The following is a 55,366-nucleotide window of genomic DNA, read 5'->3' on the forward strand; positions in this document are numbered from 1 at the left end:
CAGCGACCTCAAGGTCATCGACGGCCGGGTGCAGATGCGCACCACCCGCGGCTACCGGCAGCTCGACGTGGTCTACCGGCGCGTGGATGACGAATTCCTCGATCCGCTCAGCTTCAACCCGGACAGCCTGCTGGGCGTGCCCGGCATCATGGATGTCTACCGCGCCGGCAACATCACCATCGCCAATGCGCCCGGCACCGGCATCGCGGACGACAAGGCGCTCTATTCCTACATGCCCGACATCGTCGAATTCTACACCGGCGAAAAGGCGATCCTGAAGAACGTGCCCACCTGGCGCTGTTCCGAAGGTGACAGCCTGAAATACGTGCTCGACAACCTCAGCGACCTGGTCGTGAAGGAAGTGCACGGCTCTGGCGGCTACGGGATGCTGGTGGGGCCCGCGGCCTCCAAGAAGGAGCTGGCCGATTTCGAGGCCAAGCTGCGCAGCAATCCGGACAATTACGTGGCCCAGCCGACGCTGGCTCTGTCGACCGTCCCGATCATGACCAAGAAGGGTCTGGCCCCGCGCCACGTGGACCTGCGCCCCTATGTGCTGGTCTCACCGGGGCGGGTGCATATCACGCCGGGCGGGCTGACGCGCGTCGCACTGAAGGAGGGCTCGCTTGTGGTGAACTCCTCACAGGGTGGCGGCACGAAAGATACTTGGGTTCTGGGGGACTGATCAGACATGCTGGGACGTACAGCCGGCGGACTCTTCTGGATGTTCCGCTATCTCGAAAGAAGCGAAAACACGGCGCGGCTGCTCGATACGGGCTTCCGCATCGCGCTCACGGGGTCGGAGAACTCCAGTGAAAGCGAATGGGAAAGCATCGTCACCACGGCGGGCGGGCGAGAGGCCTTCGTCCAGAAATGGGGCGATTTCGACCAGGCCAACGTGACCAACTTCCTGCTGCGGGACCGGGACAATTCCTCTTCGGTGCTCTCTTGCATCGAAGCGGCGCGCTCCAACGGGCGCATGGTACGCACCGCGCTCAGCTCCGAAGTCTGGGAAGCGGTGAACGAAGCCTGGATGACCCTGAAGGAACAGCTGGAAAAGCCGGTCTCGGTCAAGAACCTGGCAGAGGTGCTGACCTCCATCCGGCAGCATTCCAGCCTGGTGCGCGGTGCGCTGCACGGCACCATGCTGCGCAACGACATCTACGATTTCTCGCGCCTTGGCACCTTCATCGAACGGGCCGACAACACCGCGCGGATCCTCGATGTGAAATACTACGTGCTGCTGCCCTCGGCCGCCCATGTGGGCGGGTCGATGGACAACATGCAGTGGGAAACCATCCTGCGCTCGGTCTCGGCCTTCCGCAGTTTCCGCTGGCTGCACGAAGGCGACGTCAAGCCCAAGGCCATCGCGGATTTCCTGATCCTTGATCGCCGGATGCCGCGCAGCCTGGCCTATTGCCTGTCCCAGATCACCGGCAACCTCACCTACCTGTCGCGCGGCTCGGAGGAAGAGCTCAAGAGCCTCGCTCTGGCCAACCAGCTGGACGCCCGGCTGAACGGCCGCGATATCGACGACGTCTTCGAAGAGGGCCTGCACGAATTCCTCAAGGAGGCGATCAACCAGACCGCCAACCTGGCCAGCCAGATACAGGATGATTTCCGCTTTTACGGTTAAGGATAAATCTAGGACCCATGCGCCTCAGCATCACCCATACAACGACCTATTCCTATGACCGCCCGGTCTCTTACGCATTGCTGCAACTGCGCCTGACGCCGCGCAACGGCGCCGGCCAGAAGGTGATCTCCTGGCAAAGCTCCGTGTCCGGGGCAAGCCCGCAGGTCCAGTACGAAGACCACTTTCGCAACGTGACAGAGCTGGTTCAGATGGATCCCGAAGGGACCACCATCACGATCCTCTCCCAGGGCGAGGTCGAGGTCGAGAACCTCAATGGCGTGATCGGTGCGGGCACCGGGCTGGCCCCGCTCTGGCTGTTCAAGCGGCCCACGGCGGCGACCAAACCGGGCAACACGATCCGCAAGCTGGCCAGCTCCGTGAAAGAGGCCTTTGCCGCCGATCCGCTGGACGGGATGCACAAGCTCTCTGACGCGGTCAGCAAGGCGGTGCGCTATACCACCGGCTCCACCAATGTGACCACCAGCGCCGAAGAGGCCGCCAAGGCCGGGGTCGGCGTCTGCCAGGACCAGGCCCATGTGATGATCGCCGCCGCCCGCCACCTGGGCGCGCCCGCACGCTATGTCTCGGGCTACCTGCTGATGGACGGGCTGAACCAGCAGGAAGCCACCCACGGCTGGTGCGAGATCTGGATCATGGGCCTTGGCTGGGTCGGCTTCGACGTCGCGAACGAGATCTGCCCGGATGACCGTTACGTCCGCGTGGCCCTGGGCCGCGACTATGGCGAAGCAGCACCGGTTCACGGACTTCGGCAGGGTGACGCGGAAGAAGAGCTTTACGTTTCAGTGCAAGTTCAGCAATAGGCACTCCTTGTCGGGCTTTTAGACCCGTGAGTCGAAACCGGAGCGCCTTGAGATGACCTATTGCGTGGGCATGCAGACCGAACGCGGCATTCTCTTCATGTCCGACACCCGGACCAATTCGGGCGTCGACAACATCTCCACCTTCCGCAAGATGTTCCACTTCGAAGTGCCGGGCGAACGCTGCATCACCCTGATGACGGCGGGCAACCTGGCCACGACGCAGGCGGTGATCTCCATCCTGCAGGAACGCGGCAAGAGCCCCGAGGAACGCTCCCCCGACATCGAACGCGCGCCCTCCATGTTCCAGGTCGCCCGCATTGTCGGCCAGACCCTGCGCGAGGTGATCGCGGAACATGACGGCGAAGGGCAGACCGCCAGTTCGACCTTCAACGCGACGATCCTGCTGGGCGGGCAGATCAAGGACGGCGAACCGCGCCTCTACCTGATCTATCCCGAAGGAAACTTTATCGAGGCCAGCGACGACACGCCCTTCTTCCAGATCGGCGAAACCAAGTATGGCCGCCCGATCCTGATCCGCGCCTATGAGCCCTCCATGTCCTTCGAGGAAGCGGTGAAGCTGCTGCTGGTCTCCTTCGACAGCACGATCAAGGCCAACCTCTCGGTCGCGCTGCCGCTGGATTACCACATCTACGAGAACGGCAGCTGCACCAAGGGCCGCATTGGCCGGGTCGAACCCGAAGATCCCTATTTCCAGGAGATCTCCTCGGGCTGGGGCGTGGCCCTGCGCGACGCCTTCTCCAACCTGCCGCCCTTCACCTTCGACTGACCCCGCCTGTCGGGCAGGGCAGGGCGCCGGTCAGCCTGGCCGGCGGCCCCCATGTCGCGTTCCGCGCAGGCCCAAGCCAGCACACCCGCCCGCGCAGCGCTGCGGCGCATCAATGCGCCAGGGGTGCCCGGTCAGCGCATGTATATTCCATGAATTCCGGGGCTTAGCCTCCGCGCCCCCACCGCACCGGCCCGCGCCTACACCCGCCTTGGCCCGCCACGAGTCGCTTTTCATCGCCGACCTGTCGCCCAAGTGGTATCCATTCGCCCAATTATTAATCAATAACCGCGAAATCTGCCTGTTATGCAGGCATACGCCCGGAAAAGGAGAGCCGCGCAGGGGGCTGTCTCCTCTCCCGATATGAAAAGCGCCGCGTTGCGGCAAAGTGCCTAGCGTACCTGTAACGGGATCGTGACACGGGCCGGGCAGGGGCAACAGGGAAGGCGCGGCGAAGAGCAAAAGGGAAGCTCCCGCTGCCGCGCGCATGTAACTCGAAAGCTGCACGGCTTGGTCCTGGGGAGGATGAAATGACGTTTTGCCAATCCTTCTGGCCGGGCCCGAGCGGCCTCATGAAGGGATAACTTTTCCAATGTCGAAATTTCTGAAAACGATGCTGGGCGCAGCGGCTGGCTCGCTGGTCATCTCCGGCGCGGCCGTCGCGCAGGACGACACGATCAAGGTCGGCGTCCTTCACTCGCTCTCCGGCTCCATGGCCATTTCAGAGACGACCCTCAAGGATGTCATGCTGATGCTCATCGAAGAGCAGAACGCCAAGGGCGGTGTCCTGGGCAAGCAGCTTGAAGCCGTCGTCGTCGACCCGGCCTCCGACTGGCCGCTCTTTGCCGAAAAGGCGCGTGAGCTGATCACCGTCTCCGATGTCGACGTGATGTTCGGCTGCTGGACCTCCGTCAGCCGCAAATCCGTCCTGCCCGTGATCGAAGAGCTGAACGGCCTGCTCTTCTACCCGGTGCAATACGAGGGCGAGGAATCCTCCTATAACGTCTTCTACACCGGCGCCGCACCGAACCAGCAGGCGATCCCGGCGGTGGATTACTTCCTCGAAGAGCTCGGCGTTGAGAAATTCGCGCTGCTGGGCACGGACTACGTCTATCCCCGCACCACGAACAACATCCTGAACGCCTACCTGCAGGACAAGGGCATCGCGGAAGAGGACATCTTCGTCAACTACACCCCCTTCGGCCACTCTGACTGGTCCACCATCGTCTCCGACGTGGTCGAACTGGGTGCGGACGGCAAGAAGGTCGGCGTGATCTCCACGATCAACGGCGATGCCAACGTCGGCTTCTACAAGGAACTCGCAGCCCAGGATATCTCGGCTGACGACATCCCCGTCGTCGCCTTCTCCGTGGGCGAGGAAGAGCTCTCCGGCCTGGATACCTCCAACCTCGTGGGGCACCTGGCCGCCTGGAACTACTTCCAGTCCGCCGACACGCCCGAGAACGAGGAATTCATCGCCGCCTGGAAGGAATTCGCGGGCGAAGAGCGCGTGACCAACGACCCGATGGAAGCCCATTACATCGGCTTCAACATGTGGGTGAACGCGGTTGAGGAAGCCGGCACCACCGATACCGACGCCGTAATCGAGGCAATGGTTGGCCAGACCTTCCCGAACCTCACGGGCGGCACGGCTGAAATGCTGCCGAACCACCACCTGACCAAGCCGGTGCTCATCGGTGAGATCCTGGAAGACGGCCAGTTCGACATCATCTCCGAAACCGATCCGGTTCCGGGCGATGCATGGACCGACTTCCTGCCGGAATCCGCGGTGCTCAAGTCCGACTGGGTCGAACTGGACTGCGGCATGTACAACACCGACACCGAGACCTGCGTCCAGCGCGAGTCCAACTACTGATCGACACCGGGATCCGGGGGGCCTGATGCGCGCCCCGGATCCCGCCCGATCCCCGCCTGGAGAGGGGGCGCTTCCCCCGCCCGGCGCTTTCTTCGGAACCACTTATTCCGCTTGCAGGATCTTATGATCAAAAGATTTTTTTTGGGTCTGACCCTCGTCCTCGGCACCGCATTGCCCGCGATCTCCACCGCCCAGGATGCAAGGTCCATTCAGCCGATCCTCCAGGACAACGCAGAGCTTCTTCTGGAAAGCTCGCGCCGGACGATCCAGCCCGCCATTGACGCCATCGCCGGCTCCGGGCTGCCCCAGGCGGTCTTCGTGCTGGAAACCTGGGCCAACCGCGACATGCAGATGCGCGAGGCCGATGGCACCTTCGTCAAGCTCACCCGCGATGGCGCCACCTACGCAGTGACGGACCTGGATTCCGGCGCGGTGATCGAAACGCTGGAGGATGACGACGGCTTCGAACAGCTGCGCCCCAATTCCGGCATCCGCGCCCTGATCGCCGTGGCGCTGGTGCAGTTCCAGCTGTCCGATCCCGATCCGGCCAAGCGTAGCGACGCGCTGGATGCAATCGAACGCAACGGAGAGGCCTCTCACCTGGCGCCGCTGCGCGCCTCCATCGCCGGCGAACCCGATCCCGCCATCAAGGCGCGCAAGGAACGGCTGGAAACCCTGCTGACCATCCGCTTCGATGAAGATCCCGCGGCCCGTATCGCGGCCATCGAAAGCGTCTCCGGCAGCCTCGACGTGACCGTGCGCGCCACGCTGAACCCGCTGGTCGCCACCACGATCCATGCCGGTACGGATATCCCGGCCAACCGCAATATCGCGCGGGAACTCAAGCCCGGCTCCGAGGCGCTCAGCCGCGTCGATGCCTATGCGCTGCTGGTCGACGAAGACCTTGCGCCGCCGCTTCTGGATGACAGCGATCTGCGCAACTCCCTGGCGGAGAACATCGTCGGCGATGCCGTGGGCGGCGTGCCCGTGGCAGAGCTGGACAGCCCGCAGGCCCGCACCCGCGCCTATGCCGCGTTGGTCAGCCAGGGCCTGGCCCAGCCCGCCGCCACCGAAGCCGAGATTGACGAGATCATCGACGACTTCGTCTATTACGCCACCTATGCCGAAGCCGATGCCAGCGTCACCGACGCGGCAGAGGACGCGCTGTCGGCCATCGATTTCAAGGTCGGTCTGAACCGCTTCATCGACCTGGTGCTGGATGCGCTCTCGCTTGGCTCGATCTACTTCCTTGCCGCCATCGGCCTGGCCATCACCTTCGGCGTCATGGGCGTGATCAACATGGCCCATGGCGAATTCATCATGATGGGCGCCTATACCGGCTACGTGGTGCAGCAGGTGATCCCGAATTACACCGTGTCGATCCTTGTCGCGATCCCGATGGCCTTTGCCGTCACCTTCGCCGCCGGGGTGGCGCTGGAACGGCTGGTGATCCGCTACCTCTATTCCCGCCCGCTCGAGACGCTGCTGGCCACCTTCGGCATCTCCATCGCGCTGCAGCAGCTGGCCAAGAACATCTTCGGCACCCAGGCGCGTCCGCTGACCTCGCCGGAATGGTTGGACGGCTCGCTGATCATCAACGACGTGGTGGGGATCTCCTATATCCGGATCGCCATCTTCGTGCTGGCGCTGATCTTCCTGGCGGTCTTCCTCTTCATCATGAAGAAGACGCGGCTGGGCCTGGAAACCCGCGCGGTGACCCAGAACCCGAAGATGGCCGCCTCCATGGGGATCAACCCCGAGTGGGTGAACATGCTGACCTTCGGCCTTGGCTCCGGCATTGCCGGCGTCGCGGGCGTGGCCATCGGGCTTTATGCCAAGGTGACCTCCGAACTGGGCCAGGACTATATCGTGCAGAGCTTCATGACCGTGGTCGTGGGCGGGGTCGGCAATATCTGGGGCACGCTGCTGGGGGCCACGATGATCGGCTTCCTGCAAAAGGGGATCGAATTCTTCAACCCCTCCAACACCCTGGCCGCACAGACCTACATGATCATCTTCATCATCATCTTCATCCAGTTCCGCCCTCGGGGCATCATCGCCCTCAAGGGCCGCGCAGCAGGAGACTGACCCATGATTATCCGTGGCAACCCCGCCAACCTCGATCGCCCGCCGATGCCCGTCGTCCAGGGCGGCAAATCCACCAACGTGACGCGGGACGATTGACCCTTTCCGTGTTCCAGCGCAGCGACAAGGCATCCCCGGGGGGCCGCGCGCCCCTTTCCAGCTCCGCCCCAAAGGCCAGGACATGAAGAACACCTTTATCTATCGAAACCCCTCGATCCTGATCTTCCTCGCCTGCCTGGCGATCTTCACCCTTGGCGTGACGCTGTTGTCCGAGGCGATGGGCACCGCCTTCCTGTCGACCTCCTTCGTCAAGACCCTGGGCAAGACGCTGTGCCTGTGCCTGATCGCCGTGGCGATGGACCTGGTCTGGGGCTACTGCGGGATCCTCAGCCTGGGGCATTTCGCCTTCTTTGGACTGGGCGGCTACATGATCGGCATGTGGCTGATGTATGAACGCACGCGCCTGATCATCGTGGACTCCATGGCCGCCGCGACCATCCCGCCGACCCCGCAGGAGGTAACGGATGCCATCGGGGGCCAGATCTTCGGCGTTGTCGGATCTTCCGAGTTTCCCCTGATCTGGACCTTCGCCCATTCGCTGACCCTTCAGCTGGCGATGGTGGTGATCGTGCCCGGCCTGCTGGCGCTGGTCTTCGGCTGGCTGGCCTTCCGCTCACGCGTGACCGGGGTGTACCTGTCGATCCTGACCCAGGCCATGACGCTGGCGCTCTCGCTCTACCTCTTCCAGAACGAAAGCGGGCTGCGCGGCAACAACGGCCTCTCGGGCCTGCAGAACCTGCCGGGGGTAGAGGCCAGCCAGGCCTTCGTGTCGATCTGGTTCTTCTGGGCCTCGGCCTTCGCACTTGGCGCGGGCTACCTGCTCTGTGCCTGGGTGGTCTCGGGCAAGTTCGGCTCCGTCGTGCGCGGCATCCGCGATGACGAGGCCCGCGTGCGCTTCCTTGGCTACTCGGTCGAAGGCTACAAGCTCTTCATCTTCACCTTCACCGCCATCATCGCCGGCGTGGCGGGTGCGCTTTACTACCCGCAGGCGGGGATCATCAACCCGGGCGAGGTCGCGCCCATCGCCTCGATCTACCTGGCGGTCTGGGTCGCCATCGGCGGGCGCGGGCGGCTTTACGGGGCGGTGATCGGCGCCGCGCTCGTCTCGCTCATCTCGACCTGGTTCACCGGTGGGCTGGTGCCCTCGGTGCCGCTGGGCTTTTACACCATCGACTGGGTGGACTGGTGGCTGGTGCTGCTGGGGCTCAGCTTTGTGCTGGTCACGCTCTTTGCACCCAAGGGCATCGGCGGGCTGTTCGATTACTTCGGTCATCGCCTGGCGCCCGAGCGCCACGGCGCGGACTACGGGCCTGACAAGGGGTTCCTGCGGCAAGAGGAGGGTCAGGACTGATGGCCACGCTACTTGAGGTCTCCGGCATCTCCGTCACCTTCGACGGCTACAGGGCCATCCGCAACCTGTCCTTCTCCATCGGGGAACGGGAGCTGCGCGCGATCATCGGGCCTAACGGCGCGGGCAAGACCACCTTCATGGATATCGTCACCGGCAAGACCAAGCCCGACGAGGGCCGCGTGATCTGGGGCGAGATGTCGCGCAACCTGCTGAAGATGAACGAGGCAAAGATCGCCCAGGCGGGCCTGGGCCGCAAGTTCCAGCGCCCCACGGTCTTCGAGGACCAGACGGTAGAGGACAACCTGATGATGGCGCTGAAGAACCCGCGCGGGGCCTTTCCCTGCCTGTTCTTCCGCCCCGCCTTCAAGGACCGCGCCAAGGTGGAGGAGCTTGCCTCCGAGGTTGGCCTGTCCGACGCGCTGTCCCGCAAGTCGGGCGAGCTGTCCCACGGCCAGAAGCAATGGCTGGAAATCGGCATGCTGCTGGCCCAGGAACCCCGGCTGATGCTGGTGGATGAACCGGCCGCCGGCATGACCCTGGCGGAACGCGAACATACCACCGACCTGCTGGTGAACCTCGCCAAGACCCGCGCGGTCGTGGTGGTGGAACACGACATGGAGTTCGTCCGCCGCCTGAACTGCAAGGTCACCGTGCTGCACGAAGGCTCTGTCCTGGCAGAGGGCAGCCTGGATCATGTCACCAAGGACCCGCGGGTCATCGAAGTCTATCTGGGGCGCTGAGCATGCTGAACGTTGAAGGCCTGACATTGCATTACGGCCAGAGCCAGATCCTGAACGGGATCGACCTGGAGGCGCACACGGGGCAGGTCACCTGCATCATGGGCACGAACGGGGTGGGCAAGACATCGCTGCTGAAGGCGATCTCTGGCACGCATCCGCGCTCGGCTGGGACCATGCGGCTGGACGGCGAGGACCTGGGACGGATGCCGGCGCACCAGCTGGCCCACAAGGGCATCGGCTACGTGCCGCAGGGGCGGATGATCTTTCCGCTGCTGACGGTGGAAGAGAACATGCAGACGGCCTTTGCCTGCCTGCCGAAGTCCGAGCACCACATCCCCGACGAGATCTACGAGCTTTTCCCGATCCTGAAGGACTTCCTGCATCGGCGCGGCGGGGACCTGTCCGGTGGCCAGCAGCAGCAGCTGGCGATTGCCCGGGCGATGCTGACCAAGCCCAAGCTTCTGCTGCTGGACGAGCCGACCGAGGGCATCCAGCCCAATATCATCCAGCAGATCGGCCGGGTGATCGAATACCTGCGCGACAAGGGCGACATGGCGATCATCCTGGTCGAGCAGTATTTCGAATTCGCCTATGCGCTGGCGGACCGTTTCTACGTGATGCGGCGCGGGGCGGTGACGGCCTCGGGCACCAAGAGCGATCTGACCAAGGAAGAGCTGATGGCGGAAGTGTCTGTCTGAGCACCTTGGCTGACAGGGCAGAAGGGGGGCGCCGCCCCCCTCGCGCTGGCGCGCTCACCCCCTGAAGTATTTCCGGCCAGATGAAGGGGATCAGCTTTCGATCCAGATGGTGATCGGACCGTCATTGGTGAGGGTGACCTGCATGTCGGCGCCGAAGCGGCCGGTTTCGACCGGCAGTCCCTCGGCGGCGAGGGCGCGGGCGAAGTGTTCGTAGAGCGCGCGGCCTTCCTCGGGCGGGGCGGCGCTGGAAAAGCCGGGCCGGTTGCCGCGCGAGGTATCGGCGGCCAGGGTGAACTGGCTGACCACCAGGGCGGAGCCGCCGACATCCCTGATCGAGAGGTTCATCTTGCCCGCCGCATCCTCGAAGATGCGCTGCTTGGCGATCCGGGTGGCCAGTTTCTCGGCCTCTGCGGTGGTATCGCCGCGCATGGCGCAGACCAGGATCATCAGACCCTTGCCGCAGCGCCCCACGACTTGCTGGTCGATGGCGACCTCGGCCCCCGTCACCCTTTGCAATAGTGCCCGCATCCCTGTCTCCGTTCTCTGGCTGGTTCTTGGGGCAGGCTAGGGCGGAGCGCGGGGCGGGGCAAGCAACTGGCCGGCCTAGCTGGGGCCGCCGCCCATGAGCTCCTGGGCGATGGTCTGCACCATGGGGCGGGCCTCTGGCAGGGACATGCCGGGCGAGAGGCGGGGATCGTAGAGCATCTTCAGCATCAGCTCGTCCTGGCTGGTGAGCAGGGCGAATTCCATGTCGTCGTTGAAGATCGAGGGGCGTGCGGTGCTGTCGTTGCGCAGGCCAAGCCCCTGAGCCAGTTCCTCGTGGATGCAGGCCATGCGCATCAGGGGGGGATGTTCGGCGCGGATGATCGCCACCGCCTGGTCGTAGACCTCGCTGCCGGGGGCGGCAAAGCCCAGCACCAGGCAATGCACGCCGATGGGCAGGTTGCGCAGCTGGCGTTCGGTGGCAGCGGGCAGGGCGGGGAAACGGGTCTTGAGGTCCGCGATGGCGGCGGGGCGATCGGCCTCGTCCAGGATCAGGACCAGGAAGTTGGCCTCCGTGCGGCTCATGCGGATGTCATGGCCGGTCAGCTTGTTCAGCCGCTCCACGTAATGGGCGACGGCCTTGCGATCGCGCGCCTGCACGGCTTTCGGAACCGCCTCTCCGAAGCGGAGGGAGACGCGCACGGGCACCGTCCAGCGACGCAGGAGGTCGGCCTTGTCCGCGCCGACGAGATGTTCGTCGTGAAAGGCCACCTTCTCGAAATTGCGCACCAGGTCCTGGGTGTCGAAAGTGGAATCCGGGCCGCCGCCATCGACCCGCAGCAACCCGCGCACCAGCGCATCCTCCTGCTGGCGGGCGTAATAGGCCAGCAAGACCTTGTCCCGATGGGCGTTGGGATCGACCGTCACCCGTGGGGCGGGGGGTACGGGGCGGGGCGCCTCACTGGGGGCGAGATCGGAGCCGAGGATCCCCTCGCAGCCAGCAAGGGCCAAGAGCAGCACGAGCGGCAGGGCGCGCCGGGCTGCGTGACGCCAGCCTGAGGCCACCTGGACCATACCCGCCTTGACCATGGGCCTGCCCGGATGACCGGGCCAGGGAAGCCGCCGCCCTTTTTGCATGATCGTCTTTCATCCATCCTCTTTGCTGCGGGCGTTTGGCCGGGCCCGGACGACCGGGATCGGCGCGCGCCCCAGGTCGGCTCTGCCGGTCGCTCTATCTGTCGCGCCCTTCCGAGCCCCGCACCGCCTCATCCGCGGGCCGGTCCAGCCGGCTGCCCTGGGAGCGGGCCGCGGACAGCGCGCTGCGCAGGTCGGCCTCCATCTGCTTGAGGTCCTCCTCCGCCGCGGCGCGCCGGGCCTTGCCCTGGTCGGCGATGGACAGGCTGTCCTCGATCGTGGCGATCAGCTCTGCATTGGCCTCGCGCACTGCCTCGATGTCGAAGACGCCGCGCTCTGCCTCTTCGCGCACGTTGCGGTTGGTCTGGCGCAGGGCGCGGGCATTGCCGGTCAGCAGCTCGTTCGTCAGGTCGCTGGCCGCCTTCACCGCCCCCGCCGCCTCTGCGGTGCGCTGCAGGGTCAGGGTCTGGGCCAGCTGGCTTTCCCAGAGCGGCACGGTGTTGATCAGGGTCGAGCTGATGCGCGTCACCAGGCTCTTGTCGTTCTCCTGCACCAGCCGGATGGAGGGCAGGGACTGCATCGTCACCTGCCGCGTGAGCTTGAGGTCATGCACCCGGCGGTCCAGGTCATCGCGCGCCGCGCGCAGGTCATGCAGGGCCTGGGCCGCCAGGGGTTTGTCCTCTTCCCGGGTGGCGGCCAGGGTGGCCTCTGCCTCCGGAATGGCGCTGCGGTCCAGCTCTGCCAGCCGGGCGCTGCCGGCGGCGATGTAAAGCGCCAGCGCCTCGTAGAAGCCCAAGGTCTTTTCATAGAGCTTGTCGAGCGCGCGGATATCCTTCAGCAGGCGGTGTTCATGGGCCAGCAGATCATCGGTGATCCGGTCGACCTGCTCCTGCAGCCCTTCGAAACGGGCGGTGAAGCGGGCCAGGGGGGCGGCACGTCCGCTCAGCCGGTCCCAGAGCGAGCGGTCCCGCTTCAGGTCGACTTCAGAAACGGAAAAGCCGCGGATGGCGCTGACGATCTCGCGCAGGCTGTCCCCGGCGGGGCCGGCATCCTTGTTGCGCACGTCGGCCAGCATCGCCTGGCTGATCTCCTGCAACTCGCTCTGCGCGCCGGAGCCGAAGCTCATGATGGAGGTCGCATCCTCCAGGTCGATCTCCTCCATCAGCGCGCGGACCTCGGGGCTGAGGGCGGCGTCCTCGGGGGCGTATTCCGTGGGCGAGGGTTCGGGCAGCTCCAGCTCCGCGACCTCTTCGACAAGGGCGCGGGATTGCTCGGCCCGGGTGCGCGTGCCCGTCCGGTCCGGTCTGTCTGAAAGGGGCGTGTCTGAAACGGGCCTGTCTGAATCGCTTGGCATCTCTGTCAATCCACCTCTTCCGCCTGGACCACCATCCCCTCGCGGCGAAGGCGGTCACGCAGCACTTCGATCTCGATGGTCATGTCCATGGCATCCTCCTGCAGCATCTTTGCAGCTCTCGCGGCAAAATTCTGTTGTAAATCATGTAACAAGGCCCGGTATTCCTCCCTGTCGGCGGGAGATCGCCGGCGTGCCGCCAGCGCCGCGTAGCGTTCAGAGGCCTCGCGCGCACCGGTCAGGTAGACGCCCAGCAGGCGGCGCACGGCCAGCAGATCGCGCGGATCCTCCTCGACCAGCGTCAGAAGCCCGCGCGCGCTGGTGACAAAGGCCTCCACCTCCTCGTTCAGGGTCCGGTCCCGCAGGGGCGTGATGGCGGCGCGCAGGGCGGTCAGCTCTGCCTCGGCCCGCTCGGTGATGCGCAGGGCGCGGTCATGGGCCATCTCCTCGCCCTCCGGCAGGCGGTCTTGCAGCGGATCGGGACCGAAGGCGGCCAGGTGCAGCGCGGCGGCCAGACCGGCGCAAAGCAGCGCGGCCCAGGGATCGGCGGCATGGCTGAGCGCGCCAAGGGCGGTGCCCCCGGCAATCAGCCCGCTGGCCATGATCTTGCGCGGCCAGGCCGGGCGGCGGGCGTATTTGCGCGCGCGGTAGGCCTGCTCCGCGATCAGTCCCTGGCCCGTCAGATGCGCGCCAAAGGCCCAAAGCGCGGCGCCCGCCAGCCCCAGCCCCAGGCCCAGCGGCGGCGCCCAGATGGCGGTCAGCGCCAGCAGCCCGGCGGGCAGGTACAGCAAGTTCACGCGCGCCCCGGCCGGGCGCACCTTGGGCGCGCGCGCGCCATCGGCGCCATAACGCCGCGAGGACTCGGAAGGCGGGCTCACTCCGCGCCTCCGATCCCGGTGGCGATGCCGGTCATCAGCGCCAGCAGCAACACATAGGCGAAGTTCTGCAAGGGCGTCGATCTGCGCTGCACGATCTCTCCACCGCTACCGCCGCCCCGGCGCCCGCCGCTCAGGGCGGCGGCCAGCATGGTGGACAGGGCCACCAGGGCTGCGACGATGAAAAGGACTAGGATGATACGGGCCATGAGGTCCTCCGTTTTCCCTAATCTAGGGTCGCGAAGGGGCCGCTTCCAGTGCTGGTGGGCTCGGCAGTCCCGCGGCACGCGTCATGATCGGGCGCTCAGCAGGGCGCGCCCCACCTCGCCAAAGGGCGCAAAGCACCGCCCCAGGCGCCCCCGGGGGCACGGCCCCCCGACGCGCGCGGCGCCCTCGATGGGGGCCGCGTGCGTTCCCCCGCAAGGTCGTTTTGGTCAGGAACCGCGCGGCTCAGCGCTTCTTCGGGCCGCCACGCGACCCGAAGGTCTTGCCCGAGGGTTTCCAGCTGGCCTTGTCGCCCGGCGTCCCACCGGCCTTGCCGTCAGGCTTACCGCCAGTCTTGCCAAAGGGCTTGCCGCCCGGTTTGCCCCCGGCTTTGCCAGAGGGGCGCCCCTCTGCCTTGCCAAAGCCCTTGCCCGCCGGTTTGCCCTCGGGCTTGCCGAAGCTCTTGCCCGCCGGCTTTCCAGCAGCTTTGCCAAAACTCTTGCCACCGGGTTTGCCGGCCGGCTTGTCGCCCCGCGGCCCACCGGGGGCAGGGCGGGGTCCGGTCTTGCGGGACGGGGCCTCGCCCCAGGGTGTCTCGCCCTGGGCCGCAGGCCGGCTCTTGCCCTTGCGCACCACGCGGCGCGGGCGGGCCGGGGTCGGCTCTTCCTCGGCCTCAAGGCCAAGCTGGTCGCGCATCACCCGGCGGCGTACCTCTTCCACCTGGCCGGGCTTCAGCTGGCCCAGCTGGAAGGGGCCGTAGCTCACCCGGATCAGCCGGTTTACCACCAGGCCGATGCTCTCCATGGCGCGCCGGATCTCCCGGTTCTTGCCCTCGCGCAGCCCGACCGTCAGCCAGGCATTCGCCCCCTGCTGGCGATCCAGGCTGACCATCATCGGCTGGAATTCCTCCCGGTCGATGACGATACCCTCGCGCAGCGGCGCAAGCGCCTCATCGCTGGGATTGCCCTTCACCCGAACGCGGTACTTGCGCATCCACCCGGTAGAGGGCAGCTCCAGCTGGCGCTTGATCCCGCCGTCATTGGTCAGCAGCAGCAGCCCCTCGGAATTGAGGTCCAGCCGCCCCACGGACATCACCCGGGGCATCTCCTCGGGCAGCTTGTCAAAGATCGTCTCGCGGCCCTGTTCGTCCTTGGTGGTGGTCACCAGCCCGGTGGGCTTGTGATAAAGCCACAGGCGCGCAGGCTCCGCCGCCGCCAGCGGCTTGCCATCCACCTGCACCCGGTCGCGCGGCGTGACGTTCAACGCCGGAGAGGTGATCTTGCGCCCGTTCACCGTGACACGGCCGGCCTCGATGATCTTCTCGGCCTCGCGGCGGCTGGCCACGCCGGAGCGCGCCAGCACCTTGGCGATGCGGTCGCCCTCCGGGCTCTCGGCTCCGGGCGCACCATCGGGCGCCGCTGTCGGAGCAGGGGCATCTTTGCCGGGGGTGCGGCTCTTGCTGGCGGGGCCGGTGGGGCGCGGGCGGGACGGGGGTTTGCTGGTCATGTCTCCGGCTCTACCCTGTCCGGCGCTCTTGCGGAAGCCATGATCTGCGGGCAGGAAGGGGCATGAGCTTCACCTCCCACATGGATCTTGCGCTGGAACAGGCGCGTGCCGCTGCCGCCCGGGGCGAGGTTCCCGTGGGCGCCGTGATCACCGATCCGCGCGGCCAGGTGGTGGCCATGGCCGGCAACCGCACCCGCGAATTGTCCGATCCCACGGCCCATGCAGAGATCCTCGTGATCCGCGCCGCCTGCCGGGCCGCCGGCAGCGAACGCCTGCCGGGCCACCGGCTCTACGTCACGCTGGAGCCCTGTCCCTTCTGTGCCGCCGTGATCGCGGCTGCCCGGATCGAACGGCTCTATTACGGCGCTGCGGATCCGAAATCCGGCGGCGTGGCCCAGGGCCCGCGCATCTTCAGCCATGCGCAATGCCACCACGTCCCAGAGGTCTACGACGGCATCTCCGCAGGCCCCGCAGAAGCCCTGCTGAAGGATTTCTTCGCCGCCCGCCGCTAAGCGTCCCAAACGCCGCTCTCCAAGCGCACCACCCCGGCCCAGCGGCAAAACCGCCCCCTCCTTCTTCTTGCCAAAAAACTCCCGCCGGAGGCATCCGCCCCCTCCAACCCGCGCGACCTCTCCCATTCCGCGTGCGTTGCGTTAACCCCGCCCCACCGTACGCTGCGCACCGACATGATACCGACGTGAAACCGACGCGAAACAGATGTCGCACCGACGCCCTTCCGGCCCTTGTTAACCAGGGGATGCACACATGATTCGGGGCGGCGGAGCCTTCGCTCCGGCCGCCCCGTTCACACCCTGTTCAGGGATCAGTTGCGGAAGAAACCCTCGTAGATCGGCTCCAGCGTTTCCGTCGCAAACAGCGAGGACACAGAGGTGCCGTTCCAGATGTTCAGGATCGCCTGGGCGAACATCGGCGCGGTGGGCAGGATGCGGATCTTGTCGCAGGCCTGCACCGGGCCGGTGGCGGCGATGGAATCGGTGATCACCAGGTTCTTCATGACGGAGTTGGTGATGCGCTCGACCGCCGGGCCCGACAGAACCCCGTGAGAGGTATAGGCGTGGACCTCGGTCGCGCCGTATTCCATCAGCAATTCCGAGGCCTTGCAAAGCGTGCCGGCGGTGTCGCACATGTCGTCGACGATGATGCAGACCTTGTCGGTCACATCCCCGATCACGGTCATCTCGGCCACTTCACCGGGTTTCTCGCGGCGCTTGTCCACGATGGAGAGCGGCGCGTTCAGACGCTTGGCCAGCTCCCGGGCCCGGGCCACGCCGCCGACGTCTGGCGAGACGACCATCAGGTCGCCCATGCGGTCGCCGAACTTCTGCTGGATGTCGAGCGCGAAGATCGGAGAGGCATAGAGGTTGTCGACGGGAATGTCGAAGAAGCCCTGGATCTGCGCGGCGTGCAGATCCATTGTCAGCACCCGCTCAACGCCCGCTTCGACCAGCATGTTGGCCACCAGCTTGGCGGTGATCGGCGTGCGCGCCTTGGTACGGCGATCCTGGCGGGCATAGCCGAAATAGGGGATCACGGCGGTGATGCGCGCGGCCGAGGACCGGCGCAGCGCATCGGCCATGATCAGCAATTCCATGAGGTTATCATTGGCCGGGTTCGATGTCGGCTGGATAAGGAACATGTCCTCCCCGCGGACGTTCTCGTAGACCTCGACGAAGATTTCGCCATCGTTGAAACGCTCGACACGCGCCTTGACCAGATCCACGCTCATGCCGCGGTGCATGGACATGCGGCGGGCAATGGAACTGGCAAGAGGGGTGTTGGCATTCCCAGCGATCAGCTTGGGCTCGACATAGTTCGGCATGGCGCTCTCCGACGCGGGGGCAGTGACAGATTCGTGACGTTGAACCCCGCTTAGCACCCCGCTACGGTCTTGCCAAACCGCCTGCGCATCACCGGGAACCCCATGGCACAGCAAATCGACTATTACCTCACCCCCGTTTCCCCTTTCACCTACCTTGCCGGCGACGGGCTGGAGCGGATCGCGGCCGCCCATGGCGCGCAGGTGACCTACAAGCCCGTCAACCTGGGCCAGGTCTTCGCGGCGACGGGCGGTGTGCCCCTGCCAGAGCGCGCCCCCGCCCGGCAGGCCTACCGCCTGCAGGAACTGCGCCGCATCGCGGCACGCACGGGCCTGCCCATCAACCTGAAACCAAAGCATTTTCCCACCAACCCCGCACCGGCCTCCTATGCGATCATCGCGGCGCAGGCGGAGGGGGGCGGGGACCTTGGCAAGCTGGTGCAAAGCCTGCTTGCCGCCTGCTGGGCAGAGGAAAAGGACATCGCCGAGGACAGCGTGATCGGCGATTGCCTGGCCGCTGCGGGCTTTGACCGCGGGCTGACCATGTCGGGCCTGCTGACCGGGGCGGAAACCTTTGAACGGTTCACAGAAGAGGCCATCGCGAAGGGCGTCTTCGGCTCTCCCTTCTACATCGTCGACGAAAAGGAATACTTCTGGGGTCAGGACCGGCTTGGCGATCTTGAGCTCTTCCTGGAGGGCAAGATCTGATGCCGACCTCCAATTTCGGCGGCACGCCGACCTTCTGGCGCAGCTGGGGGGACGACCGCTCCGCGCGCCAGATCGTGATGATCCATTGCTCGCTGGCCCATTCCGGCGCCTGGCAGGGTGTCGCGGCCAGTCTTGAAAGCCTGGCCGAAAGCCGCGCCTTCGACATTCCCGGGCACGGCAAATCCGGCGACTGGGATCCCGATCGCGTCTTCCAGGAACAGACCATGGCTATGGCCGTGGACCTGATCCGCGACTGGGGCGGCGGGCCGGTGGACCTGGTGGGCCATAGTTTCGGCGGCACCGTGGGCCTGCGGCTGGCCGTCGAACACCCCGAGCTGCTGCGCTCGCTCACCGTGATCGAACCGCCCTTCATGACCCCGGGCTTCCGCTCCTTCCCGGAACTGGAAATCCTGCATGACAAGGAACTTGCGGGCTATGATGCGGCGGTGACGGCGGGGGATGCCGAGGGCGCCGCCCGGGCCTTCATGGCCGTCTGGGGCGATGGCCGGGCCTGGGAGAAACTGCCGCAGGCGCAGCGCGACAGCTTCGCCGCCCGCATCGGCCTGATCGAGGCGATCCGCGATACCAACTACGGCGATCCGGTGGACATGCTGGGGGGCGGGCGACTGGCCGCGCTGGACCTGCCCGTGCTGATCATGGAAGGGGCCGACGGGCCGCTCTATGCCAAGCGGATCAACGATGCGCTGATGTCGGAAATGCCCTGGGCAGAGCGCGTCGTGGTGCCCGGTGCGCATATGGCGCCGATCACCCATCCGGTGAAGACCGCCGCCGCGATCCGGGCTTTCCTGGAAAGCTGATCGCCGGGCGGCCGCACGGCAAGGGATCCCGGGCTGCAAGGCCCGGGACAGGCCTCAGCCCGCGGTGGCTTCGGTTTGTGCGGCAATAGCCAGGAAGCGGTCGATCTCTGCGGCGGGCAGGGACCAGTCACAGACGAAACGCGCTTCCAGCAGCTCCTCTGCGGGGCCCTCGAGCGTGCCGTGCAGGTAATAGACCGCGCCGGCCTCCTGCAGGCGGGCATGCATCGCGCGGGGCAGGCGGGCATGCAGCATGTTGGCCTGCGGCTCGGCGATGAAGCTGACATCGGGCAGGGCCTTCAGACCGCCCGCCAGCCGCGCCATGTTGTCATTGGCCGCCCGCGCCATCTCAAGCCACAGGTCGTCCTTCAGGTAGGCAGCCATCTGCGCAGAGAGGTAACGGTGCTTGGAAAACAGATGCGCGCCGCGCTTGCGCCGCAGTTCGAATTCCCAGGCCGCTTCCGGATCGAAGAAGATCACGGCCTCCACGCCGACGCAGCCGTTCTTGGTGCCGCCGAAGCTCAGCACATCGACACCCGCCCGCCAGGTCATGTCGGCGGGGGAGCAGTTCTGGGTGACCAGCGCATTGGCAAAGCGCGCGCCGTCCATGTGGGTCTTCTGGCCGGCAGCGGCGGCCACGGCGGCCAGCTCTGCCACCTCGGCGCAGCTGTAGACGCGGCCCTTTTCCGTGGCCTGGGTGATCGACAGGGGGCCGGGCTGGGCCGAATGCACGCCGATCCGGGCCCGGGTGCCCATGGCGCTGGCCAGACGGGCCGGGTCGATCTTGTCGCTCTCGCCCACCAGGGTCAGCTTGGCGCCGCCCATGTAGAATTCCGGGGCGTTGCACTCGTCGTTCTGGATATGGGCATCCGGCGCGCAAAAGACGGTCTGGAAGGGCTTGGTCAGCGTCGCCAGGGACAGCACGTTGGCCGCCGTGCCGGTGGCCACCAGGTAAACCGCGGCCTCGGGCGCTTCGAAGATCTGGCGGATCCGGTCGCGGACCTCGTCCATGATCGCATCATTGCCATAGGGCATGGCATGGCCCTGGTTGGCCTCTGTCATGGCGGAAAGGATCGAAGGATGGGCGGGCCCGGCATTGTCGGATGCAAAGAACATCTATTGCGGCTCCTCTATGATGTGGTCCTCCCAATCGTCTTCGTCGACCTCGAATTCCGGCACGGTGTTCCCCCGCATCGACACGCCGGCGGCATGAACGGTCTCCGGATCGCCGGAGATCAGCGGATGCCAGTCATGCAGCGGCTTGCCCTCGTGCAGCAGCTTGTAGGCGCAGGTCTCCGGCATCCAGTACAGATGGCTTTCCAGGTTCTTTGCGGTCAGCGAAATGCACTCGGGCACGAACTGGTGGCGGATCGGGTACTGGCTGCACAGGCAGGTGCTGTCATCCAGCAGGCGGCAGGCCACGCGGGTCAGGGCGACCTCACCGGTCTCCTCGTCCTCCAGCTTGTTGAGGCAGCATTTGCCACAGCCGTCGCAAAGCGCTTCCCACTCCGCCTGGGTCATTTTCCTGAGCGGCACGTCCTCCCAGAAGTGCGGGCGCAGGCCGCTGCGGTCGATACCGCTCATATCGCCCCCAGGATCGCTTTCGCGCGCGCGCAATCCGCATCCATCTGGCTGATCAGCGCCTCCAGGCTGTCGAACTTTTCCTCCGGGCGAAGGTAGTCCACCAGCGCGACAGAGACCTCAGAGCCGTAGAGATCACCGCGGAAATCAAACAGAAAGGTTTCCAGATTAGGTTCCTGACCGTTGAACATCGGCCGCATGCCAAGCGACGCGGCGCCCTGGTAGCTGCCCTTGTGCGGGCCATCCAGGACATCGACCAGAACCGCATAGACCCCGAACTTGGGTTTGTGCAGCGATTTCAATGACATGTTCGCGGTGGGGTAGCCCAGATCGCGCCCCCTCTGGTCGCCGCGAATGACCATCCCCTCGATCCGGTGCCAATGGCCCAGCATCGCGGCGGCGGCCCGGGGCTGTCCGTCGGACAGGGCCTGGCGGATCGCCGTGGAAGAGACCTCTCCGTGGCTGTTCTCGACCAGCGGCGCGACGGTCACGCCAAAGCCCAGCTCTTCGCCGTAGGTCTTCAGATCCTCGATCCCGCCGGCGCGTGCCTTGCCGAAGTGGAAATCCGCGCCCACGATCACCTGGCGCAGGCCAAGCCCGGCGCGCAGCACCTTGTCCGCGAAATCGCGCGGGGTGAAAGAGGCGAGGTGGGGATTGAAGTTCAGCTCGTAAAGCACGTCGACGCCGATCTTTTCCAGCCGATGCGCGCGGGCGGCGGCATTGGTCAGGCGGAAATCCGGGCTGTCGGGGGCAAAAAGCTGACGGGGGTGGGGTTCGAAGGTGATCACGCCAAGAGGCGCGCCCTGGCGGGCGGCTTCTTCGCGGGCCAGCTCGATCACCGAAAGGTGGCCGATGTGAACCCCGTCGAAATTGCCGATCGCGGCGACGGCGCCGCGATCGCGTTCTGTGACAAACTGGTAGTCCCGGACGATACGCATGGCGCTGCCCTAAACCCGGTCTGTGCCGGACGCAAGAGGCGCCCGGCGCAAAGCGGACCTCAGAGGTCCGGGTAAAGCGGGAACTTGGCGCAAAGTGCCTCGACCTCGGCCTTCACCTTGGCCTCGACCTCACCGTTGCCCTCACCGCCGTTGGCTGCCAGGCCGTCGACGACCTCGACGATCCAATCCGCGATCTGGCGGAACTCTGCCTCACCGAAACCGCGGGTGGTGCCCGCCGGGGCGCCAAGGCGGATGCCGCTGGTGACAAAGGGTTTTTCCGGGTCAAACGGCACGCCGTTCTTGTTGCAGGTGATATGCGCCCGGCCCAGTGCGGCCTCGGCGGCCTTGCCGGTCACGCCCTTGGGACGCAGGTCCGCCAGGCAGAGGTGGTTGTCCGTGCCGCCGGAGACCACGTTGATCCCGCCCTTCATGAGCTGGTCCGCCATGGCTTGCGCGTTCTTCACGACCTGGGCCGCATAGGCCTTGAACTCGGGGCGCAGCGCTTCGCCGAAGGCCACAGCCTTGGCCGCGATCACATGCATCAGCGGGCCGCCCTGCAGGCCGGGGAAGACGGCCGAGTTGATCTTCTTCGCGATCGCCTCGTCGTTGGTCAGCACCATCCCGCCGCGCGGGCCGCGCAGGGACTTGTGGGTGGTGGTGGTGACCACGTCCGCGATCCCGATGGGCGAGGGGTGCACGCCACCGGCAACCAGGCCGGCGATATGGGCCATGTCGACCATCAGGTAAGCGCCAACCTCATCCGCGATATCGCGGAAGGCCTGCCAGTCCCAGACGCGGGAATAGGCGGTGCCGCCGGCGACGATCAGCTTGGGCTTGTTGGCCAGGGCTTTCTCGCGGATGTCTTCCATGTCCAGCAGCTCGTCCTGCTGGCGCACTCCGTAGGACACCACGTTGAACCACTTGCCGGACATGTTGACCGGAGAACCGTGGGTCAGGTGCCCGCCGGAGTTCAGGTCGAGCCCCATGAAGGTATCGCCCGGCTGCAGCAGCGCCAGGAAGACGGCCTGGTTCATCTGGCTACCGGAGTTCGGCTGGACGTTGGCGAAGTTGCAGCCGAACAGCTCTTTCGCGCGCTCGATCGCAAGTTCCTCTGCGATGTCGACGAACTGGCAGCCACCGTAGTAGCGCTTGCCCGGATAGCCCTCGGCGTATTTGTTCGTCATGACCGAACCCTGTGCTTCAAGCACCGCGCGGCTGACGATGTTTTCCGAAGCGATCAGCTCGATCTCTTCGCGCTGGCGGCCCAGCTCCTTGCGGATCGATCCGAAGATCTCCGGATCGCGGGATTCAAGCGCCTCGGTAAAAAAACCGGTGTCGGTCATGGCAGCATCTCCATTGAACAGTTTGAGGCTACCTAACCAATTGCCTGCCGGTGAGGAAGGCTCCAAATCGTCATGATCTTGTTGAAAAGCGGCAGGGCTGGCACATGATGGCGGTTTGTGGTTCTTTCGGAACCGAGTGACGGCTTTCGGAAACCCGAAGGCACCGGGGACCTTGGGAACGACCGCCGATGAGCATGAAACTTGCCTTTACCGCCAGTCGCAGCACGCTTGCGCAGGCGGCGCGGAAAACCCTGAGCGCGCGCTACGGTGCGGTGCCGGAAGCCCAGGCAGAGGTCATCGTGGCCCTTGGGGGCGACGGCTTCATGCTGACCACGCTGCACCGGACCATGCATCTGAACGTGCCGGTCTACGGGATGAACCGCGGCACGGTCGGATTCCTGCTGAACGAATTTTCAGAGGACGACCTGATCGAACGGCTCAGCCAGGCAGAGGAAGCCCTGCTGAACCCGCTGTCGATGCGCGCCACCCGCGCCGATGGCAAGGTCCAGCAAGCCCTTGCCATCAATGAGGTTTCCCTGCTGCGCGCCGGGCCGCAGGCGGCCAAGTTGCGGATTACCGTGGATGGCAAGGTGCGTATGCCGGAACTGGTCTGCGACGGCGCGCTGGTGGCCACGCCCGCGGGATCCACCGCCTACAACTACTCCGCCCACGGGCCAATCCTGCCCATCGGCACGGATGTCTTGGCCCTGACGGCCATCGCCCCCTTCCGGCCCCGCCGCTGGCGCGGGGCGCTGCTGCAGAAAAGCGCCAATATCCGTTTCGACGTGCTGGAGCCTGAAAAGCGCCCCGTCATGGCCGATGCCGACAGCCGCTCCGTGACCAATGTCCTCTCGGTCGAGGTGCACTCCGATCCGAAGGTGGAACACCGCATCCTCTTCGATCCGGGCCACGGGCTGGAAGAACGGCTGATCCAGGAACAATTCGTGTGACGCTTCGGGCCGCGCTCCCGCCAGTGTGTGGGGGCTTGGTCAGGCCAGGGCGGGCGCCTTTCGCGGCACCGCGACCATAGGCCATTTGCCGCCGCCCCCTTGCTGCGATCTTTCCGGTCCGGGAACCTTGGGCGGGGGTGTCACGTTTTATCCTCGAAGGCGCGATGATGCGTCCTTTGCTAGAGGAGCAAGTCATGAACTGGGATGTAATCGAAGGCAACTGGAAGCAAGTCAAAGGCAAGGCGCAGGAGCATTGGGGCAAGCTGACCGATGACGACCTCGACGTGGCCGCGGGCAACCGCGAGCAACTGGTTGGCAAGGTCCAGGAACGCTACGGCGTTGCCAAGGATGAAGCCGAACGCCAGGTGGACGAGTTCGCCGCGCGCCACTGAGCCGCGCTGCTGTGACCTGACCCCCTTCGGACGCTGATCCGAAGAGCGGACTTGAACAGATGAAAAGGGCGGCCCTTGTGGCCGCCCTTTGCCTTTGCGCAGAAGGGGTCAGGCAGGAGCCTTCTGCGCATATCCAAGGGTTTGAAGGCCCGCGCGGATCTCATCCAGAACCGCCGGATCGTCGATCGTGGCGGGCTGCTTGAAGCTTTCGCCATCGGCGATCTTGACCATGGTCGCGCGCAGGATCTTGCCAGAGCGCGTCTTGGGCAGGCGGTTCACCACGACCGCCTTCTTGAAGGCGGCAACCGGCCCGATCTTGTCCCGCACCATGGCGACGCATTCGCGCACGATCTCTTCGTGATCGCGTGTCACGCCGCTCGACAGGCACAGGAAACCCACCGGCGTCTGCCCCTTGAGCGCGTCAGACACCCCGATCACGGCGCATTCGGCCACGTCCGGATGCGCGGCAAGCACCTCTTCCATCCCGCCCGTGGACAGGCGGTGCCCGGCGACGTTGATCACGTCATCGGTGCGCGCCATGATGTAGAGGTAGCCATCCTCGTCGATCATGCCTGCATCGCCCGTCTCATAGTAGCCGGGGAAGGTGGTCAGGTAGCTTTTCTTGAACCGCTCGCCCGCGTTCCACAGGGTCGGCAGGGTGCCCGGCGGCAGCGGCAGCTTGATCGCGATGGCGCCCAGTTCGCCCGCTTTTACCGGGTGGCCGGCCTCGTCCAGGACCTGCACGTCATAGCCCGGCATCGGCACGGAGGGAGAGCCCAGCTTGATCGGAAGTTGCTCTATGCCAAGCGGGTTGGCCGCGATGGCCCAGCCGGTCTCCGTCTGCCACCAATGGTCGATGACAGGCACGCCAAAGTACTTCTGCGCCCATTCGATGGTGGCCGGATCGGCCCTCTCGCCCGCCAGGTAGATCGCCTGCAGGTCGTGCTGGGCATAGCGCTTGATCCAGATCCCGTCCGGATCCTCGCGCTTGATGACACGCAGGGCGGTTGGGGCGGTGAAGAAGCTCTTGATCCGGTTGTTCTGGATCACCCGCCAGAAGACGCCGGGATGCGGGGTGCCCACGGGCTTGCCCTCGAAGACCACGGTGGTGGCCCCGGCGATGAGCGGCCCGTAACAGATGTAGGAATGCCCCACGACCCAGCCCACGTCCGAGGCAGCCCAGAAGCGGTCCCCGGCCTCGATGTTGTAGATGTTCTTCATCGTCCAGTTCAGCGCGACAAGGTGGCCCGCGGTGGGCCGGATGACCCCCTTGGGCTGGCCCGTCGTGCCGGAGGTATAAAGGATATAGGCCGGGTGGTTGCCCTCCACGGGCACGCATTCGGCCGGTTTCACCCCGTACTGGAAGCCGTGCCAGGAAAAGTCGCGCCCCTCGATCAGCTTGGCGACTTCCTGTTCGCGCTGGAAGATGACGCAGAACTCCGGCTTGTGAGCGGCCATCTCGATGGCTTCGTCCAGCAGCGGCTTGTAATGCACCACCCGGTTCGGCTCCAACCCGCAGGAGGCGGCGATGATGGCCTTTGGCGTGCAGTCGTCGATCCGCACGGCCAGCTCGTTGGCGGCGAAACCGCCGAAGACCACCGAATGGATCGCGCCCAGGCGGGCACAGGCCAGCATGGCCTCAAGCGCCTCCGGGATCATGGGCATGTAGATGATGACGCGGTCGCCCTTTTCCACGCCGCGCATTCGCAGCGCACCGGCCAGGCTGGCCACGCGCTTTTGCAGCTCCGCATAGGTGATGCCCTTGGTGGAATGGGTGATCGGGCTTTCATGCTGGATGGCGATCTGATCGCCCCGGCCGGCCTCCACGTGGCGGTCGACCGCGTTCCAGCAGGTATTGACCCTCCCGTCCGAGAACCATTCGTACTGCGGGTCCTCCCCGGTGAACAGCGCCTGGCTGGGTGGCGTCACCCAGTCGATGGCGGTGGCTGCCTCCATCCAGAACGCCTCGGGGTCCGCTTTCCAGGCGGCATAGGTCTCCTTGTAGCCCATAGATCCTCCTCCTTGATCCTGCGCGTTCCTATGGCCTAGCGGGCAAACAGCCCGCCGGGCAAGCGTCTTGGCGCCGCAGGGTCAAACTGCGGTCAAGAAATTTGCAGGATTTGCAGGGGGAGAGTTGCAAAGTTTTGCAAACCCGCCGGAACTTTGCAGTTTTCCTGACAGCCCGGACGGGTTTGCAAATTCAGCAAAATATCAGCGGAAAACATAGCTTTCCGCTGAAGAGTGGATCACCCGTAATGGGCGACCGGTGTGCCGGCGATGGCGGACATGTTCAGCAGCCCCCGCGCCGTAGTGGAGGGAGAGACGATATGCGCACAGTTGCGCATGCCCATCAGGATCGGTCCCACTTCCAGGCCGCCGCCCTTCATCTTCAGGATGTTGCGCACGCCCGAGGCCGCATCCGCATCGCCGAAGATCAGCACGTTGGCCGCACCGCGGAAGCGCGACTGCGGGAAGACGCGATCGCGCAGCTCCGCATCAAGCGCGGTGTCCACGTTCATCTCGCCTTCGTAAAGGAAGTCGCGCGGCGCGGAATCCAGGATCTCAAGCGCCTGGCGCATCCGCGCGCCGGAGCCGCCTTCGAGGTTGCCGAACTGGGAGCGCGCGCAGAAGGCGATCTTCGGTGTCAGCCCGAACCGCTTGACGTGGCGCGCGGCCCCGATGGCGGTTTCCGCCAGCTGCTCCGGCGTGGGTTCGGCGTGCACATGGGTGTCCGCAAGGAACAGCGGGCCGTCCTCAAGGATCATCATCGACAGAGCGCCGACGGGCCGGCGACCGGCGCCGCCAAGGACCTGGGTGACGTAATTCAGGTGCCAGCGGTATTCGCCGAAGGTGCCGCAGATCAGGCTGTCGGCCTCTTCCCGGTGGACCATGATCGCGCCGATGGCCGTGTTGTTCGTACGCAGGATCGCCCGCGCGCTGTCCGGCGTCACGCCCCGGCGCGCCATGAGGCCCAGGTAGGTGGTCCAGTAGTCGCGGTAGCGGGGGTCGTTTTCCGGGTTCACCACCTCGAAATCCTGGCCCGGCTTCAGGGTGATCCCGGCCCGCTGGCAGCGGCTTTCGATCACCTCGGGGCGGCCAATCAGGATTGGCTGTTCCGTGGTTTCCTGCAGCAGTTGCTGGGCGGCGCGCAGCACGCGCTCATCTTCGCCCTCGGCAAAGACGATGCGGCGGCTGGCGGTTTGCGCGGCCTCGAAGACCGGCTTCATGAACAGCGCCGACTTGAAGACAGAGGAGTTCAGCTTGGCCTTGTAGGCCTCGATATCCTCAAGCGGCAGGGTGGCCACGCCCGACTCCATCGCGGCCTGGGCCACGGCAGAGGAGACGACACCGGAGAGCCGGGGATCGAAGGGTTTCGGGATCAGGTAGTCGGCACCGAAGGTCAGGGTTTCGCCCTGGTAGGCGGCCGCGGCCTCGGCGCTGGTGGTCTTGCGGGCCAGCTCCGCGATCCCCTCGATGCAGGCGATCTGCATGGCATCGTTGATCTCTGTCGCGCCCACGTCCAGCGCACCGCGGAAGATGAAGGGGAAACACAGGACGTTGTTGACCTGGTTGGGGAAATCCGACCGGCCCGTGGCGATGATCGCATCCGGCGCGACCTCTCGTGCCAGGTCCGGCATGATCTCCGGCGTGGGGTTGGCAAGGGCAAAGATGATCGGGCGCGGCGTCATCTTCTTCAGCAGCTCGGGCTTCAGCACGCCGGGACCGGAGAGCCCCAGGAACATGTCCGCGCCCTCGATCACCTCTTCCAGCGTCCGCTTGTCGGAGGCCTGCGCAAAGGCGGCCTTCTGGGGGTTCATATCCTCTTCGCGGCCCTCGTGGACCAGCCCATGGATATCGCACAGCCAGACGTTTTCACGTTTCACGCCCAGTTTCAGCAGCATGTTCAGGCAGGCAATGCCTGCCGCGCCGCCGCCGGTGGAGACGATCTTGATGTCCTCGAATTTCTTGTCGGCCACGCGCAGCGCGTTGGTGGCCGCAGCGCCGACGACGATGGCGGTGCCGTGCTGGTCATCGTGGAAGACCGGGATGTTCATCCGCTCACGGCAGAGCTTTTCGACGATGAAGCAATCAGGGGCCTTGATGTCTTCCAGGTTGATCGCCCCGAAAGAGGGTTCAAGCGCGCAGACGATATCGGCCAGCTTTTCCGGATCGCTCTCGTTCACCTCGATGTCGAAGCAATCAATGCCGGCGAATTTCTTGAACAGGACGGCCTTGCCCTCCATCACCGGCTTGGAGGCCAGCGCGCCGATATTGCCCAGGCCCAGCACCGCGGTCCCGTTCGAGACAACGGCAACCAGGTTCCCGCGCGAGGTATAGCGCGCGGCGGTGGCGGGGTCTTTCTGGATTTCCAGGCAGGCTTCGGCGACGCCGGGCGAATAGGCCAGGCTCAGGTCGCGGCCATTGGCCAGGGGCTTGGTCGCGCGCACCTCGAGTTTGCCGGGTTTGGGGTTGGCGTGATAGGCCAGAGCGGCGTCGCGCAGGGAGGTCTTGTCACTGTCAGACATGATCTGCTTCGTCCTTCATCGGGTAGTTCAGCGCTAAACCAAATTCGCTTCGGGGGGAAGACCCCCGCCGGGCCTCGCCGGATCGGCTTTGCCCCGGGCCGCCCCCGCGTTATGGCTTGCAAAGCCCTAACCGGCGCTGAACACTGCCCACCGGGCCAGCGCCCCCAACATAACACGGAGATGACGATGGATCTGCTAGAGGCCGCCACGGCAGTACGCGAAAACGCCTATGCCCCCTATTCCAACTTCAAGGTCGGTGCCGCGATCCGTTCCGCCTCTGGCGTGGTTTACTCGGGCTGCAACGTCGAAAACGTGGCCTATCCCGAAGGCACCTGCGCCGAGGCCGGGGCCATCGCCGCCATGGTCGCCGCCGGCGAGACGGAGCTGACAGAGGTGCTGGTGATCGCCGACAGCCCCACGCCCACGCCGCCCTGCGGTGGCTGCCGCCAGAAGCTGGTGGAATTCGGCGGGCCCGAGGTCAAGCTGACCATGGTCACCTCTGGCGGGATCACGCAGGAAACCACCCTGGCCGATATCCTGCCGGGCAAGTTCGTGGCCGCCCATATGGCCAACAGCTGACAGGCCCTGACATGGACGCAAGACGGATCATCCTTGACCTTCGGGAGGGGCGCGCGCCCTCGCGCGCTGCCCTCAACTGGTTCGCGCAGGGGCTCGCCTCGGGCGCGGTCAGCGATGCGCAGGCCGGCGCCTTCGCCATGGCCGCGCTGCTGAAGGGGCTGGGCGAGGAGGGCCGCGTGGCGCTGACCCTGGCGATGCGGGATTCCGGCCACGTGCTGGACTGGGATCTGCCCGGCCCGGTGCTGGACAAGCATTCCACCGGCGGGGTGGGCGATTGCGTCAGCCTGGTGCTTGCCCCGATGCTGGCCGCCTGCGGTGCCTATGTGCCCATGATCTCTGGCCGGGGGCTGGGCCACAGTGGCGGGACGCTCGACAAGATGGAGGCGATCCCGGGCCTGTCCACCCAGCTCAGCGAGGAGGCCTTTCGCGCCACGGTGGGCGAGGCGGGTTGTGCCATCGTCTCTGCCACGGGCGATATCGCCCCGGCGGACAAGCGGCTTTACGCGATCCGCGACGTGACCGCGACGGTCGAAAGCCTGGACCTGATCACCGCCTCCATCCTGTCGAAAAAGCTGGCCGCCGGTCTGGAAGCTCTTGTTCTGGATGTGAAATGCGGCTCCGGCGCCTTCATGAAGACAGCGCAGGAGGCGCGCGCGCTGGCGCAGGCGCTGGCCTCGACCGCGACGGCGGCGGGCTGCCCGACAGAGGCCGTGCTGACCGATATGAATCAGCCGCTGGCTTCCTCTCTTGGCAATGCGCTTGAGGTTGCAGAAGCCATGCGCGTGCTGACGGGCGGGGATCCGGGGCGGCTTGGCCAGCTTTCCATCGCGCTTGGCGCGGGGCTTCTGGTGCAGGGCGGCCTGGCACAGACCGTGGAGCAGGCCACGACCCGGCTGGAAGAGACACTTTCAAGCGGCGCGGCGGCAGAGCGTTTCGCCCGCATGGTGGCCTGCATGGGCGGGCCGGGTGACTTCGCCGAAGAGTGGCAGAACGTCCTGCCAGAGGCCAACGTCATCCTGGAGGTGCCAGCCCCGAAGTCGGGCGTGGTCACGGCGATGGACGGGCAGGCGCTTGGCTTTGCAGTCGTGGAACTGGGTGGCGGGCGCAAGGTGGAAAGCGATCAGATCGATCCTGCCGTGGGCCTGTCGGACATGGTGCGCATCGGGGAGACGGTCGAGGAGGGCCAACCGCTGGCGCGCATCCACGCCAGCCGCGAAAGCACCGCCGAAGAGGCGCTGCGCAACTTGCTGGGCGCGCTTACCATCGGGGAAGTGGCGCCTGCGCCCGTGCCGCTGGTACTGGAAAGGATCAGGGGATGAATCGTGCATTTCTGGTGGTGATGGATTCCGTGGGCATCGGGGGGGCTGCGGATGCCGACAGTTTCTTCAATGCCGGTCTGCCCGATACCGGCGCGAACACGGTGGCCCATATCGCGCAGGCCTGTGCTGCCGGGCAGGCAGAGCAGGGGCGCAGCGGCAAGCTGCACCTGCCCAACCTCGTCGCGCTCGGGCTGGGGCAGGCCGTCAGCCTGGCCTCCGGCGCGGAGGCCCCGGGACTTGAGGGCAAGGTGACGGGCCGCTGGGGCGCGGCGTCCGAGGTGAGCCGGGGCAAGGATACGCCCTCTGGCCACTGGGAGCTTGCCGGCGTGCCCGTGCCCTGGGATTGGACTTATTTCCCCGATGAAACACCGGCCTTCCCCAGGGAACTGACAGACCAGGTGTGCCGCCTGGCGGGCAGCGACGGGGTGCTGGGCAATTGCCATGCCTCCGGCACGCAGATCATCGCTGCCCTTGGGGAAGAGCACATGCGCACCGGCTGGCCCATCTGCTACACCTCTGCCGACAGTGTCTTCCAGGTCGCCGCGCATGAAGAGAGCTTCGGCAACGATCGCCTGCAGGCGCTGTGCCAGGCGCTGGCCCCGACATTGCACGAGATGCGCGTGGGGCGCGTGATCTCGCGTCCCTTCACGGGCAAACCGGGCGATTTCACCCGCACCGCCAACCGGCGCGACTATGCCCTGGCCCCGCCCAGCCCGACGCTGTGCGACTGGGTCCAGCGCGCCGGGCGCCCGGTACATGCGGTGGGCAAGATCGGCGACATCTTTTCCATGCAGGGGATCGACGACGTGGTGAAAGGCACGGATGCCGCGCTGATGGATCAGCTGGACCGGCTGGTGCAGGAGGCAGAGCCGGGCAGCCTGACATTCGCCAATTTCGTGGAGTTCGACAGCCTTTATGGCCACCGGCGCGATGTCGCGGGCTATGCCCGGGCGCTGGAATGGTTCGATGCCCGCATCGGCGCGGTGGTCGCCGCGCTCAAGCCCGGGGACCTGCTGGTGATCACGGCCGATCACGGCAATGATCCCACCTGGACCGGCTCGGATCACACCCGTGAATGTGTGCCCGTGCTGATGGCAGGGGCGGGCACGGGTGCATTGGGGGCTTGCGCCTTCGTCGACGTGGCGGCATCAGTTGCGGCCCATTTGGAAATACCGGGCGAAGGTCCGGGACGGAGCCTGCTTTGATTGATTTTGCCGCCATCTCGAAACTGGAACTGCACCTTCACCTGGAAGGGGGGGTGCCCGCGGCCTTCCTGCGCCGCATGGCCCAGGAAAAGGGCATGGATGTCAGCCGGCTCTTCAATGAAGAGGGCGAGTATTTCTACAAGGATTTCCTGTCCTTCCTCAGTATTTACGAGAGCCTGACAGAGGTCTCCCAGACGCCCGAGGATTACGCCCGCCTGACCCGCCAGATGCTGGAGCAAAGCGCGGCCAATGGCGTGATCTATACAGAGACCTTCGTGTGCCCGGTCCATTGCTGCGCCAATGACGTGGGGGCCTGGAAGGAAGTGAGCGAAGCCATGCGCGAAGAGGCCGCCGCCGCCGAGCGCGAGCTTGGCATCACCATGCGCGTCATCGTGTCCTGCCTGCGCCACCACGGGCCGGACATGGTACGCGCCGCGGCCCGCTGCGCGGCGGAAACGGCGGGGGATTTCATCGTCGGTTTCGGCATGTCCGGGGACGAGGCGCGCGGCAAGTTCCGCGATTTCGCCTATGCCTACGACATGGCCAGAGAGGCAGAGCTGGGCCTGACCGTCCATTCCGGCGAATGGGGCCCACCCCGGATGATCCGCGACGCGGTGGAAACCCTGCGCGTCAGCCGACTTGGCCCGGCGGCCCGCGCCGCGGAGGATCCCGCCGTTGTCACCTTCCTGCGTGAACAGGGCATCGTGATCGAAGCCTGCCCTACGGCGGGCGTGGCCACCGGCCTGTTTTCCGACCTGTCGGAACACCCGGTCGAAATCCTGCGCCAGAGCGGGCTGAAGCTGACGATTTCCACGGATGACCCGGCCTATTTCGGCTCTTCGATGGCAACGGAATACGAAGCCCTGCACCGCACCTTCGGCTGGGATGAACAGATCTTTGCCCAGATCACGCAAACCGCGCTCGACGCCGCCTTCTGCGATGGGGTAACGAAGGAAAAACTGGCGAAGCGACTGGAGACTGCCTCATGACATCCGACACCGACCACCTGACAGTCGTCACCCATCCCCTGGTTCAGCACAAGCTGACGCTGATGCGCGAGGTAGAGACCTCTACCGCGAAATTCCGCCAGCTCCTGCGCGAGATTTCCCAGCTTCTGGCCTATGAGGTGACGCGGAACCTGGAGATGACCTCCAAGACGATCGAGACCCCGCTGCAATCCATGGAGGCCCCGGTTCTTGACGGCAAGAAACTGGCGCTGATCTCCATCCTGCGGGCGGGCAACGGGCTGCTGGACGGTATCCTTGAGCTGGTGCCGGCGGCGCGCGTGGGCTTCGTGGGGCTTTACCGGGACGAAGAGACGCTTCAGCCCGTGCAATATTACTTCAAGGTGCCGGAAAGCCTTGAGGATCGCCTGGTAATCGCGGTCGACCCGATGCTGGCGACCGGCAATTCCTCGGCCGCGGCCATCGACCTGCTGAAACAGGCCGGCGCGACCAACATCCGCTTCCTCTGCCTGCTGGCCGCCCCGGAAGGCGTGGCGCGGATGAAGGAAGCCCATCCCGACGTGCCGATCGTCACGGCCTCTCTGGATGAGAAGCTGAACGAAAAAGGCTATATCGTTCCGGGTCTTGGCGACGCGGGCGACCGGATGTTCGGCACCAAGTAAGGGCCTAACCCCGGCAGATCCCCTGCAGGCGCAGCCAGTCCCCGTCCGTCATGATGGGGTCCGGCGCGCCTTCGGGGAAGGCATCGCCCGCCAGTAGCGTGCCGATGCTTTGCCCGCTGGGGTCCACATGCATCGCATAGGGGGCGAGCGGCAGCCCGGCCTGGGCGAAGCCGGCGATGAGCTCTTCGTTGGTCAGGGCGTCCTGGGTGCCATCGAGAAGCCGCAGCGCCTGGCGCCGCAGCACCTTGTCGGAAAGCTCCCCCGTGGTCAGCAGGCGCAGGACGGTGCCGATCCCGGCCTCGTCCAGCAGCGCTTCCATCGGATCCTGGGCCCCGGCGCGCAGCCGTTCGGCCAGCAGGTAGCCCGCGGTGATCTCGGGGTCGCCGGTTTCCTCGATCAGGTCGACATTCACCAGGATGATCTTGCCGGGCAGGTGGGTGGTCTGCTCGAGCCCGTCGCGCACCACGCGCAGCCGGTAGCCGCCGGGGGCGACCTTGTTGCCCAGCCGTTGCAGCGCCGCCATGCCGGCGGGATCGCCGCAGGGGGTGCCGGTCAGCTTCTGCACCTCTGCCAGCAGGCGGGTGCCGATCTGTTCGCGCCGGGGGGCGGGCAGCAGGTTCAGCGCCTGGGCCTCAAGCGCGGGGGGCAGCCAGACGAAGACCGCCAGCAGCAGCAGCACCACGAAACCGCCGATGGACCAGAACCGCACGCGCCCCTGGTGGGGGCGGCGGCGTTCCACCGCGCGGCCAAGCTTTTCAAGGGCATCGATGAATTCCGCTTCCGTGGCGCTGAATTCCAGCGTCTCGTCGGGATCGCCGTCGGGATGGTAGATCGCGGGGCGGGTGCCCGGGTTGGCCCGGTGCAGTGCGGCCAGCGACCAATGCGCCAGCGGCTGGTCCTGCATGTCCGAGATCACCAGCGTCGCGTCGCCAAGCGAGGCGATGACGTCCTGTCGCTGGCTCTCCGGCGAGGCCCGCCAGAGGGCAGCAGCTTCAAGCCGCTGGTACTTCTCCAATGCTGTCATCGAATTCTGCTCTTCGGGCCTGTGACCGGCGCTATCAGCGGGGACGATAACACGCGCCGCGCACTCGCTGCAATCGGACAAGGCCGTCTTGAGCGGCAAGTGGGAAACCAACTGGCATTTCAGATCCCGTTAAGACCTGCGCGCTTTCCTTGCCCCAGCGTAAGGAGGAACGTGATGTCGGATATCCTGGTGACCCTGAGTTTCGCGGCGGCCATGGCTTCGGAGGGGCTGTGCCTGATGCTGATCCTGGGGGGATCGGCGCATGTGATGCGGGGGCTCGCGGCCTCTCACCTGGGCTGAGACGCAGCCTGGCAGGTAGATTGGCGGACGTTTGCACCTTGGCGGTGACAGGCGGATCAGGGCAGGCTGTCACCGGGCGCTGATTCGCATCCTCCGGGGCAGAGCCTGGATTTGCCGGCGCATTCTGACGCGCTTGCGTGTCGAAATGCCTGAGCGGTGACGCGGGTCTGCGTCATGGAATTGTGCTTTTGTGTCAGTGCTGTACAAGATTTACGCAAGCTTAGCCGCGCTCGTGGGTACTAAGCCCGCTGATTTGTCAATAATTCCTTAAAAATCGGCTGACTATTGCCACCCCCGGGTGAAATTCAACCGCTTTGCCCTGATCGCCGGTTGCCTGCCCGCGCGTGAGCGTGGATTATGAAAGGGCGGGAAGGGCCTTTCAGTCGCATGCCTCTTCCTGAATATTTCTGAGCGTAAACAATGGGTTGCCTCTTGGTGGCACATGCTGGTGGGGCGGGTTTGCAAAAATGATCTACGATGGGCACAAGCGACGCGACCGCCCGACCGTCTCGCAAGGCGACACGGTCGTTTCCTTTCGCAAACCCGATGTGACCCGCTCTGCGCATCAGATGCCGGTGCATGAAACGGGCATCCTGACGGGCATGAAACTGGCCACCGGAATCGGCTGGCAGAGGGTCGAAACCCTGTGCCCTGGCGATGAGGTGTTGACCGTTGACCATGGCTTGCAGCGGCTGCTGCGCCGCGACAGCTGGTCTGCCTCTCTGCGGGACTCCAGGATCGCGGCCCCCCGCCGGGTCCGCATTCCGGCCAATGCCGTGGGCAACCGCGAAAGCCTGACGCTGTTGCCGCACCAGGGCGTCCTGCTGCGCAGCGAGCTTGCGGAAGAGGCGCTTGGCGATCCCTACGTGATGATCTGTGCCGGCAACCTGCTGGGCCATTGCGGCGTCTTCCGACTGAACGATGCCGAGGAGCCGACACTTCAGATCCTGACCTTTCGGAGCAGCCAGATGATCATCGGCTATTCCGGCGTCTTCTGCCCCAGTGCCGGACCCTCTGCCCAGTTTGAGCCGCAAGAGGCCCAGTCCACCTATCGCTGCCTGACCATCCGCAAGGACAGCGCGCTTCTGCAGACGATCCTGCAGGATCTGGATTGCAAGTGGCGCAGGCGTCAGGACGTTCGGGCCTCCAGCTGATCCGGGGTTTGGCGGGCCTGTGCCGGTCTTCGCCGAAGCTGAGCCGCATGTCCCGCAGGATCGCAGGCGGATCTTCATGAAATCCTGACGGAACGTCCGGGCCGCCCGCGCCGGGGCCGCTCAGATCGCGCGCAAGAGCAGGCCCAGGGCGGTGGCGGCAACCAGCAGCCCGGCGGCGGTCTCTGCCAGCGCCAGAAGGGCCGCGGGGGCCGCGCCGCTTGGCATCCCGCGCAGCAGGCGTTCCAAGGTGCCGGCCCGCAGGGTGACCGAAAGCAGCGCCACCAGGATCGTGACACAGGCCACGCCCAGACCCATGGCGAAGGTGCCGGCGATGCCCGCGGCCAGGATGTCCATCCGCCAGGTCAGCACCAACAGGAACAGCGCGCCGGAGCAGGGGCGGGCCGCGATGGCCCCGATCAGCAGCAAGGCATCCCGCAGGGAGGTGACCTTTTCCGCCTCTTCCGGGGCAGGGCCGTGGCGGTGGCCGCAGCCGCAGGTCGCCCCACGACCATGATCATGATCATGGTCGTGGGTGTGGTCATGCGTGTGATCATGGGCATGGTCGGCCCTCTGTCCGGACCCGGGCAGGGTCAGGCTGCGCCGGATATGCAGCAACCCGCGCAAGCCAAGCCAGAGGCCGATTGCCATGATCGCGGCGTAGGAGGCCGGGGCAAGCCAGGCCTCTGTCACCGTGACAAGGCGGTCGCGCGACAGGTTCAGCAGCGCCAGCCCGCCGGTCACCAGCAGCACGGCCGTCGCCGATTGCGCCAGGCCCGACAGCAGCGCCAGCACCGACAGGCGCAGGGCCGTCACCCGGCGCGCCACGCCATAGCCGCCGATCAGGATCTTGCCATGGCCCGGGCCCGCCGCGTGAAGAAAACCATAGGTAAAACAAAGGCCAAGCAGCAACGCCAGGGCGCCGGGCTGGCCGCTGTGCAGGGCGCGCAGGGTCCGGGCGATGCCGTTTTGCGCGTCTCTCTGCCCGGCGGTGGCCCATTGCGACAGGTCCGCCATTCCGCCGAACCCCCAGAGGTAGAGCGCCACGGCGCTGATCATTGCCAGCAGCGCCAGCGGCAGCGCCAGGGCAATCAGGCCAAGCGGCCCGGACGGGCGCAGGATCTGGTCACTGGAAAAACTCATGAGCCCTCCGGGCAATTGATAAGTATTTCATCGGCAAAGCTTTCGCCGACCTGGGGGTAGTCCATGGCATCGGCGGGCACCTTGGCCATGGCCTCCATCAGTTCCTGGTAGGCGTCGTCGATTACCGGGGCGGTGATGCCTGCCGTGCAGCCCTGGTCGAGCGTAACGCCGCCCTGCAGATCATAGCCGGTATAGAAGGAGGGGTCATAGGCCTTGGCAAGCACATCCTGGGCCGCGACCGGCTGGACTAGCGGCCTCCGGTGACGAGAGATGAACTGACCATCCTCCATCGCCACGCCCAGGCTTTCCGGCGGACCCAGGGCCAGCGCATCGCCGTCCTTGGACAGGTAGAGATCGCCCTCGAAGCCGGGGATCCAGTTCAGGTCGTAGCCCTCAAGCTGATCAAGCTCTTCCGGCGTGAGCTTGCCGTCGTAATCCTGGTCCAGCCCCAGCTCATCCAGCAGCAGCATGGTGTAAAGCTCATCATAGGCCCAGGTGACATCCACCGCTGTCAGCAGGAGATCGGCAGAGATCTCCATGTGCAGGGCGGTGGAGACGAAGATATGCGGATGGGCTCCGGCGCCGAGGGGGGCGCAGAGCAGGATGCCTGTGCTCAGGGCAAGGGGGGCGCGGGCGATCATGGGGCGCATGATAGGCAAAGCCGCGCGGCTGGGGAAGGTGGCGCGCCGCCGCGTGGCGAGTTTGCGCCGGGTTCGCAAAAGGTAAAGGCACCGGGCGCAGGGTGGCGGGGCGGGATCCGAGAATCGGCGCGCAAAAGCCTGGTTAACAAGGGGCAGTGGGCGAAATGGCGACGTCTGTATCGCGTCGGTACGACGTCGGTATCACGTCGGTATTCCTGTCGGTATCTGCCCCGGTTAACGCCCCGTGCGGTGGGAACCCATGAAAAAGGCCCTTCGCCGGATCGGGCGAAGGGCCACACGGGGGCGTGCCAGCAGGGGGAGGATTGCGGCAGCCGGCCCCCGTAAGCGAAGCCTCGGGTGGTGGCCGGGCTTATCGCGCGGGCTGGGGCGCGGTCTCCATATCGGCAGAGAAGGTGAGCGCGCTGACCAGGAAGGCCAGGATCGCAGAGCCGGACAGCAGCACGGAGATCGGCATCGCGGTGCCATCGGCCAGCATCCCGGCCAGCGCGCTGACCACGGCCCCGGCGCCAAAGCCAAGCGCGCCCATCAGGGCGGCGGCGGCCCCGGCGTGCTGGCCCTGGCGTTCCAGCGACAGCACCGAACAGCTGGGCATGACGAAGCCAAGCGAGGCGACAAGCAGGAAGCAGAGCACCACGAAGGCCACCAGCGGCAGCGTCCCGGTCAGGGCCCAGCCGCCCAGCACCAGCCCCACCACGGCGCGGAACAGGTTGGCACGACGGGTGATGCGCACCGCGCCCAGCTTCTCTGTCAGCCCGCCACAGATCCGCGAGCAGATGGCCAGGCCAAGCGCATTGCTGGCGAAGACCAGCGCGAAGGCCATGGGCGACAGGCCATAGACGCTCATCAGCACGACGGAGGCGACAGCGATATAGCCGAAGAAGCCGCCCTGCACGATGGCCATGGTGCCGGCGTAGGGGATGTAATCCTTGCGAAACAGCAGCATGGCATAGGTGCCAAGGGCGCGGGTGGGGTGGCTCATGGCGCGGGCCTCGGGCGAACGCGTCTCTGGCAGCAGCAGAAACACCGCCAGCAGGACCAGGCCGGAAAGGCCGGCGAGGGTGGCGAAGATCACCTGCCAGGGCGCGACCATCAGGATGGCAGAGCCAAGGATCGGCGCGATCACCGGGGCCAGGCCCAGCACCATGACCACCATGGACAGCAGCCGCGCCGCCATGGCGCCGGTGAAGAGATCCCGGATGGAGGCCATGGCGATTACCATGCCGACAGAGCCGCCGACGCCCTGCACCACGCGCCAGAAGATCAGCTGGTTCAGCGATCCGGCGATCATGCAGCCCAGCGAGGCGGCGCAGTAAAGCGCGATGCCGATCAGCACGACGGGCTTGCGCCCCGTCCTGTCGGAGACCGGCCCAAGCACCAGCTGGCCCAGGCAGAAGCCGACGAAGAAGGCCATGACGGAAAGCTCGATCCGGCCATGTTCGGCCCCGAAGTGTGCAGCCATGCTGGGCATGGCGGCCAGGTACATGTCCATCGCCAGCGGCCCGAGGGCCGAAATCGCGCCGAAACAGGCCGCGAGGACCTTGTGGTGTCTTTCCATGTCGAAATCCTTGAAGCCGGCGCGGGGGGAGGGGCGCAGCCGGCCGGGGTTAGAAGGGGCCGTTCTGGCCGGGTTCTTGCGGGCCCATGCGGGCTGGAGGTCTTGCGGGCCCTAATGGCCCCGCGTTCGGAAACATCTCCGTTTCGAGCTTTGGGAAACATTTGCGTTTCCGAAAGTCAAGCCTATGATCCCCGATAGGAGCGAGGGGATGAGGGCAATGGCGGATAAAGCAGCAGAGGCGCCGCCGCGCCTGGGACGGCCACCGGCGCTCAGCCCGCAGGACCGGCGCGCGGCGCTGACCGCGGCGGCGGGGCGGGTCTTCATGAAAGAGGGATTCGCAGGCGCTACGATGGAACGGATCGCGGCAGAGGCGGGCATGTCCAAGCGCACGCTCTACCGTTTCTTCCCCGACAAGACCGCCGCGCTTGAAGCGCTTCTGTGCGCGCATGAGCAGCGCTTTGCCCTGCCGCCCACCAGTGATGCTCCCGGCACCGATCCGCGCGCAGAGATCCGCGCGGTGCTGCTGGCCCTGACGGATTACCTGCTGGGAGAGGACCAGCTGGCCCTGGCCCGCCTGGTCATCGCAGAGGCCCCGCATCACCCCGCCTTGGCAGAGGGGTTCGAGCGGCTGGAAATCTCCGGCGTGGAACGGCGGGTGCAGGAACGCTTCGCGCGTCTGGCGCAGCAGGCGGGCCATGATCCGCAGCACTGGCGCGCGCTGGCGGAGCTGATGATCGGCGCGTTGATCGGCCCGGCGCATCTTGCGGCGCTGGCCGGCCCGCCGGGGCAGACGGGGCGCGGGGAGGCGCTGGAAACGCGCGTCGACCGGGTGATCGCCGCCTTTACCCCGGCCCTTGGCCTGAAGGGATAGGGCGTAGGGCGGTCAGAACCGGGCGATCAGGGTCGGGCGGCCAGGTCCCGTGCGGCCTCCGCCGCGGGATGCAGGGCGGCTTCCATATCTTTGACGGCATCGGCCAGGCTGGTCTGCGGCACGGTCGAGAACCCGTTGGAGGGCCGGTCGAGATCCGCGATGGTGATCAGCACCCCGCTCAGCACGATGGAAAACAGCAGCGTGCGCCAGGTGGGCGCGCGCCCCTGCAGCCCCGCCCGGTTGCCCAGCAGGAAGGCACCGGAGCCGGCGGCAAAGAACAGCAGGCTCCAGACGGAGGCAGAGACCGTCTTGGCCGCCGCGGCAAGGCGCCGGGTATGGGCATCCAGCACATCGGTCACCCCGGCGCTCAGGTAGGTCTGCAGGTTCACCGGCACATCCGGGCCAAGCGCCTGTAGCAGTGCGGGCCAAAGGCGGACCTGTTCGGCCAGCGTGGTGGTCAGGATCGTCTCGCTGTTCAGCGGCGGCTTGGAAAAGCCCGTCGGGATAACCCGGCTGCGGGCGTAATCCAGCAGCGCCTCCTGCAGGGGGCGGCCGGTGTCACCGGGCAGCAGGTCCGCGCGCAGGAAGGCAGTGCTGATCGCGGCGGCCTCTTCCACGACCAGGGTGGCGCTGGATTCCCGCCAGCCCAGGGTGGCGCTGAAGGTGAAGCCCAGCAACAGCCCCAGCAAGGCCAGCAGCGCCCCCAGGGTCGTATCCCCGGAATAGGAAGCCGTGAGCCCGCGCGCTTCGAGCCGGCGCAATTCAAGGCGCCCAAAACGGAAGCCAAGGCTGGAGGCCGCCGGCAGCACCAGCAGGAAGATCAGGATCAGGGCCCAGAAGGGCAGGTTGACAGATGGGATGAACACCTTTGACGCCTCGGTTCGGGTGGTGATGCGCCTGCGGCGCGGGGGATCCCCTGCAAGTCCCGGTGGATCTACTTTCGGATAGTTCACCAATTGCGTGCGTTCGGGAAGAGGCTTCGTTGCGCCGGCGCTGCGGAGCGGGGCAGGGGCGCCCTGCTGGCAAAGGGGCCGGGTCGCGGGTGGTGCCGGGCTTGCAGACAAAAAAACCGCCCCGGGGGATCCCTCGGGGCGGTTCATGGTCAGCGAGCTGACGGATGGTGATGACGTTCTGCTCAGGCAGCGGCGGCTTGCGGGCCGAAGCGCTTGTAGAACTCCTGTCCCTTGTCGCCCATCTCGCGCAGCAGATCGGGGCAGGCGAAGCGCGGCCCATAGGCCTCTGCCAGCTGATCGCAGCGTTCGGCTCCATAGGGCGTACCGATCATGTCCAGCCAGCCGAAGGGGCCGCCGGACCAGGGCATGAAGCCCCAGCCAAGGATCGCGCCCACGTCGCCCTCTCGGATGTCCTCAAGCACGCCTTCTTCCAGCGCGCGGACGGCTTCGAGCACCTGGGCGAAGATCAGGCGGTGCTGCACCTCGATCAGGTCGGGCTGGTCGTCCTTCAGCGGGTACTGGGCGGCAAGTCCCTCCCACATGCCGGTGCGCTTGCCCTTTTCGTCGTAGCTGTAGAAGCCCGCCTTTGCCTTCCGGCCCAGGCGCCCTTCGTCGTAGAGCCAGAACATCAGGTCATCCACGCCCTTGGCATCCTTGGGATAGGCATCGCCCATGGCTTCCTTGGTGGCCTTGGCGATCTTCACCGCCAGGTCGATGGAGGTCTCGTCTATCAGCTGCAGCGGGCCCACGGGCATGCCCAGCATCTTGGCCGCCTGGTCCACCAGCACCGGGCTGACGCCTTCGCTGACCATCCGCGCGCCCTCGTTGAGGTAGGGGATGATGCAGCGGTTGGCGTAGAAGAAGCGCGCATCATTGACCACGATGGGCGTCTTGCGGATCTGGCGCACGAAATCGAGCGCCTTGGCCACCGCGCGATCGCCGGTGTCGCGACCCTTGATGATCTCCACCAGCGCCATCTTTTCGACCGGAGAGAAGAAGTGGATGCCGATGAACTGCTCTGGCCGCGACGATGCCTTGGCCAGCCCGCTGATCGGCAGGGTGGAGGTGTTGGAGGCAAAGATGCAATCTTCGGGAATCACGGCCTCCACGGCCTTGGTGACCTCGGCCTTGATGGCGGGATCTTCGAAGACGGCCTCGATGATCAGGTCTGCATCGGCCAGCGCGGCATAATCCGTGGTGGCGGTGATGCGCGACAGGACCTGGTCCTTCTTCTCGGGCGTGGCCTTCTTGCGCTTGATGCCCGCGTCCAGCCAGCTTTCGGTATAGGCCTTGCCCTTGTCGGCGGCCTCCTGCTTCTGGTCGATCAGCACCACTTCGATCCCGGCATTGGCCGACACCAGCGCGATGCCCGCGCCCATCATGCCCGCGCCCAGAACGCCCAGTTTCTTCACGCGCTGATCGGGTGCCTCGGGGCGGTTCGCGCCCTTCTCGAGCGCTTCCTTGTTGATGAAGAGCGACCGGATCATGTTGCCCGAAGAGGGGTTCATGATGACAGAGGTGAACCAGCGCGCCTCGATCTTGAGCGCGGTGTCGAAGGGCACCATCAGGCCTTCGTAGACAGCGCTCAGCATGGCTTTCGGCGCCGGGTAGGCGCCCGAGGTCTGGGCCATGATCATCGCGTTGGCCCCCACGAAGGTCTGGAAGCCCGCCGGGTGATAGGGCGCGCCACCGGGCACCTTGTAGCCCTTCTGATCCCAGGGTTTGACGATATCGGCGGGACCGGCAGAAAGCACCCAGGCCTTGGCGGCCGCAAGCGGATCCTCGGCCACCTCGTCGATCAGCCCGGCCTTGGCCGCGCCCTGCGGGTCGACCATCTTGGCCTGCAGCAGGAAGGGAGAGGCGTTCATCACGCCCAGCTTGCGCGCCAGCCGCGTGGTGCCGCCCGAGCCGGGGAAGATGCCCACCTGGATTTCCGGCAGGCCGATCTTGGCCTTGGGATTGTCGGCGGCAAAGATGCGGTGGGTGGCCAGCGGCAGCTCAAGCCCGATGCCAAGCGCGGTGCCGGGCAGGGCGGCGGCCACGGGCTTGCCGCCCTTCATGGTCTTGGGATCCGCGCCCGCCAGCTCGATTTTGCGCAGCAGGTGGTGCAGGGACATCACGCCCTCGAAGACGCCTTCGGCGCCCTGTTCCTTGAAGCCGGCGAGCACGTTCAGGTCCATGCCTGCGGCGAAGGTTTCCTTGCCGGAGGTGATGACCACGCCCTTCACGGCCTCGTCGGCCAGCGCATCGCTGATCGCCGCGTCCAGTTCGTTCGCGCCCTCCATCGAGAGGACGTTCATGCTTTTGCCGGTGACGTCCCAGGTGATCACCGCGACGCCGTCGGCGCCTTTTTCCATCGTGAATTCAGTCATGTCTCGCTCCCTTGAGAGGTCCCTTCAGAGGGTCCGTCAATCCTTGTGCCATCGCGGCGGATCAGCCGCCGCGTGCCGTTTTCGCGAATGAGGATCTTGTCGACATCGGAATAATGGACGATGTCATCCGTCTTGCGCGTGCCCACGACCAGGTAGGCACAGGGCGCCTCAGAGGTGTTGACCAGGTGATGCCCGTTCGCCACCCCGGCGGGCCAGCAGCAGGCATCCCCCGGGTGCAGCGGATGCGCCCCGTCGTCCTCGATCACCGTCGCCGCGCCGCTGAGCATGTAGAGGAACTCGTCCTCCTCTTCATGCCAGTGGCGGTCAGAGGAGCGCGCGCCGGGCTGCAGCGTTTCGACGAAGGCGCCGAACTGGCTGAGACCGCCGGTATCCGAATAGAGCAGGGCCTCGAATGCGCCGAGGGCCGCGGTCTGTTCGGCTGTTCCGGTATCGCGCCGGGCCTCTACCTGACGGATGACGGCCATCAGACCAGCTCGATGATCGTCGCGGCGCCCATGCCGGAGGCGACGCAAAGCGTGGCCAGGCCCGTGGCCTTGCCCTGGCGCTCCATCTCATCCAGCAGCGTGCCGATGATGATCGCGCCGGAGGCCCCCAGCGGGTGACCCATGGCGATGGCCCCGCCGTTCACGTTCAGCTTGGAATGATCCACGTCGAAGGCCTGCATGAAGCGCAACACGACGGCGCTGAAGGCCTCGTTCACCTCGAACAGGTCGATATCGCCGATGGTCATCCCGGCGTCCTTCAGGATCTTCTGCGTGGCCGGAACAGGGCCGGTCAGCATGATCGTCGGATCGGTGCCGATCTTGGCCGTGGCACGAATGCGCGCGCGGGGCTTGAGGCCATGGGCCTCGCCGAATTCCTTGGACCCGATCAGGACCGCGGCAGAGCCGTCCACGATGCCCGAGGAGTTCCCGGCGTGGTGCACGTGGTTGATCCGCTCAAGATGCGGGTACTTCAGCATCGCGACCTTGTCGAAACCGGGCATGACCTCGCCCATTTCCTTGAAGGAGGCCTTGAGGGATCCAAGCGCCTGCATGTCGGTGCCGGGGCGCATGTATTCATCATGGTCCAGGATCGGCAGGCCGTTCACGTCACGGATGGTGACGATGGACTTGTCGAAGCGCTTGGCCTCCCAGGCCGCGGCGGCGCGGTTCTGGCTTTCCACGGCGAAGGCATCGACGTCATCGCGGGAAAACCCGTATTCGGTCGCGATGATATCGGCGGAAATGCCCTGGGGCACGAAGTATTGCTCCATGGCGACCGTTGGATCCACGGCCACCGCCGCCCCGTCGGAGCCCATGGCGACGCGGGACATGCATTCCACGCCCCCCGCGATATAGGCCTGGCCGGCACCACCCTTCACCTGGTTGGCCGCCAGGTTCACGGCTTCCATGCCCGAGGCACAGAAGCGGTTGATCGACAGGCCGGGAATCGACTCGTCCAGGTCAGAGGCCAGCACGGTCGTCCGCGCCAGGCAGCCGCCCTGTTCGAAGGCCTGGGTGGCATTGCCCCAGATCACGTCCTCCACGGCATGGCCGTGCAGGTCCGAGCGGTCCCTGATTGCATTGAGCATCTGCTTGCCGAGCGAGACTGCCGTCACCTCGTGCAGGCTGCCGTCCTTGCGCCCCTTGCCGCGCGGGCTGCGCACGGCGTCGTAGATATAGGCATCGGTCATGGCGTCCTCCGTCCGTTCCGAAATTTTCCAGGGCCCCTCCGCCCTTTGGCCCTATCTCAATCCGCCGCGCCGACAATTACCACCGCGACGTTGCGTTGCGACGTCACAGGCCGCGATCGGAAGGGTGCCCGGGCATGAGGTCATAGGGATGCTTCCAGCCCTCCAGCCCCTCGATATTGCCAAGCCAGCGGTCAATATTGGGCCAGTCGGCGCGGGTGAAGCTGAAGGGCTCGGGGTAGAAAAGATAGCCGCAGTTGGAGAAATCGGCATTGCTGGGTGCATCCCCGACCAGCCAGTCGCGCCCCTCCAGCCCCCGCTCCAGCGTGGCCAGAGCCGCTTTCAACCGACCGGCCATGAAACCGATGACGGTCTCGTTGCGCTTGTCGGCCGGCAGGAAGTTCATCTGGAAGCGCAACATGCCCGCCTGGGAGGACATCTTGTGATTGTCGAAGAAGACCCATTGCATGACCTCGCGCGCCTCTTGGGGGCTCGCGCCGCCGAACTTGCCGGTCTTTTCAGTGATATACATCTGCATGACGCCGGACTGCGCGATGGTGACATCCCCGTCCACCAGGATCGGCGCTTCCCCCATCGGGTTGATGCCGAGATAGGCGTCCGAGCGCGTCTCCCCGCTGAAGAAATCCACCTTCACCGGCTCCCATGCCAGCCCCGAAAGTTCCAGCGGCAGCGCCGCCTTGTAGGAATTACCGCTTTCTCCGAAACAATAGAGCTTGATGGTCATGTGATCCTCCGTGTCGCGCCCGTGATGTAGGCGGGGGTTTCACACCCCCGCACCCCCGTGAAGTATTTATGGCCAGATGAAGTGGAACCGGTCACCTTCTATTAACCACACATCGCAAAGACTGTCTTCGCGTCACAGGCTGGAGAGCCGATGGGCGTGCCAGGTGAAGCCCCGATCCGACATATCTGGTAGCCAATCCGGTGGAGCGGATCGGGGTGGATCCCCTTCATCTGGCCGGAAATACTTCGGGGGGAGTGCGGAACGCGCGGCGGGGGCTGGCCCCCGTGCCCCGCTTGCACCCGGGCGAATGCAGTGGGAACAAAATTCGGAAGGCAGAAATGGAGCGGGGGAGCGTATCGGCCTGATACGCTCCCCCGTCCCGTGAGTGGGGATCCCTTTCGGGAAACCTGCCTGTCAGCCTGGCAAGGCACGGGTTGCCCCCGGCTCAGAAGTTGGCCGCGTCAAGGGCCATGACATCATCCGCCCCGGACAGGATCCGTTGCAGGTGCATGGCAGTCGCTGGAAGGCGGCGGGACATGTAGTACCGGCCGGTGGCGAGCTTCGTCTCGTAGAACGCGGCGTCACCATCGCCCGCTTCCAGTTTCGACGCTGCGGCAAAGGCCATGCGGGACCACATGTAGCCAAGGCAAACGTGCCCCATCAGGTGCATGAAGTCGTTGGAGCCTGCCAGGGCGTGGTTGGGATTCTTCATGCCGTTCTGCATGAAGAACATCGCCGCTTCCTGGAGTTGCTTGGAGGCGGTCTTGAGCGGGTCGAGGAAGGCCTTGTCGAGCTCGGCGTCCTTGCCGGCGTTTTCCTTGCAGAAGTCCTTGATCAGCTCGAAGAAGGCCATGACCGTCTTGCCGCCCTTCAGGCCCAGCTTGCGCCCCACCAGGTCCAGCGCCTGCACCCCGTTGGCGCCCTCGTAGATCATGGTGATCCGGGCATCGCGGGTGAACTGGGACATGCCCCATTCCTCGATATAGCCATGGCCGCCGTAGACCTGCTGGGCCTGCACGGTCATGTCGTAGCCCTCGTCCGTCAGGAAGCCCTTGAGGACGGGGGTGAGTAGGGAGACCATCGCCTCGGCCTCTTCATCGCCGGCGGAGCGCGCGCGGTCGATCATCGTGCCGCCCCAGAGGCCGAAGGCACGGGCGCCCTCGATGAAGCTCTTCTGATCCATCAGCATCCGGCGCACGTCCGGGTGGACGATGATCGGATCGGCCGGGCCATCGGGGTTCTTGGCGCCGGTCACATCGCGGCCCTGCAGGCGGTCGCGGGCATAGTCCACGGCGTTCTGGTAGGCGGCGACGGCCTGGGACAGGCCCTGCATGCCCACGCCCAGGCGGGCTTCGTTCATCATGGTGAACATGGCGCGCATGCCCTTGTGGGCCTCTCCCAGCAGGAAGCCTTTCGCGCCGTCGTAGTTCATCACGCAGGTGGCATTGGCGTGAATGCCCATCTTCTCTTCGACCTTGCCGACGGAAACCGCGTTGCGTTCCCCGACCGAGCCGTCCTCGTTCACCATGAACTTGGGCACGATGAAGAGCGACACGCCCTTGATGCCCTCCGGGCCGCCCGGGATCTTGGCCAGCACCAGGTGGATGACATTGTCGGACATGTCGTGGTCACCGGCAGAGATGAAGATCTTCTGCCCCGTGACCAGGTAGGAGCCGTCGTCCTGCGGTTCGGCCTTGGTGCGCATCAGCCCCAGGTCGGTGCCGCATTGCGGCTCCGTCAGGTTCATGGTGCCTGTCCATTCACAGGTCACCATCTTGGGCAGATAGGTGGATTTCTGATCGTCCGAGCCATGGGCATGGATCGCCGAATAGGCGCCATGGGTCAGGCCCGGGTACATCATGAAGGCCTGGTTGGCGGCCGAGAACATCTCTCCGGTTGCCACGGAAAGGATGTAGGGCATGCCCTGGCCACCGTACTCCGGATCGCAATCCAGGCCGGTCCAGCCGCCGTCACGGAGCTGATCGAAAGCCTCCTTGAACCCCTTGGGGGTTCTGACAACGCCGTTTTCCAGGGTAACGCCCGTCTGGTCGCCGTAGGCGTTGAGCGGCGCAAGCACTTCCGAAGAAATCTTGGCCGCTTCGCCGAGGATGGCCGCGGTGAAATCGCGCTCCAGATCCTCATAGCCCGGCACGTTCTGTGCGGGCACGTCCAGTACATCATGAATGACGAATTGCAGATCGTCGACGGGACCGGTGTAGCTGGGCATTCATTCCTCCCCAATGCCTCTGTCATGGACCGGCCCGCGGGATCATTCCGCCGCGTTCTTCGCTCCCTCGTTGGAAGCAATCACGCTGGCCGCCCATTCCATCTGCTCTTTCAGTTCCTTGATCGCAACGTCCAGCTCGGCCCGTTGGGTCTCCATCACGTCCAGACGTTCGCGGGCCAGTTCGTAGGCCTTGGAAATCTGGGTCTGTTGCTGGTCACCCATGTCGTAGAGGTCGAGCAGCTGCCGGATCTCCTCAAGGCTGAACCCGAAGCGCTTGCCGCGCAGGATCAGCTTGAGACGGGCCCGGTCACGCCGCGTAAAGAGCCGTTTCTGGCCTTCACGGATCGGAAAGAGCAACTCCTTCGCTTCGTAGAACCGCAAGGTACGGGGCGTCACGTCGAACGCATCGCACATCTCGCGGATCGTCATTAGTTCCTGTGTCTCAGTCATTTCTTACCCATCGAATTTTTTCCGATCGGTCAGGAATGCAGTCCACAGAATATGAATACAAGGCCCCTTAGGTTGACGTAAGTCATACGTCACGTCACTTGGATCATTACGTTAGAGAAGTTTCGAATGGCTTCCGGCAAACGTAATTTCCTTCCATTTCACAGCTGTTTTCCGCACTCCGTCGTGTCCGACCTTTTGCCTCCTCCAGGGATCCGGGCCCGCGCACCGGGCGTTGCGACCAAGTTGATTCGGCCCAATGGCGAAAACGGCCCCTCCGGACCCTCCGCTCCCGCACCAGGACGGCCCGGTTTGCACCGATTTTCAGCCGTCCCTGGGAATATACGGTGACGCTGGGGAAGAGTTGCAAGGCGGATATGGGCAGGGGCGGGGCTGAGCGGCAATATCCGCGCCCCTCGGCGGGATCACGCCCGGATCAAGACGGTTATTCGGGCATATCGCCGGAAATCCCGCCAGGGCGCGCCCCGAAGGGCGCGGAGACCGGCTGCGCATCGCACGCAGGGTTGAGGCTCAGGGATAGTGTCTCAGGGGTAGGGGCTCAGGACTCGCCAAGCTCCGCCTTGGTGGTGTCGCGCAGGCGGCGCAGCTCTTCCATGGCCTCGTCGATCTGGCGGCGCTGTTCCTCAAGCTCCAGCATCTGCTTGTCGGCCATGTCCATCCAGGTGCGCATCTGGGCCTCGTTGCCCTGCTGTTCGCGCATCTCCAGCCATTGCCGGATGCCTTCCAGCGAAAAGCCGAAGCGCCGACCGCGCATGATCAGCGTCATCCGCGCCACCTCGCGCGGGCCATACCAGCGCGCGCGACCGTCGCGTTCGGGGCGCAGCAGTTCGATGTATTCATAGTAGCGCAGGGTTCGGGGCGTGACCTCGAACTTCTCGCACATTTCTTTGAAACTGAGCATCTTGTCGGACATCTATGCGGCAGCCTGGTGCTATGACGGGACCCCCCTGACGGTAATCGGACTGCGCTGGAAGGGCAACAGCGGCGTCTTGCCCTTCGGGTCGATAAGAGTTTCTATGCCAGCTGTCGGGGCCCCGCGATTGCCCATGCGGTCCGCCGGCGCCCAAGCCATGCACGGCCCCCACAGAAATGAAGACTGCCCATGAACCTGACCGAGCTTGCCCGACAATTTTCCGAAAGCCTGCCACATGCGCGTGCGCTCGGGATCCGGGCGGTGACGGGCACCCCCGGCACCGTGACCTTCGCGCTGCCCTATGATGAACGCTTCATCGGCGACCCGGCCACCGGCATCCTGGCGGGGGGCGTGATCTCCACCCTGCTGGACACCAGCTGCGGGGCCTCGGTGCTCAGCCATCCGCTGTGCGGGGGAACGACGGCCACGCTGGATCTGCGGATCGACTACATGCGCGCGGCCACGCCGGGGCAGGGGCTGCGGGCAGAGGCGGAATGCTACCACGTCACGCGCTCCGTCGCCTTCGTGCGCGCCCGCGCCTGGGACGAGGACGGGGACAGCCCCGTGGCCACCGCCGCCGGGGCCTTCACCTTCCAGATGGTGGAAGAGGGGCAGCTCAACATCGCCGGCCAGCGGCGGCCGTACAGTGACGCGGGGCAGGTCTGATGAAGAAGACTCCGGAACCCGTCCAGGTCATCAAGCAACGCCGCGACCGGGCGCTGGCCGCCATGGTCGATGGCGTGCCCTATATCCGTTTCCTCGGCATCCGCTTCGACCGGCGCGGGGATGAGCTGACGGGGATCCTGCCCTATGACGACAAGCTGATCGGCAACCCACAGCTGCCGGCGATCCATGGCGGGGTCACGGCCGCCTTCCTTGAGGTGACGGCGGTGATCGGGCTGAGCTGGACGATGATCTGGCAGGATCTCGAAGCCGGGCGGCTGGACCCGGATCACATTGCCTCGGGCGCGCTGCCGCAGATGCCAAAGACCATCGGGCTGACGGTGGATTACCTGCGCTCGGGCCTGCCAAGGGATGCCTATGCGCGCGCCTTCGTGCTGCGCTCCGGGCGGCGCTATGCCTCTGTCCGGGTCGAGGCCTGGCAGGACAACGTGGCGCGCCCGATTGCCCAGGCCTCCGGCCACTTCCGCATGCCCTCTGCCTTCACGCCCCGGACCCGGAGCGCATGAGCGACGCGCAGGTGCTGCCGCCGCCCGGCGCCCGGCTGACCCATGGCCGGGTGCTGAAGATCGCGGTGCCCATCGTGCTGTCCAATGCCACCGTGCCGATCCTGGGCGCGGTGGATACCGGGGTCGTGGGCCAGCTTGGCACCGCCGCGCCGATCGGGGCGGTGGGGATCGGGGCGGTGGTGCTGACCGCGCTCTACTGGGTGTTCGGCTTCCTGCGCATGGGCACCACCGGGCTGACGGCCAATGCCGCCGGGGCCGGTGACCGGGCCGAGGTCGCGGTGCTGCTGACCCGCGCGCTGATGCTGGGGCTGGCGGCGGGGCTGATGATCCTCTGCCTGCAAGGGGTGCTGTTCCGCGGCGCCTTCCTGCTGTCTCCGGCCTCGCAAGAGGTGGAGGGGCTGGCGCGGCAATACATGGGCATCCGGGTCTGGTCGGCCCCCGCGGCGGTGGCCACCTATGGCATCACCGGCTGGCTGATCGCGCAGGAGCGCACCGGCGCCGTGCTGGTCATGCAATTGCTGATGAACACGGTGAACATCACGCTGGACGTGGTCTTCGTGCTGGTGCTGGACTGGGGCGTGCCCGGCGTGGCGGCGGCGACCTTCATCGCCGAATGGGCCGGTTTCGCGCTTGGGCTCTGGCTGTGCCGCGCGGCCTTCCGGGTGCCGGACTGGCGCGACTGGGCGCGGGTCTTCGACCGGGCCGGGTTGATCCGCATGGCGCTGGTGAACCGCGATATCCTGCTGCGCAGCCTGGCGCTTCAGATCATCTTCCTGAGTTTCATGTTCACCGGTGCCCGCTTCGGAGACGTCCAGCTGGCCGCCAACCACGTGCTCTTGCAGTTCCTTGAGATCACGGCCTTCGCGCTGGACGGGTTCGCCTTTGCCGCAGAGGCGCTGGTGGGCCAGGCCATGGGGCGGCGGGATCGGCCCGCCCTGCGCCGCTCCGTCCTGCTGTCCAGCTTCTGGGCCGGGCTGATCTGCCTGGCGCTGGCGGCGCTCTTCGCGCTGGCGGGCGGCATGGTGATCGACATCATGACCACGGCGGAACCGGTGCGGGCCGCCGCGCGCAGCTTCCTGCCCTGGATGGTGGCGGTGCCGGTGCTGGGCATTCCCGCGTGGATGCTGGACGGGGTCTTCATCGGCGCGACGCGGGCCCGCGACATGCGCAACATGATGCTGCTCAGCCTGGTGATCTACGTCGCCGCCGCCTTTGCGCTGGTGCCGCTCTTCGGCAACCACGGGCTCTGGGCGGCCTTCCTGATCAGCTTCGTGGCAAGGGGGTTGACCCTGGGCGCGCGCTATCCCGCGCTGGAGCGAGCCGCCGCCTGACGGGGGCCGCGCGCAAGTCCCGGATCACAGGATATCCAGTACCTTTTCCGGCGGGCGCCCGATGGCGGCGCGCTTGTCCTTGAATACGATGGGGCGCTCGATCAGCCTGGGGTTCTGCGCCATGGCCTGGATCAGCTCTTCCTCGGGGGACTCCTGGCTCAGCCCCAGTTCCTTGAAGAGCGGCTCCTTGGTGCGCATCATTGCTACGGCGGGCAGGCCCAGCATGGCCAGCGTCACCCGCAGGTCCGTGGGCGAGGGCACGTCCTCAAGGTAGCGGCGCTGCACGATCGTCTCTTCCGTGCCGCGGGCCTGCAGAAGCTCCAGCGTCTGGCGCGACTTGGAGCACTTCGGATTATGCCAGATGGTGATCATAGCCAGTCCTCCCGACCTGTTCCGACGGCCTCTGCCACCGTGGCGAAACCGTCGCGTTGCAGGCACTCTTCCAGACCCGACAGGATCCGGGGCACAAGGCTCAGACCCTCGTAGACGAGTGCCGAATAAAGCTGCACGGCAGAGGCCCCGGCGCGGATCTTGGCATAGGCCTGCTCTGCGTTGGAAACCCCGCCCACGCCGATCAGCGGCACCTGGCCGCCCGTCAGCCGGGACAGGCGCGCCAGCACGCGGGTCGACTTGTCGAACAGCGGCGCGCCGGACAGACCGCCGCCCTGGTCGCGATGCGCGCTGGCCAGCCCGGCGCGGTCCAGCGTGGTATTGGTGGCGATCACCGCATCAAGCCCCAGCTCCAGCGCGACCTCGGCGATATCGGCCAGCCCCGCCTCGTCCAGGTCCGGCGCGATCTTGAGGAAGACGGGCACCCGGCGGGCCAGCCCGTCGCGGGTCTCCAGCACGCCGCGCAGCAGGGCCGACAGCGCCGCCTTGCCCTGCAGGTCGCGCAGCTTTTCTGTATTGGGGGAGGACACGTTGACCGTGGCGAAATCAAGATGCGCGCCGCAGGTCGACAGCACCTTGCGGAAATCCTCGGCCCGGTCGCTGCTGTCCTTGTTCGCGCCCAGGTTCAGGCCGATCACGGCCCCCTCGGGGCGTTTGGCCAGCCGCGCGGCGATGGCCTCGGCCCCGTCGTTGTTGAAGCCGAAACGGTTGATCACCGCGCGGTCCTCGCTCAGACGGAACAGGCGCGGCTTGGGGTTACCCGGCTGGGGGCGGGGCGTGGCCGCGCCCACCTCCAGAAAGCCGAAGCCGGAGCGCGCCAGCGGCGCCAGCGCCACGGCGTTCTTGTCATAGCCCGCCGCCAGCCCCAGCGGGTTGGGCAGGCTCAGCCCGGCGATGCGGGTGCGCAGCCGGTCGGAGGTGACTTGCCCGGGCAGCGGCACGACACCGGCGCGCAGGGCGCTCAGCGACAGCCCGTGGGCGCGCTCGGGGTCGACACGATGCAGCAGCGCCAGACCCAGGCTCTCGATCGCATGTCTGCTCACAGGATCCCGTCCGGGAACAGGTGCCGCCCGCCCGAAAGCGCCAGCGGCCAGTGATCCACCACATCCGTCCTGCGCAGCTTGCGGTAAAGATGCGGGAAGGGGGTGCCGCCGCGAGATTCCTCCCATTTCAGATCCGCGCCAAGGGCGGCGGGATCGCAGGCGGCCAGGATCAGCTCATCCTGGTCCTTGAAGTGAAGCGCGGCGGTTTCAGCCACGGTCTCGGCGGATGAGAAATGGATGTAGCCATCTTCCAGGTCGATCGGCGCGCCTGCCGTCTCTCCCTTTTCGACCAGCTCATCCCATTCTGCTTTGCGAAAGATCTTGTAAATCATGATGGCCTCCGGATGCCCGTTAACGGCTTGGGGGTCAAGGTATCGCAGTGGGCGCGCCAGACAACCGCAAAGGGTGCGCAGGCTTTGGGCGCGGCGGCGATCCCGCCCCGGTTCGCGCCCTGCGCCGCCCTGGCCACCGCCCGCCCGGCGAAATCCGACGATCCGGTCAAAATTCCGCCAAGACGCTGACCAGCAACAGCTGCTTTCCGTAGTGTCAGGGGGCCTGCCGCGCCCCGTCACGATAATCGGCTTTGACAGGATGGCCGCCGCAAGGGCAGCATCCCTGAATTGAACGCGTTCAGATGAGGACCCGACTATGTCATTCCGCCTTCTCGCCGGCACCGCCGCGCTCGCCCTGACGGCGAGCGCCGCCATGGCCGATTACTCCCTGACCATCCTGCATACGAACGATTTCCACTCCCGCTTCGAACCGGTCAGCAAGTACGATTCGACCTGCGGCGCAGAGGACAACGCCGAAGGGAAGTGCTTTGGCGGCTCCGCCCGCCTTGTCACCGCCATCGCAGAGGCCCGCGACCGGGCAGAGAACTCCATCCTTGTTGATGGCGGGGACCAGTTCCAGGGCACGCTGTTCTATACCTATTACAAGGGCAAGCTGGCCGCAGAGATGATGAACAAGGAAGGCTATGACGCGATGACCGTGGGCAACCACGAATTCGACGATGGCCCAGAGGTGCTGCGCGGCTTCATGGATGCGGTCGGCTTCCCGGTGCTGATGTCCAACGCCGATGTCTCCGGTGAGCCGATGCTGGCCGACGCGATCCAGAAATCCACCATCCTTGAGGTGGGCGGCGAAAAGATCGGCCTGATCGGCCTGACCACCGAGGACACGCCAGAGATTTCCTCGCCCGGGCCGAACGTGAAGTTCACCGATTCCATCACCGCCGTGCAGGGAGAGGTCGACAAGCTGACCGCAGAGGGCGTGACCAAGATCGTCGTTCTGTCCCACTCGGGCTACGGCGTTGACCAGGCCGTTGCCTCGGGCACGACCGGCGTGGACGTGATCGTCGGCGGGCATACCAACACCCTGCTGGGCGACATGGAGGGGGCAGAGGGGCCCTATCCGACCATGGTCAACGGCGTCGCCATCGTGTCCGCCTATGCCTATGGCAAGTTCCTGGGTGAGCTGAACGTGACCTTCGACGATGAGGGCAACATCCTGGAAGCCGCTGGTGCGCCGATCATCATGGATGCCGCCGTGACCGAGGATTCCGCCACCCTGGACCGCATCGCAGAGGCCGCCGCGCCGCTGGATGAGATCCGCAACAAGGTGATCGGTGAGACGGCAGAGGCGATCGACGGCGAACGGACCTCCTGCCGGGCGATGGAATGCTCCATGGGCAACCTTGTCACCGATGCCATGCTGGACCGCGTGGCCGACCAGGGCGTGACCCTGGCGATCACCAATGGCGGTGGTCTGCGGGCCTCCATCGACGCGGGCGAAGTGACAATGGGCGAGGTCTACACCGTGCTGCCCTTCCAGAACACGCTGGCCACGTTCGAGGTCACCGGCGCCACGATGATCGAGGCGCTTGAAAACGGTGTCTCCCAGGTCGAGGACGGC

The 55,366-nt window shown here is 65.8% G+C and carries 54 protein-coding genes (2 of these 54 only partly in view); 26 read left to right on the forward strand and 28 right to left on the reverse strand.

The genetic code is table 11. The features are described 5' to 3' along the window. The 9 genes from HCZ97_RS00245 to urtE form a co-directional block, all read left to right on the forward strand. Positions 1 to 682: the 3' portion of a circularly permuted type 2 ATP-grasp protein gene (locus HCZ97_RS00245; protein ID WP_167686649.1), read on the forward strand. Its footprint begins 746 nt before the window's first position; only the last 682 of its 1,428 coding nucleotides appear in the window; its start codon lies off the left edge, out of view; its stop codon occupies positions 680 to 682. 6 nt (positions 683 to 688) lie between these two features. Continuing rightward, positions 689 to 1,633 (forward strand): alpha-E domain-containing protein, encoded by a 945-nt coding sequence (locus tag HCZ97_RS00250; RefSeq protein WP_167686650.1) that lies wholly within the window; start codon positions 689 to 691, stop codon positions 1,631 to 1,633. Between the two features lie 17 nt (positions 1,634 to 1,650). Beyond that, a complete protein-coding gene (locus tag HCZ97_RS00255; protein ID WP_167686651.1) occupies positions 1,651 to 2,454 on the forward strand; it encodes a transglutaminase family protein in 804 nt (267 codons plus the stop codon). Between the two features lie 52 nt (positions 2,455 to 2,506). After that, on the forward strand, positions 2,507 to 3,241 hold the full coding sequence (locus HCZ97_RS00260; protein ID WP_167686652.1) for a proteasome-type protease: 735 nt from the start codon (positions 2,507 to 2,509) through the stop codon (positions 3,239 to 3,241). 610 nt (positions 3,242 to 3,851) lie between these two features. Next, positions 3,852 to 5,114, forward strand: a complete 1,263-nt coding sequence (gene urtA, locus HCZ97_RS00265) for an urea ABC transporter substrate-binding protein (RefSeq protein ID WP_254871279.1) — start codon at positions 3,852 to 3,854, stop codon at positions 5,112 to 5,114. Positions 5,115 to 5,237: 123 nt separating this feature from the next. Continuing rightward, positions 5,238 to 7,202 carry an urea ABC transporter permease subunit UrtB gene (gene urtB / locus HCZ97_RS00270; RefSeq protein WP_167686654.1) on the forward strand — a complete coding sequence of 655 codons (1,965 nt, stop codon included), beginning with the start codon at positions 5,238 to 5,240 and terminating at the stop codon, positions 7,200 to 7,202. A gap of 178 nt (positions 7,203 to 7,380) precedes the next feature. Beyond that, positions 7,381 to 8,610: an urea ABC transporter permease subunit UrtC gene (gene urtC / locus HCZ97_RS00275; RefSeq protein WP_167686655.1), complete on the forward strand. Its 1,230-nt coding sequence runs from the start codon at positions 7,381 to 7,383 to the stop codon at positions 8,608 to 8,610. Then, positions 8,610 to 9,350, forward strand: a complete 741-nt coding sequence (gene urtD, locus HCZ97_RS00280) for an urea ABC transporter ATP-binding protein UrtD (RefSeq protein WP_167686656.1) — start codon at positions 8,610 to 8,612, stop codon at positions 9,348 to 9,350. Before urtC ends, urtD begins: the two co-directional genes overlap by 1 nt. A gap of 2 nt (positions 9,351 to 9,352) precedes the next feature. Then, positions 9,353 to 10,048 carry an urea ABC transporter ATP-binding subunit UrtE gene (gene urtE / locus HCZ97_RS00285; RefSeq protein ID WP_167686657.1) on the forward strand — a complete coding sequence of 232 codons (696 nt, stop codon included), beginning with the start codon at positions 9,353 to 9,355 and terminating at the stop codon, positions 10,046 to 10,048. Between the two features lie 90 nt (positions 10,049 to 10,138). Here the strand turns inward: urtE and dtd are convergent, their stop codons facing one another. The 6 genes from dtd to HCZ97_RS00315 all read right to left on the reverse strand — a co-directional run bounded on the left by dtd (position 10,139) and on the right by HCZ97_RS00315 (position 15,601). Beyond that, on the reverse strand, positions 10,139 to 10,576 hold the full coding sequence (gene dtd / locus HCZ97_RS00290; protein WP_167686658.1) for a D-aminoacyl-tRNA deacylase: 438 nt from the start codon (positions 10,574 to 10,576) through the stop codon (positions 10,139 to 10,141). Positions 10,577 to 10,651: 75 nt separating this feature from the next. Further along, positions 10,652 to 11,620, reverse strand: coding sequence for a DUF2927 domain-containing protein (locus HCZ97_RS00295; protein WP_254871261.1), 969 nt, complete (start codon positions 11,618 to 11,620; stop codon positions 10,652 to 10,654). 142 nt (positions 11,621 to 11,762) lie between these two features. Continuing rightward, positions 11,763 to 13,019 carry a toxic anion resistance protein gene (locus HCZ97_RS00300; RefSeq protein ID WP_167686659.1) on the reverse strand — a complete coding sequence of 419 codons (1,257 nt, stop codon included), beginning with the start codon at positions 13,017 to 13,019 and terminating at the stop codon, positions 11,763 to 11,765. Positions 13,020 to 13,024: 5 nt separating this feature from the next. After that, positions 13,025 to 13,894, reverse strand: a complete 870-nt coding sequence (locus HCZ97_RS00305; protein ID WP_167686660.1) for a 5-bromo-4-chloroindolyl phosphate hydrolysis family protein — start codon at positions 13,892 to 13,894, stop codon at positions 13,025 to 13,027. After that, positions 13,891 to 14,100, reverse strand: a complete 210-nt coding sequence (locus HCZ97_RS00310; protein WP_167686661.1) for a hypothetical protein — start codon at positions 14,098 to 14,100, stop codon at positions 13,891 to 13,893. Before HCZ97_RS00310 ends, HCZ97_RS00305 begins: the two co-directional genes overlap by 4 nt. 241 nt (positions 14,101 to 14,341) lie before the next feature. Then, a complete protein-coding gene (locus tag HCZ97_RS00315) occupies positions 14,342 to 15,601 on the reverse strand; it encodes a pseudouridine synthase (RefSeq protein WP_167686662.1) in 1,260 nt (419 codons plus the stop codon). Between the two features lie 62 nt (positions 15,602 to 15,663). On the opposite strand from HCZ97_RS00315, the gene HCZ97_RS00320 reads away from it, so the two are divergent. After that, positions 15,664 to 16,113 carry a nucleoside deaminase gene (locus HCZ97_RS00320; RefSeq protein ID WP_167686663.1) on the forward strand — a complete coding sequence of 150 codons (450 nt, stop codon included), beginning with the start codon at positions 15,664 to 15,666 and terminating at the stop codon, positions 16,111 to 16,113. 311 nt (positions 16,114 to 16,424) lie between these two features. Here the strand turns inward: HCZ97_RS00320 and HCZ97_RS00325 are convergent, their stop codons facing one another. Next, a complete protein-coding gene (locus tag HCZ97_RS00325) occupies positions 16,425 to 17,441 on the reverse strand; it encodes a ribose-phosphate pyrophosphokinase (RefSeq protein ID WP_167686664.1) in 1,017 nt (338 codons plus the stop codon). Between the two features lie 102 nt (positions 17,442 to 17,543). On the opposite strand from HCZ97_RS00325, the gene HCZ97_RS00330 reads away from it, so the two are divergent. Next, positions 17,544 to 18,146 (forward strand): 2-hydroxychromene-2-carboxylate isomerase, encoded by a 603-nt coding sequence (locus HCZ97_RS00330; RefSeq protein WP_167686665.1) that lies wholly within the window; start codon positions 17,544 to 17,546, stop codon positions 18,144 to 18,146. Further along, entirely contained in the window at positions 18,146 to 18,964 is an 819-nt protein-coding gene (locus HCZ97_RS00335) for an alpha/beta fold hydrolase (protein WP_167686666.1), read from the forward strand. Before HCZ97_RS00330 ends, HCZ97_RS00335 begins: the two co-directional genes overlap by 1 nt. A gap of 54 nt (positions 18,965 to 19,018) precedes the next feature. Here HCZ97_RS00335 and HCZ97_RS00340 read toward each other — a convergent pair whose 3' ends face one another. From HCZ97_RS00340 to glyA, 4 genes are read right to left on the reverse strand one after another with little or no spacing between them, the layout of a single operon-like run. After that, entirely contained in the window at positions 19,019 to 20,077 is a 1,059-nt protein-coding gene (locus tag HCZ97_RS00340) for a low specificity L-threonine aldolase (protein ID WP_167686667.1), read from the reverse strand. Next, a complete protein-coding gene (locus tag HCZ97_RS00345; protein WP_167686668.1) occupies positions 20,078 to 20,545 on the reverse strand; it encodes a YcgN family cysteine cluster protein in 468 nt (155 codons plus the stop codon). Beyond that, positions 20,542 to 21,480 (reverse strand): bifunctional riboflavin kinase/FAD synthetase, encoded by a 939-nt coding sequence (locus HCZ97_RS00350; RefSeq protein WP_167686669.1) that lies wholly within the window; start codon positions 21,478 to 21,480, stop codon positions 20,542 to 20,544. Before HCZ97_RS00350 ends, HCZ97_RS00345 begins: the two co-directional genes overlap by 4 nt. Before the next feature lie 59 nt (positions 21,481 to 21,539). After that, a complete protein-coding gene (gene glyA, locus HCZ97_RS00355; RefSeq protein ID WP_167686670.1) occupies positions 21,540 to 22,823 on the reverse strand; it encodes a serine hydroxymethyltransferase in 1,284 nt (427 codons plus the stop codon). Between the two features lie 188 nt (positions 22,824 to 23,011). Between glyA and HCZ97_RS00360 the strand changes: the two genes are divergently transcribed. Then, positions 23,012 to 23,773, forward strand: a complete 762-nt coding sequence (locus tag HCZ97_RS00360) for an NAD kinase (RefSeq protein WP_167686671.1) — start codon at positions 23,012 to 23,014, stop codon at positions 23,771 to 23,773. A gap of 194 nt (positions 23,774 to 23,967) precedes the next feature. Next, positions 23,968 to 24,165: a CsbD family protein gene (locus HCZ97_RS00365; RefSeq protein WP_167686672.1), complete on the forward strand. Its 198-nt coding sequence runs from the start codon at positions 23,968 to 23,970 to the stop codon at positions 24,163 to 24,165. A 108-nt stretch (positions 24,166 to 24,273) separates the two neighbouring features. On the opposite strand, the gene HCZ97_RS00370 is transcribed toward HCZ97_RS00365, so the two are convergent. Both HCZ97_RS00370 and HCZ97_RS00375 read right to left on the reverse strand, forming a co-directional pair. Beyond that, the gene (locus tag HCZ97_RS00370) at positions 24,274 to 26,175 is read right to left on the reverse strand and encodes a propionyl-CoA synthetase (protein ID WP_167686673.1); all 1,902 of its coding nucleotides are present in this window, start codon (positions 26,173 to 26,175) and stop codon (positions 24,274 to 24,276) included. A 236-nt stretch (positions 26,176 to 26,411) separates the two neighbouring features. Beyond that, complete coding sequence (locus tag HCZ97_RS00375) at positions 26,412 to 28,691, reverse strand: NADP-dependent malic enzyme (RefSeq protein WP_167686674.1); 2,280 nt, start codon at positions 28,689 to 28,691, stop codon at positions 26,412 to 26,414. Between the two features lie 186 nt (positions 28,692 to 28,877). On the opposite strand from HCZ97_RS00375, the gene HCZ97_RS00380 reads away from it, so the two are divergent. From HCZ97_RS00380 to upp, 5 genes are read left to right on the forward strand one after another with little or no spacing between them, the layout of a single operon-like run. Further along, positions 28,878 to 29,270 carry a cytidine deaminase gene (locus HCZ97_RS00380; protein WP_254871262.1) on the forward strand — a complete coding sequence of 131 codons (393 nt, stop codon included), beginning with the start codon at positions 28,878 to 28,880 and terminating at the stop codon, positions 29,268 to 29,270. 11 nt (positions 29,271 to 29,281) lie between these two features. After that, positions 29,282 to 30,589, forward strand: coding sequence for a thymidine phosphorylase (locus HCZ97_RS00385; RefSeq protein ID WP_167686676.1), 1,308 nt, complete (start codon positions 29,282 to 29,284; stop codon positions 30,587 to 30,589). After that, positions 30,586 to 31,794, forward strand: coding sequence for a phosphopentomutase (locus HCZ97_RS00390; protein WP_167686677.1), 1,209 nt, complete (start codon positions 30,586 to 30,588; stop codon positions 31,792 to 31,794). Before HCZ97_RS00385 ends, HCZ97_RS00390 begins: the two co-directional genes overlap by 4 nt. Further along, positions 31,791 to 32,783, forward strand: coding sequence for an adenosine deaminase (gene add, locus HCZ97_RS00395; RefSeq protein WP_175581600.1), 993 nt, complete (start codon positions 31,791 to 31,793; stop codon positions 32,781 to 32,783). The genes HCZ97_RS00390 and add overlap by 4 nt, the downstream gene beginning before the upstream one ends. Next, the gene (upp, locus tag HCZ97_RS00400) at positions 32,780 to 33,421 is read left to right on the forward strand and encodes a uracil phosphoribosyltransferase (protein WP_167686678.1); all 642 of its coding nucleotides are present in this window, start codon (positions 32,780 to 32,782) and stop codon (positions 33,419 to 33,421) included. The genes add and upp overlap by 4 nt, the downstream gene beginning before the upstream one ends. 4 nt (positions 33,422 to 33,425) lie before the next feature. Here the strand turns inward: upp and HCZ97_RS00405 are convergent, their stop codons facing one another. After that, on the reverse strand, positions 33,426 to 34,445 hold the full coding sequence (locus HCZ97_RS00405) for a hypothetical protein (RefSeq protein WP_167686679.1): 1,020 nt from the start codon (positions 34,443 to 34,445) through the stop codon (positions 33,426 to 33,428). Positions 34,446 to 34,619: 174 nt separating this feature from the next. Here HCZ97_RS00405 and HCZ97_RS20680 point away from each other — a divergent pair, with 174 nt between their 5' ends. After that, positions 34,620 to 34,745: a hypothetical protein gene (locus tag HCZ97_RS20680; protein WP_303048686.1), complete on the forward strand. Its 126-nt coding sequence runs from the start codon at positions 34,620 to 34,622 to the stop codon at positions 34,743 to 34,745. 467 nt (positions 34,746 to 35,212) lie between these two features. Then, positions 35,213 to 35,899: a Hint domain-containing protein gene (locus HCZ97_RS00410; RefSeq protein ID WP_167686680.1), complete on the forward strand. Its 687-nt coding sequence runs from the start codon at positions 35,213 to 35,215 to the stop codon at positions 35,897 to 35,899. A gap of 120 nt (positions 35,900 to 36,019) precedes the next feature. On the opposite strand, the gene HCZ97_RS00415 is transcribed toward HCZ97_RS00410, so the two are convergent. From HCZ97_RS00415 to HCZ97_RS00425, 3 genes are all read right to left on the reverse strand, one after another. Beyond that, positions 36,020 to 37,039 (reverse strand): nickel/cobalt transporter, encoded by a 1,020-nt coding sequence (locus HCZ97_RS00415; protein WP_175581601.1) that lies wholly within the window; start codon positions 37,037 to 37,039, stop codon positions 36,020 to 36,022. Further along, positions 37,036 to 37,689 (reverse strand): DUF1007 family protein, encoded by a 654-nt coding sequence (locus HCZ97_RS00420; protein WP_167686681.1) that lies wholly within the window; start codon positions 37,687 to 37,689, stop codon positions 37,036 to 37,038. Before HCZ97_RS00420 ends, HCZ97_RS00415 begins: the two co-directional genes overlap by 4 nt. Positions 37,690 to 38,050: 361 nt before the next feature. After that, positions 38,051 to 39,256 (reverse strand): multidrug effflux MFS transporter, encoded by a 1,206-nt coding sequence (locus HCZ97_RS00425; protein ID WP_167686682.1) that lies wholly within the window; start codon positions 39,254 to 39,256, stop codon positions 38,051 to 38,053. 217 nt (positions 39,257 to 39,473) lie between these two features. Here HCZ97_RS00425 and HCZ97_RS00430 point away from each other — a divergent pair, with 217 nt between their 5' ends. Then, positions 39,474 to 40,127 (forward strand): TetR/AcrR family transcriptional regulator, encoded by a 654-nt coding sequence (locus HCZ97_RS00430; protein ID WP_167686683.1) that lies wholly within the window; start codon positions 39,474 to 39,476, stop codon positions 40,125 to 40,127. Positions 40,128 to 40,153: 26 nt separating this feature from the next. On the opposite strand, the gene HCZ97_RS00435 is transcribed toward HCZ97_RS00430, so the two are convergent. The 8 genes from HCZ97_RS00435 to HCZ97_RS00470 all read right to left on the reverse strand — a co-directional run bounded on the left by HCZ97_RS00435 (position 40,154) and on the right by HCZ97_RS00470 (position 49,498). Continuing rightward, complete coding sequence (locus tag HCZ97_RS00435) at positions 40,154 to 40,993, reverse strand: hypothetical protein (protein WP_167686684.1); 840 nt, start codon at positions 40,991 to 40,993, stop codon at positions 40,154 to 40,156. 269 nt (positions 40,994 to 41,262) lie between these two features. After that, positions 41,263 to 43,452, reverse strand: coding sequence for a 3-hydroxyacyl-CoA dehydrogenase NAD-binding domain-containing protein (locus HCZ97_RS00440; RefSeq protein ID WP_167686685.1), 2,190 nt, complete (start codon positions 43,450 to 43,452; stop codon positions 41,263 to 41,265). After that, positions 43,449 to 43,937 (reverse strand): cupin domain-containing protein, encoded by a 489-nt coding sequence (locus tag HCZ97_RS00445; protein WP_167686686.1) that lies wholly within the window; start codon positions 43,935 to 43,937, stop codon positions 43,449 to 43,451. Before HCZ97_RS00445 ends, HCZ97_RS00440 begins: the two co-directional genes overlap by 4 nt. Next, positions 43,937 to 45,148 (reverse strand): acetyl-CoA C-acetyltransferase, encoded by a 1,212-nt coding sequence (locus HCZ97_RS00450; RefSeq protein WP_167686687.1) that lies wholly within the window; start codon positions 45,146 to 45,148, stop codon positions 43,937 to 43,939. The genes HCZ97_RS00445 and HCZ97_RS00450 overlap by 1 nt, the downstream gene beginning before the upstream one ends. A 103-nt stretch (positions 45,149 to 45,251) precedes the next feature. Further along, complete coding sequence (locus tag HCZ97_RS00455; RefSeq protein ID WP_167686688.1) at positions 45,252 to 45,890, reverse strand: glutathione S-transferase family protein; 639 nt, start codon at positions 45,888 to 45,890, stop codon at positions 45,252 to 45,254. Positions 45,891 to 46,335: 445 nt separating this feature from the next. Next, positions 46,336 to 48,117: an acyl-CoA dehydrogenase C-terminal domain-containing protein gene (locus tag HCZ97_RS00460; RefSeq protein ID WP_167686689.1), complete on the reverse strand. Its 1,782-nt coding sequence runs from the start codon at positions 48,115 to 48,117 to the stop codon at positions 46,336 to 46,338. 42 nt (positions 48,118 to 48,159) lie between these two features. Then, entirely contained in the window at positions 48,160 to 48,567 is a 408-nt protein-coding gene (locus tag HCZ97_RS00465) for a MerR family DNA-binding transcriptional regulator (RefSeq protein WP_175581602.1), read from the reverse strand. 556 nt (positions 48,568 to 49,123) lie between these two features. After that, a complete protein-coding gene (locus HCZ97_RS00470; RefSeq protein ID WP_167686690.1) occupies positions 49,124 to 49,498 on the reverse strand; it encodes a MerR family DNA-binding transcriptional regulator in 375 nt (124 codons plus the stop codon). A gap of 189 nt (positions 49,499 to 49,687) precedes the next feature. Between HCZ97_RS00470 and HCZ97_RS00475 the strand changes: the two genes are divergently transcribed. The 3 genes from HCZ97_RS00475 to HCZ97_RS00485 are packed head-to-tail and all read left to right on the forward strand — an operon-like array spanning position 49,688 to position 52,019. After that, positions 49,688 to 50,164, forward strand: coding sequence for a PaaI family thioesterase (locus tag HCZ97_RS00475; protein WP_167686691.1), 477 nt, complete (start codon positions 49,688 to 49,690; stop codon positions 50,162 to 50,164). Further along, complete coding sequence (locus tag HCZ97_RS00480; RefSeq protein ID WP_167686745.1) at positions 50,161 to 50,688, forward strand: PaaI family thioesterase; 528 nt, start codon at positions 50,161 to 50,163, stop codon at positions 50,686 to 50,688. The genes HCZ97_RS00475 and HCZ97_RS00480 overlap by 4 nt, the downstream gene beginning before the upstream one ends. After that, entirely contained in the window at positions 50,685 to 52,019 is a 1,335-nt protein-coding gene (locus tag HCZ97_RS00485; protein WP_167686692.1) for an MATE family efflux transporter, read from the forward strand. Before HCZ97_RS00480 ends, HCZ97_RS00485 begins: the two co-directional genes overlap by 4 nt. Positions 52,020 to 52,043: 24 nt before the next feature. On the opposite strand, the gene arsC is transcribed toward HCZ97_RS00485, so the two are convergent. The 3 genes from arsC to HCZ97_RS00500 are packed head-to-tail and all read right to left on the reverse strand — an operon-like array spanning position 52,044 to position 53,787. Continuing rightward, on the reverse strand, positions 52,044 to 52,391 hold the full coding sequence (arsC, locus tag HCZ97_RS00490; RefSeq protein WP_167686693.1) for an arsenate reductase (glutaredoxin): 348 nt from the start codon (positions 52,389 to 52,391) through the stop codon (positions 52,044 to 52,046). After that, the gene (locus tag HCZ97_RS00495) at positions 52,388 to 53,452 is read right to left on the reverse strand and encodes a quinone-dependent dihydroorotate dehydrogenase (RefSeq protein ID WP_368484297.1); all 1,065 of its coding nucleotides are present in this window, start codon (positions 53,450 to 53,452) and stop codon (positions 52,388 to 52,390) included. Before HCZ97_RS00495 ends, arsC begins: the two co-directional genes overlap by 4 nt. After that, positions 53,449 to 53,787, reverse strand: a complete 339-nt coding sequence (locus HCZ97_RS00500) for a DUF952 domain-containing protein (RefSeq protein WP_167686747.1) — start codon at positions 53,785 to 53,787, stop codon at positions 53,449 to 53,451. Before HCZ97_RS00500 ends, HCZ97_RS00495 begins: the two co-directional genes overlap by 4 nt. Before the next feature lie 313 nt (positions 53,788 to 54,100). On the opposite strand from HCZ97_RS00500, the gene HCZ97_RS00505 reads away from it, so the two are divergent. Continuing rightward, positions 54,101 to 55,366, forward strand: the 5' portion of a protein-coding gene (locus HCZ97_RS00505) for a bifunctional UDP-sugar hydrolase/5'-nucleotidase (protein WP_167686694.1). It continues 303 nt past the right edge of the window; the window shows 1,266 of its 1,569 coding nt (coding positions 1-1,266); it begins with the start codon at positions 54,101 to 54,103; its stop codon lies off the right edge, out of view.

The organism is Pseudooceanicola sp. HF7 (assembly GCF_011806405.1).
In the GTDB taxonomy this organism is placed as follows: domain Bacteria; phylum Pseudomonadota; class Alphaproteobacteria; order Rhodobacterales; family Rhodobacteraceae; genus Pseudooceanicola.

Excerpts from the sequence above, each read along its gene's own strand:
- HCZ97_RS00250 (WP_167686650.1), top strand. The coding sequence starts at position 689 with ATGCTGGGACGTACAGCCGGCGGACTCTTCTGGATGTTCCGCTATCTC.
- HCZ97_RS00255 (WP_167686651.1), top strand. The coding sequence starts at position 1,651 with ATGCGCCTCAGCATCACCCATACAACGACCTATTCCTATGACCGCCCG.
- HCZ97_RS00260 (WP_167686652.1), top strand. The coding sequence starts at position 2,507 with ATGACCTATTGCGTGGGCATGCAGACCGAACGCGGCATTCTCTTCATG.
- urtA (WP_254871279.1), top strand. The coding sequence starts at position 3,852 with ATGCTGGGCGCAGCGGCTGGCTCGCTGGTCATCTCCGGCGCGGCCGTC.
- urtB (WP_167686654.1), top strand. The coding sequence starts at position 5,238 with ATGATCAAAAGATTTTTTTTGGGTCTGACCCTCGTCCTCGGCACCGCA.
- urtC (WP_167686655.1), top strand. The coding sequence starts at position 7,381 with ATGAAGAACACCTTTATCTATCGAAACCCCTCGATCCTGATCTTCCTC.
- urtD (WP_167686656.1), top strand. The coding sequence starts at position 8,610 with ATGGCCACGCTACTTGAGGTCTCCGGCATCTCCGTCACCTTCGACGGC.
- urtE (WP_167686657.1), top strand. The coding sequence starts at position 9,353 with ATGCTGAACGTTGAAGGCCTGACATTGCATTACGGCCAGAGCCAGATC.
- dtd (WP_167686658.1), bottom strand. The coding sequence starts at position 10,576 with ATGCGGGCACTATTGCAAAGGGTGACGGGGGCCGAGGTCGCCATCGAC.
- HCZ97_RS00295 (WP_254871261.1), bottom strand. The coding sequence starts at position 11,620 with ATGGTCAAGGCGGGTATGGTCCAGGTGGCCTCAGGCTGGCGTCACGCA.
- HCZ97_RS00300 (WP_167686659.1), bottom strand. The coding sequence starts at position 13,019 with ATGCCAAGCGATTCAGACAGGCCCGTTTCAGACACGCCCCTTTCAGAC.
- HCZ97_RS00310 (WP_167686661.1), bottom strand. The coding sequence starts at position 14,100 with ATGGCCCGTATCATCCTAGTCCTTTTCATCGTCGCAGCCCTGGTGGCC.
- HCZ97_RS00315 (WP_167686662.1), bottom strand. The coding sequence starts at position 15,601 with ATGACCAGCAAACCCCCGTCCCGCCCGCGCCCCACCGGCCCCGCCAGC.
- HCZ97_RS00320 (WP_167686663.1), top strand. The coding sequence starts at position 15,664 with ATGAGCTTCACCTCCCACATGGATCTTGCGCTGGAACAGGCGCGTGCC.
- HCZ97_RS00325 (WP_167686664.1), bottom strand. The coding sequence starts at position 17,441 with ATGCCGAACTATGTCGAGCCCAAGCTGATCGCTGGGAATGCCAACACC.
- HCZ97_RS00330 (WP_167686665.1), top strand. The coding sequence starts at position 17,544 with ATGGCACAGCAAATCGACTATTACCTCACCCCCGTTTCCCCTTTCACC.
- HCZ97_RS00335 (WP_167686666.1), top strand. The coding sequence starts at position 18,146 with ATGCCGACCTCCAATTTCGGCGGCACGCCGACCTTCTGGCGCAGCTGG.
- HCZ97_RS00340 (WP_167686667.1), bottom strand. The coding sequence starts at position 20,077 with ATGTTCTTTGCATCCGACAATGCCGGGCCCGCCCATCCTTCGATCCTT.
- HCZ97_RS00345 (WP_167686668.1), bottom strand. The coding sequence starts at position 20,545 with ATGAGCGGTATCGACCGCAGCGGCCTGCGCCCGCACTTCTGGGAGGAC.
- HCZ97_RS00350 (WP_167686669.1), bottom strand. The coding sequence starts at position 21,480 with ATGCGTATCGTCCGGGACTACCAGTTTGTCACAGAACGCGATCGCGGC.
- glyA (WP_167686670.1), bottom strand. The coding sequence starts at position 22,823 with ATGACCGACACCGGTTTTTTTACCGAGGCGCTTGAATCCCGCGATCCG.
- HCZ97_RS00360 (WP_167686671.1), top strand. The coding sequence starts at position 23,012 with ATGAGCATGAAACTTGCCTTTACCGCCAGTCGCAGCACGCTTGCGCAG.
- HCZ97_RS00365 (WP_167686672.1), top strand. The coding sequence starts at position 23,968 with ATGAACTGGGATGTAATCGAAGGCAACTGGAAGCAAGTCAAAGGCAAG.
- HCZ97_RS00370 (WP_167686673.1), bottom strand. The coding sequence starts at position 26,175 with ATGGGCTACAAGGAGACCTATGCCGCCTGGAAAGCGGACCCCGAGGCG.
- HCZ97_RS00375 (WP_167686674.1), bottom strand. The coding sequence starts at position 28,691 with ATGTCTGACAGTGACAAGACCTCCCTGCGCGACGCCGCTCTGGCCTAT.
- HCZ97_RS00380 (WP_254871262.1), top strand. The coding sequence starts at position 28,878 with ATGGATCTGCTAGAGGCCGCCACGGCAGTACGCGAAAACGCCTATGCC.
- HCZ97_RS00385 (WP_167686676.1), top strand. The coding sequence starts at position 29,282 with ATGGACGCAAGACGGATCATCCTTGACCTTCGGGAGGGGCGCGCGCCC.
- HCZ97_RS00390 (WP_167686677.1), top strand. The coding sequence starts at position 30,586 with ATGAATCGTGCATTTCTGGTGGTGATGGATTCCGTGGGCATCGGGGGG.
- upp (WP_167686678.1), top strand. The coding sequence starts at position 32,780 with ATGACATCCGACACCGACCACCTGACAGTCGTCACCCATCCCCTGGTT.
- HCZ97_RS00405 (WP_167686679.1), bottom strand. The coding sequence starts at position 34,445 with ATGACAGCATTGGAGAAGTACCAGCGGCTTGAAGCTGCTGCCCTCTGG.
- HCZ97_RS20680 (WP_303048686.1), top strand. The coding sequence starts at position 34,620 with ATGTCGGATATCCTGGTGACCCTGAGTTTCGCGGCGGCCATGGCTTCG.
- HCZ97_RS00410 (WP_167686680.1), top strand. The coding sequence starts at position 35,213 with ATGATCTACGATGGGCACAAGCGACGCGACCGCCCGACCGTCTCGCAA.
- HCZ97_RS00415 (WP_175581601.1), bottom strand. The coding sequence starts at position 37,039 with ATGAGTTTTTCCAGTGACCAGATCCTGCGCCCGTCCGGGCCGCTTGGC.
- HCZ97_RS00420 (WP_167686681.1), bottom strand. The coding sequence starts at position 37,689 with ATGCGCCCCATGATCGCCCGCGCCCCCCTTGCCCTGAGCACAGGCATC.
- HCZ97_RS00425 (WP_167686682.1), bottom strand. The coding sequence starts at position 39,256 with ATGGAAAGACACCACAAGGTCCTCGCGGCCTGTTTCGGCGCGATTTCG.
- HCZ97_RS00430 (WP_167686683.1), top strand. The coding sequence starts at position 39,474 with ATGGCGGATAAAGCAGCAGAGGCGCCGCCGCGCCTGGGACGGCCACCG.
- HCZ97_RS00440 (WP_167686685.1), bottom strand. The coding sequence starts at position 43,452 with ATGACTGAATTCACGATGGAAAAAGGCGCCGACGGCGTCGCGGTGATC.
- HCZ97_RS00445 (WP_167686686.1), bottom strand. The coding sequence starts at position 43,937 with ATGGCCGTCATCCGTCAGGTAGAGGCCCGGCGCGATACCGGAACAGCC.
- HCZ97_RS00450 (WP_167686687.1), bottom strand. The coding sequence starts at position 45,148 with ATGACCGATGCCTATATCTACGACGCCGTGCGCAGCCCGCGCGGCAAG.
- HCZ97_RS00455 (WP_167686688.1), bottom strand. The coding sequence starts at position 45,890 with ATGACCATCAAGCTCTATTGTTTCGGAGAAAGCGGTAATTCCTACAAG.
- HCZ97_RS00460 (WP_167686689.1), bottom strand. The coding sequence starts at position 48,117 with ATGCCCAGCTACACCGGTCCCGTCGACGATCTGCAATTCGTCATTCAT.
- HCZ97_RS00465 (WP_175581602.1), bottom strand. The coding sequence starts at position 48,567 with ATGACTGAGACACAGGAACTAATGACGATCCGCGAGATGTGCGATGCG.
- HCZ97_RS00470 (WP_167686690.1), bottom strand. The coding sequence starts at position 49,498 with ATGTCCGACAAGATGCTCAGTTTCAAAGAAATGTGCGAGAAGTTCGAG.
- HCZ97_RS00475 (WP_167686691.1), top strand. The coding sequence starts at position 49,688 with ATGAACCTGACCGAGCTTGCCCGACAATTTTCCGAAAGCCTGCCACAT.
- HCZ97_RS00485 (WP_167686692.1), top strand. The coding sequence starts at position 50,685 with ATGAGCGACGCGCAGGTGCTGCCGCCGCCCGGCGCCCGGCTGACCCAT.
- arsC (WP_167686693.1), bottom strand. The coding sequence starts at position 52,391 with ATGATCACCATCTGGCATAATCCGAAGTGCTCCAAGTCGCGCCAGACG.